The following is a 57,671-nucleotide window of genomic DNA, read 5'->3' as shown; positions in this document are numbered from 1 at the left end:
CTGTTGCCATACCAATATACAAGGCAGACAATATGGTAAATATATAAGCTTGAATAGCTGTAACTACAATCTCTATGATTAAAATAAACAATGAAAACCCAACAGATACTGGAGCAATTAACATGGTTTCAAAGATAAAGATTAAAGCCATTAACGACAGAATAATAATATGTCCAGCCGTAATATTAGCAAACAAACGAATAGTTAAAGAGATTGGCTTAACAAACATTCCAATAATCTCTATAGGCATTAAAAACAATTTCATTGGCACTGGAACTCCAGGCATCCAGAACACATGTTTCCAATAGTTTTTATTACCATTAATACTTGTAATTATAAAAGTAAAGGCTGCTAATGTTACAGTAAAAGCAATGTTTCCACTTACGTTAGCGCCATTTAAAAATGGAATTAATCCAAAAATATTGTTAATCCATATAAAGAAAAATACGGTTAATAAATAAGGCATGTATTTTTTATATTTCTTCTCACCAATCATAGGTCTCGCAATATCATCACGAACAAAAACAACTAGTGGCTCAACAAACCCAGCAATTCCAGTTGGAATATTGTCATCAGACTTTCTATATACTCGAGCTGTAGATATAAAAATAAGTAATAACACAAGCACCGAAACCCACATCATCAATACGTTTCTTGTAATAGACACATTGAAAGGTAAACTCGCATTTGTAGGATGATGTGCCTCATCAAACATTACTTTTTGTGAATTGGCATCTAATTGATACACTTTCTCGTGAAGTTTTACAAATTGCATCCCATCCTTTTCCACTATTTGTGTTCCAGAATCGTCATGCTGAAATTGGCTAGACATAAAGGTAACCAAACCTTGGTCTGTCCATAAAATTACGGGTAAGGCAATGGTAACGGGTTTCCCATTCCAATCAAAAATATGAAACTCATGCGCATCCTTTACGTGATGCATAATCATCTCTTTGGCATCAAACTTACTACCGCTCTCATCCCCAGTTGTTTCTTGCGCATATCCCACAAATGAAATTGCTATAAATATGGCAGAAAAAAATACGTTTTTAAAGGTGTTAAATGTCATTTTATTTTGATTGAAAATACCTTGCTTTAAATTCCGTGCAAATGTACGTACATTATATTAATTGTCAAACACTTTTTTTGTGATTATTTAAAGCATTGATAATTAATGGGTTCTAAGGTTTTTTTTGAAGGAAACTAGTTAAGGAATACACTTCAAAAAACAAGTATAAAAAATAAGGGATAAAAAAGTTGAATACATCTGGTTGTTTTTTCTCCATATCCGAGAGTATAACAGGCAATAAAAAAACAATGGCCAAGATCATTTTCAATAAGGTAAAACCCATAAATAGATTAAATATTTCAGTTTTTCCTTTGGAATATTGAAAATTAATTACCGAATAAACCAAAGTAGTTACCACAAAATGAAACACATAGATTTGCCATAAAGGAATCATGTATGTAATGGATTCAAAATGAGAAAGTAAGTAGCTATGGATTCCTAATAGGATAAGTGTAACTACAACATTTTGGATTAAAAACGAAAGTTGTCTGGATATAAAAACTGGATTCATTTAGTTATCTTCTTTTGAGATTGCAATAATACGTCTTATTACAAAAACAATGGCAAAAATTACAAATACCAACGATAAAATAATGGTGTAAAGATTGTGCTTATTTGGAAAAGCATCGTCTAACTTGACACCAGCAAAAGCGCCAATACCAATAATAACAAACATTTGAAAAGCAATGCTTGAATATTTAGCATAGCTACTGAGCGACTTGCTCTTGTCCCTTTTTTGTTCCTCCTTGTTGCTCACCTTTTGAATGATTTTCTTTTACGGCACCTTTCATGGCACATGTTACATTAAATGTTGCTCCGGGTTCTACTTCCAATTTCCCTAAAACCACTTCACCTTCCACATGCGCAGAAGACTTTAAAGTAAGTGTTCCAGATAAAGTAAGCTTTCCAGAAAATTTACCTTCAAAATGAGCATCGGTTCCATCGAGCGTTCCTTTAACGACTCCAGATTTACCAACTACTATTTTTCCTGGTGTTTTTAAATTACCTTCTATAGTGCCATCAATTCTTAAATCGCCTTCGCTAATTAAATCACCAATAATTTTGGTGCCTTTAGAAATAATATTCTGACTTGATATCAAATCAAGGTTTTGTCTGTCTTTTTTATTATCAGAAAACATAATACGTATTATTTGGGGTTATTAAAGTTTAAATATTCGTCAAAATTCTTGTGAATTTGAATGATTCTATAGTTAGTCGAAGACACAGCGAAAAAATCCTGAATAATTTTATCCTTTTTCTTCTCTTCCAAGGATAGTGCATATCCTGTAGCGCCTTCTTTGCTTTTTAATCCGTGGACAACAACAAAGGTCGTGGCTGCATCATACACATCTACAGAAAGAGATAAGTTATACACATTTACTTTTTCTAGTTCTGCCTGTAATTTCTTTTTAAAGGCTGCTAACTCTTCTTCTGAAGGAGCTTTGAAATAATAAACAATTTTAAAATTTGTGTCTGCTTCATTATCAATAAAATCTTTACTAGCTAGTTTTGGCAAAACATTATCTATAATGTCTTGAGCCTTCTCTCCTTCTGGGAAATTGGCATAATTTAAGGCTACAAAATTTAAAGCCTCACTATAAGCTTCAAAGCCCTGAAATCTTCCTACTGCGGTGGCTTTCAGCAATTCGAACTTCGGGATCATTGGGTCGCCCTCAATCTGATCTAAATAGCTGTCAACTTCTGTAATGACTTGGTTATATTGCTGATTTTCAAGTTTGGCATAGATGTTTTTATAGATATTTTCTGGGCTGTTTTCGTCTTTTAAAGCAGCTGATTCCGGGTTTTCTAATATTTTGGCATATCTAGAATCTGGGTAATTGGCAATGATATCGGTTTTAGCTATGCTGGCTTCGTCATTTTCACCCATAAGCTCGTATAATTTATAGAGATTATATTTTGAAGGTAAAATCAACTTGTCTTCTGGCTCCATCTTTAATAGGTCCTGAAAGGTGTTTTTAGAAAGCTCGTATTCTTTAAATTTCTCTTTATATATAACTGCCAGTTGGTAATAAGCAAAGTTTCTTTGTTTAGCCAGACTGTCTATTTCCTTTTGGTCTGTAGGAATTCGAGAGATATAAAACTCCGGATCGAATATCTCGGTGTTTGTAGCAATTACCTCTTTCCCATCCTTTGCTGCAATATCCCTGTTGGATTTACTTCTAGAAGACCATCTCCAATCATCTTCCAAAGCTCTGTCTCCCCACCTTTTTAGAAAATCGTTTTTACCATAAGCGACTGTGGTTGGATTATAGAAATAAAAACTAGATCCTGGAGGTGTATTTGGTCCGCCTCTTAACGATCTCACACTTTCCTCTTTAGTACTAAAATTATTCCTTTTATCTTCAATAGATGCAAAATCTTGATTTCTACTATTAGCTTCTCGTTCTAATTCTTTTCTCTCTTCTTCTTCTTGGGTTTTAACTTTAAGTTTCTCGGTGTAATCCGTGAAATAAGCTAACTGTTCATCCGGCGATAACTTAGCTAGATTAATAATGCTATCGTTTACAAAGGCAATGTCTTCATAATAAATAACATCGTCTAAATTATCGCGTTTTCGTTTAATAATTCTAAAAGGTTTCGAGTTATTAACCATGTTAGTCATGGTACTATCGTAATAAGCACCCGCTATTTTATACTCGGAATATTCAAAAAAGTAATCGCCCAAGATTTCGTAATTCGTGGCTTTTAATTTTATGTCTCTTGAATTGGTTCTTAAGGATCTGTTATAATATTCTACGGCCAGGGAATCTTGTTCAACTTTGGCATAAAAATCAGCTATTTGATGATAAATCTTATCTAAATATGGTCTGTTTTCTCTGTTTTCTTCAATTTTTGTTAAGTTTTCTAAAACTAATGCTTTATCTCCTACGGCATGGTCGAAGTTATTTACCTTTTCCAATTGTGCGGCAACTAGATAAATACGAGGCGTTTTTCGGTTTAACTTAATAACTTTATCAAAAGCCATGTTGGCACTATCTTTATATCCAAGTCTATTATATAATTGTCCTTGAATATATCGGTAACGTCCACGCTCGTCGTTATTTTTAGTGTTTAGGCTAGCGGTATTTAATTGTGTAGCGGCACTATCAAGAGCTTCTATATTAATGTAAGCTTGAGCCATAGTAGAAGTAGCATCGGCCAAGTCCTGTTCTTCTAAAATTTCCTTTTCCAATAAACGCTTGAGATTTTCAATAACAATCTCATCATTTTCTAACCTAAGATTGGTTTTCTCTCTCCAAATTTTTGCTTGATTAATTTTATCGCTGGCTGGGTATTTATATAAAATGTAATTAAAGGCCTCCAAAGCTGGAACAAAGCGTTGATCGAAATATCTGGCTTTTCCCAAGAGCAAATAAGCTTCATCTATTTGCGGGTTTTTTTCTTTGCCATTAATATTCATGCCATGCATCTGGATGGCTTTTACCGCCTTTTCTTCGGCCCTTACAAAACGATCGTTTGAATTTTGTCCAGGAAGCGTCACCTCTTCAGAAACTTGCATGCGTTCTATGGGTAAAATATCCCAATAATTGTCATCGAAAGTTTCGTTGAGAGTTTGTTTTCCTTCTTCTAAAGCTAAATAACCATTATATAAAATGTTGTCTTTTGCAGCTAGCGCATGGAAATTCCTACTTAAAAATGTATCTTTTTTTCGAGAGCAACTCGTTATAAAAATTAGGATACAAAACAGGAATGATATGATTCTGAAAGATGTTCGCAACGTTTGTTTTATTTGGTTTAACTATTAACTTAAATTGGCCGTAAATATTATGTATAGCCGTAAAAATAAGGCATCTTTTTGAATTATTTGTAAAGAAATATATCAAATATAACATCTACAACATCCTGAAGCTTTCAACCCGTATGTGTATTATGGATTTTTAGTCTTTAAACCGTCCCGTCAATAAGTATTTCGTTACCCGCAAAATGCACTTCCAATTCCTTTAAAGTAGCTGGACTTGTGGCTAAATCCTTAATAACTTCACCTTTTTCCAAAACAACAATTCGTTCACAAACATCGGTAATATGCAACAAATCGTGACTGGATATTAAAATGGTAACGCCTTGGGTTTCGGCAAGATTTTTAAGAATATTTTTTAATCGGATTTGAGTTGTTGGGTCTAAATTAGCAAAAGGTTCGTCCAAAACAATAATTTCAGGATTGCCAATTAACGTAGCTACGATTCCAACTTTTTTCTGATTTCCTTTACTTAAATCTCTTAAATATTTTTTCTGATTTAAAATTTCATCATGGAAAAAGTCTTTAAATTGAGATATTAATGCATCGACATCGGCCTTGTTTTGTCCGCGAAGTTCGCCTATAAAGTAAAAATATTCTTCTGGTGTTAAATAGCCTATCAAAAAACTTTCATCTATAAAAGCCGAGGTGTAAGGTTTCCAATCCTCACTACTATTCACTAGAACATCCTTGCTTTTTATATATCCGGAACTAGGTCTAATAAGATCTAAAAGCAGACTAAAAAACGTTGTTTTTCCTGCACCATTATTTCCTACCAAACCAAAACTTTGTCCTTTTGGGATGTCTAAATTTTCTATGTTTAAAACGGTTTTATCTCCGTAAATCCTTTTTAGATTTGTTACGTTAATCATAAGAAGTGTTTTTTAATTGTCTTGACTAAAAGCCTGAATCATTTTATATTTTGAAGTCATATATTTTTCTGTAATAAACGTCATAAGTTTTTTATGAAATACAATGCCCAGCAACCCAAAGACACTTAAAATCAAACAAGCTATTTCGTAATTAAGAAAGTAATACAAAACCCCAAAAATAGCTGCTGGCAACAACATTAAAGGAATTCCTATAAGCCATTGTACCGCTCCAGTTCCCTGATAGTTAAAAGCTGCACGCTGGTTTAAATCTATTTTTTTTCGGTTAAAAGCACCTCCCAACAAAATAACATGGGTATTGATACCAATATTGTAAATGGCTGCTGCAGCGTGAGCAACTAGAATTTCCCAACCAAAATATACATAAGGAATGCTTAAAACAAACATAATAACCACGCTTAAGGTCATTAAAGTGTGTTTGGATTGTAAATATTGTTTGTATTTTATGTTTTGGCTCATAAGCATTTTATAATAACCACTATCCCAAGCTGGAATAAACTGCCCAAAATTGATTAGGAAAATACCAGTAACAAAAATACCTATAAAAGCATAAAACCATGGTTTATCTTGATAAGCAGGGTTTGGATAAAAAAACAAGCCATATAACAAACCTATAACCAATATAAAAACCGACGATCTTGGGCGCTTGTTTCTCCAAATAAGTTTTAAATCCAATTGCATAAAAGTTGCAGCATCACCAAATTTTCTAGTCCATTCCAAATTAGAGGCTTTAACTACTTGCGTTTTGATTTTTAAGGAGCTATCCAAATATAGTTTGTTCTTTAAAATCTTGAAATTTACAATGTATAAAACGATTAGAATTACGAGAGGGACAGCTATTAGGGCTGGAGTTTCGTAAACTGAAGAAACTGCTCTAGACACCAGGTTAGTAAAGGACATTAAATTGAAATAATTAATCGCAAATAAACCACCGGCAAAAGCGATAATAGGTAAATATGAAAGTTCCTTTTCAGAAGAAAAACTTTCTATTATAAAATTCAAAAAATTAATAATTAAGGTAATAACTAAAATGGCTAGTATCCAAAAAACAACTGAAACCATTGGATAACCATTAATAACAAGCATGATTCCAAAAGGTATTACGGCAAAAAGTGGGAGGAAATTAAAAAATGAAAAAACCGATTTTCCCAAAACATAATGCACCACTTGACCTCTCTTTATAGGTAATGTTAGCAAAGGTTTGACACTCATAACTGGTAATTTCTGAAAGAAAAAACGCATAACCAAATCAGTCAAGAACCAAAAGAACAAATAACTATTTACAATTACAAAAGGGTCTTGTTCTGGGAAATTTTCCTTTAAAATAGGATATAAAGCTATTCCTAAAAACAAAAAGGAGACTATAAAATATAAAGCTACAAAAACCAGTAATATATTTAATGCCATGCTTTTTTGCCAATAAGCCGATCTAAAATATTGCTTCCATTCTAGGTTTATAAAATGCTTAAATTTCATTTGTTTAATTTTTTGGGATATCAACTATTAATTTGTAGTCCAAAACATTCGCTAGTTACTTGAAAGACATTGGATTTAAAAGAAGAATATAAACTCTTTATTTTCTGAATTTCACACCTAAATAGCGTCTTTTATTTTAATTAGTAATAATAATATACTTTTTGTTACAATCAAAACATAAATCATAACTGTATTTCTTATTTTTGTGAAAAATTTAAATATGTCACATTTTCATAAACTTACAATAAAGGATATTCATAGAGTTACCGATAAATCTGTTGTTTTAAGTTTCGAGGTTCCTGAACATTTAAAAGACGACTATGCTTTTAAAGCAGGACAATACATTACTTTAAAAACAACTCTTAATAATCAAGAAATTCGCAGAGATTATTCTTTATGTTCTTCGCCAAAAAGTGGTCTATTAAAAGTGGCCGTTAAAGAAGTTGCAGATGGTACTTTTTCAGCTTACGCCAATAACACATTGCAAGTTGGAGATAGCTTAGACGTAGCTCCACCAAAAGGGCGTTTTATTTTTACGCCTAACGATTCTAAAACCAAAAACATTGCTGCCTTTGCTGCCGGAAGTGGAATAACCCCTATTTTAAGCATTATTAAATGTGCTTTGGAAGAAGAGGTTTATAGTAGGGTTATTCTTGTTTATGGCAATAAAAACATGCAAGAAACCATGTTTATGCAGGATCTTTTAGATTTACAACAACAATATAAAGAGCGATTTTCTATTCAGTTTGTATTTAGTCAAGCGGATGAAGGCGATGCCATTTTTGGGCGTATTGAAAAGAGTACTGTTAATTTTGTAATGAAAAACACCCACAAAAATGTGGTGGTGGATGCCTTTTATTTATGTGGCCCAGAAGCCATGATCCACACAGTGAAAGACGTGTTAACCGAGCACAACATCCCAAAGGAAAATGTGTTTTATGAACTTTTTAAAGCTGCAAAACCAGCAGATGTTAACGAAGATGAAGTTGCTACTGGAAAGACTAAGATTACTATTATTTTAGACGATGAAGAAACGACTTTTGAAATGTCTCAAAAGCAATCTGTATTGGAAGCGGCCTTAGATGAAGACTTAGATGCTCCGTACTCCTGCCAAGGTGGTATATGCAGCAGTTGTTTGGCAAGAGTTGTTGAAGGCGAAGTAACCATGAGGCAAAATAACATCTTAACAGATGGTGAAGTGGCTGATGGTTTAATTTTAACCTGTCAAGCGCATCCAACAACGCCAACGGTAAAGGTGGATTACGATGATATATAAATAGAGGTGAAGTGGTGAGGTATTAGAGATTAGTTCCAGTCTTAAAATTCAGAATTTAACGACAACAACCATCTTAGTATAAAACACAAATAGTACCTCAACACTTTTCTAACTTAGGTGAGCTTATTTCAATCTCAGTATACATTATTAGTATTCAGGTTGGAATTTAAAATGGATATCCAATGGCAAAATTCAAAACAGTTGCATCTAGATCAAACTTATAGCGTTCTCCTTTTGGTAAGGATGGATTATGAAAAGGTGCAGCCAAATCAAAACGAATAACAAAACTTTGAATATCTACTCTCAAACCCACGCCTGCGCCCATTCCCAATTCGTGTATAAAGTCGCTTGTAAACTTATCTTTTCCATTGTAAGTTGGGTTTTCCACCGAGTTCCAAATATTTCCAGCATCGGCAAAAATAGCGCCTTTTAAAAAGGACACTATCGGAAACCTATATTCTATATTGGCTTCTAACCTAATATTCCCTGTTTTATCAAAGTAATCACTACTTGTGCCATCGATTTCTGAATTATAAGTTCCAGGTCCTAACGAGCGAATATTAAAAGCACGAACGCTATATGGACCACCTGAATAATACTGTTTTACAAAAGGAATCACTTCCGAATTTCCGTAAGCCAGACCATAACCTCCAAAAAGTCGGGCTGCCAAAACTTGTTCTTTGCCAAGATTTAAATGATAATGTAAATCGACATCTGCTTTGGCATATTGTGCATACTCTAATCCTAATACGGTTTGTGGATTATCTGGACCTTGATCTTTTCCAAAAAGACCAATAGTATTTCCCGCCATATCAAAAGTAAAATTGAAATAAAACTGATGTTTTTTCCGTGAATCAACCATTTCATTATAGGTAAAGGCATAAGTAAGGCCAGCAATAAATTGTTGTTCAAAACTTCGTCTTAAAAACGGGTCGTTATCTAGTATTTCCTCAAATTCAGGTGTGGTTTTAAGCAATTGGGTGTAATTAATGGAAATCGGGTTTATTTCGTGGGTTACAAACCGGTTGGCATCCCATGAATATCCAAAAAATGTAGTACCTGAAAGTAAGGTATATAAGTCGGTTCTATCCAAATAATCGAAACTTAAAGAGATTTTCGTTTTAGGGATGGAATATTTAAAGAAATTAGTATTAATCTTAATTGGAAACAAAACTCTTGGAAAAATAAGTTCATTGGTCAAACCCAGTTCCAAACTGCTATTACCTGCGCTTTTGTCGCCACCTAATTGTTTTTCGTAACCTATTTTAGGACTAATATTGAAAATTTCTCCTCCTCCAAATAAGTTCCTGTTGCTCATGGTTAATTCTAGGGCTGGACCGGCAAAATTATTGGATTTGGTTACTAGTTGAAGTTCGGCTCGAAGCGCACGTTTATTTAACGGCGAAAGAAAAATATCGGCCTCCAAGTGACCCAAACCGTCAGATGCTGCAGTGTCTATTTCCTTATATTGAATATTGACATACTTATAGGAGCCAATGGTAGAAAGCCGTCTAGCGGTGTTTCTTGAATCTTCGGGATTGTAATATTGTCCTTCCTTTATTACAATAAACGGATCTAAATATTTGGGTTTGAAAAATTCTTCATTTTGAATAAAGTTCTTCTCGTTGTAACGTGTTGACTCTACTTTGGTGGAATCGGATACTTCGTAATTGGGATAAATATTGATTTTTGAAATTTTATATGGAATCAAGCTTTTATCAGGAACTTCATTTTTTAATTTCAGAAATAAATCGAATCTTCTATTATCGTATCTGTTGGTGTCTGCTTCAAAAATTAAAAAATTATTATTGAAATTATAGTAACCTTTCTTCTTTAATTCTCTATCAATACGGTTTCGCTCCAATTTCATATTACCTAAATCGAAACGCATGTCTTCTCTAAAAGGCGATTCGGAAACGATTTGCTGCATATTCCCTTCAATACTTGCTGGTAAAGAATCTAGTTGATAACTAGCCATTCTATACGGCTCCGGTACTTTAACCTTATATTTTACGGAAGCCTTCTTGTCTGTTTCTTCAAACGCCGAAGAAGCGCTGCTATAGAAAAAACCTCTGTTTTCCAATCGATTCAACAGCAAATCTTCTATCGTATATGTTTCTACATCCGACTGATAAACAGGCTTTTCACCAAATTTTTTATATAGCCACCGGTTGATGAATCCTGGTTTTTCCTTTTGGGTTTTATAGTAATAATACAAGCCTAAGTGCATGCCTAAAAAGGTGGAATTTGGTTCTGGACGTATTACGGATTCCAGCTCAGTTTTTAAACCAGATTCATTTTTAATAAGCGTATCGGATTCAATAGTTAATGTAGCTCCAGTATATAAACGTTCATTTTCAGGAATATACTTAACAATACCACATGAGTATAAACTCCCTATTAGGAACAAATAGATACCTATGTATTTTAAATTGTATTTCAAATTATCCGATCATTTTATTAATGCTTATTTTTCTATATATCATGTCCATTTTTAATTCTAATCCAAAAATTGCTCAAACTAAATTTTTCTATTTCTTCTTTTCCTCAATGCTCTTTTTGGTACTTTCTTCTTTCTCTTTTTGTTTTTCTTTTGCTGCCTTTTTCTCCGCTTCCTTTTCAGCTTTTATCTTTTTTTCTTCTGCTGTTTGCGCTTTAAACAAAGCATCCCAAAGTTCGTTATATTTATTAAATTCTTGTGTAAATATTAAAGCAATACCGCTTACAACGGTTTGACCATCGATTACGTTTTCAAATTCATTTCTGCTAAAACCTTTTAATCGGTAACGTCCACTTTCCGTTAATAAATATTCCACACTTACATTTCCAATTATGGGTGTTTCTTCACCATTGGAATTACTTCCTTCAATATCAACCTCGCTTCCTACACGAACTATCACGCGATCGTCAAACAACTTTTTCTGGGCCGCAATATCCAATTGGGTGCGCTGCTGTGGCGAATTACCTTGATAGTCTGTAAAGCTATTTAGTCCAAAATCGAGTTCAAAACCAGAGGTTCCTAGCAACTTATCGGTGAATATATTAAGCTGGTCGGCTACCGCATCGTTCAAGTTGTCTCTAGCAATCGAGGCCATACCACCTTCGCTTCCATCGCTTCCAGAATCCGGATAAAACCTGTTTAAAACCAAGAGTGAAAACACTTGTCTATTCAACTCATCTTCTTGATTATTTAATTGTTGAATTCTTCCATATACCTGTCCTCCAATAGCGCCTTGCTCATCTTCCGGCATATCGAGGCTAAAAGCTATTTTGGGTTCCAAAAGTTCCCCATCGATATTTAAAAAGACATAAAACGGCAACACCTGACGGAATTTCCCTTTTACAGCTGGATCACTTCCAGAATATACGGGTGCCATTAAAGACGACGTGGAAGCTTCCACTTCATAAACAGCTTTTAGGTCTAATTTTGCATCAAATGGATCGCCAGACCAAGAAACTTTACTACCAGGAACCAAGTTGAATTTACGATTAACTATTTTGTAAAGATTAAGTTCATAATGACCAGAAGCCACTTCATAAACACCAGAAAGCCTTAAAATACCATTAGGATTCATGGTTACGTTAAAATCGCCTTCTCCAGATACTTTAAAATTATCGCCTGTTTCTTCATCTATAATAATGGTGACAGTTGCTTCTTTACCAATTTTTAAAAGAGCTTTAACATCTAAACCTTTAATGGTAGCAGTTCTTTCTTTGGTTCGGGTTAAAATAGCATCTGGATTTTCTCTGTTTACAAAAATTACAACGCCATCGCGTTCTTCCATATTTACGGTAGCAGATGGCAAGACATAGGTAATATTGGTATCTGAATTAACCTTCATATCCATATCTATTTTCGGGATTTCCAGATCGCCAGTAATTTTAGCATTCCCATTAAAACTCGCTTTGCCATAAAGAAAATCATTATCATCTTTAGTGGCATTTAGAACTTGGAAATTGTTGGCATTTATCTGTAAATCGAAGGTTGGGTTGATAAAGGATTTGGTTCCTATTTTTCCGGACATCACAAACGTGTTTTTGTTTTCGTCGCGAATGGTAAAATCCTTCATAGAAAAACCTGTATTATCTATGCTTAAGGTTTCATTATTTAAAGTGAAGGCCGAATTAAACATGGCCACTTTAAAATTGGCATCTGTAAACTGTAATTTCCCTTGGTATTCAGGCTTTTTAGTTGTTCCTTTTAATTTAAAATTTCCTGAGAAACTACCAGAAGTTTCAGTTATTTCTCCTTGCGAAAAGCCTGTTAAAGCCTGCATATTAAAGCGATTTATATTTAAATCAAGATCGAGGTTTGCTCCGGTTTGGCTTGCAACATAATCTCCTTTAAGGTCTAAATCCACTTCTCCATCCTTCATCTTGGCATGAAAGTCATAACTATCACCGCCTAAAGATTTCGCATTAACATCTAAAGTTCCTAAATCCACATCCATGACGTGGAATTGCGAAATATCCAAATTGGCCACAATTCCTGTTTCGGTAAAAGGATCTTCGACCATAAAATCGCCATTAAGATTTCCAGAAGCCAAGGTATTATCAGGGTTTAAGTAGCTTAAAAATTCATTGAGTTTAAAATTCTTGAAATTTATAGCTATATGATCATTGGATACTTCCGGTTTCTTGTCTGTAATTTCTATGGATTGGCCGCCTTTACTAAATCGGAAATCGTTAAATACCAATTTCTTATCATAAATAAGCACTTCATTGGTTTCTGGCACGTTCCAAGGAGTTTTATTCAAAATTAAATCCTTAGGTAAAACGTGAAAACGCAGTTCTTCGCTAGTTCCACTAATTATACTTAAAACTTGAATCATTTTATCCTTTTTATGATACGCTACTAGTTTTAAGGACAGCTCGTTATCTTCTTGATGACCTTCTATAATTGTTTTTTGAATATGAAAAGGCGCTGCTTTTATTTGATTAAAACCAAAATTAAAATTGAATTTATCTTGATCGGTATCCATAGAAAATGCCAAACTATCCACTACCATATCGTTATAATTTATGTGAGGTGCATTTACTCGAGCGGTTAGTTTGCGTTCTTTTTCATTAAAATCTACAGCTATATTTACGGTATCAAGATCTTTTAGGTTGACCAGAAATACATCTTTCAAAATAGAACCTTGGCTAATATTTCCACGCAATTTCAAATTCACATCATGAACCGTGCTGTCCAAAACTTTTTCGTCGCGATAAAAATAGCGTAACACATGATGTTTTAAAGAAGCGGTCCAAGTTTGAGGATCTGCATTGGATTGCAAGACCAAATCGAGCATTTTATTATTTAAAGAAACCGAAGTGGTATCAGGTTTTATATGCGCCATGGCTTTTACAGTACCCAATAAATACGATTTGTTATCGTAAACAAAAACACCATCGTCTATTTGGGCGGTAGCATCGAAATCGGTAGAATTTCCTTTAAAATGAGCGGCCATTTTCATTCGTGTTTTTATATCCCGTTGTACAAGTCCAAGTGCTTGTAAATCGGCGCCAATAATATCCAAGCTCACGGTTGCTTCTGGTGAGATGGAATCCAAAACCACCTGAGCATCCAAAATCATATTTAAATTTCTGTCTTTATAATTAGAGGTTATGTTTCCAGAGCCGTTTTTAATGTCTCCAACCAATTTTAAATCGTTAACATCGTAATTATTGTATTTAAAGCTGGAAACAGTGGCATCAAGCGTGGCATCTAGATTATTGATATTATCGCCTTTTCCTTGAGCTTTTAATTTGAAATTTAAAGTGCCTAATTGTTCATTATTTAGTAGTTCGTTCAGTTTATAATCTTCAATGGCAAAATCGGCATCAAACTCCAAAGTTTCAGCATTTTTAAAATGCCCTTCAACGTTTGCAAGGCCTTGAGAGGTGGTTAATGTTGCCTTGGCTATAATACCGTTGAGATTTCCTTTGGCTGTTCCAACTAGCTTCACCTCTTCTGGAAGACTTACACCAAGGTCTTCTTCATTTACAAACTGAATCAGATCTGAACGTTTTGTAATGGCTGAAAAAGTAGGAATATTAAAAGCTAAAGAGTCGGTTTGAGTGACGTTTTGAATGTTTCCATTGGCTGAAATTTTAGTATCATTCCAATGAATTTGCATGTTTGAAAGATTAATATCAGACAAATAACCATTTGCCTTAATATTTCCAGTAATCCGATTTTGACTTAAAGCATTTAGATACTTGTTTTCTTTTAAATCTGGTTGAATTAAAAATAAATCTTTAAGCGATATCTTGAACTTAGGCAAATTAATAGCGACTTTTGATTGGTCTGGCGCTTTGATTAATTTAGCCAAACTAGGATAGTCCAATTGTAAATTACCTTGAAGAGAATTATTGTTTAAAACTGTATTTAAGTTAGAAATTTTAAGTCGTTTATCTGAAGCATCTAACGTGAATTGTAGGTTTTTTAAATGGATTCCAGAAATTTCTTTAAAAGAGGCTTCGTCTAATTGCAACTCAGCTATTTTATCTTTTAGCTTGACATTTTCAGCTTGAAAGTTGATGTTTGTTAATACGATAGCATTGGCATTGAAAACACCTTTTTTTCCCTTTTCATTATTAACAGAATAACTAAAATTGTTGTTTTCCAAATCTATTTCGCCTATTACAAACTGTATGGTTGGCCATTCAAAAGCTTCTATATCTTTCTCAATATTTTCTGAAACATCTTCCACTTTTTCGGTAACGACGTTTTTTTCAGTTTCCGTTTTAAGAATAATACTAGAGTTTTTTAGGCTGAATTCATCTATTTCAAAAAGCTGGTTTGCTAAATCGATATTCGGAATTTCCGCATACAACTCTTTAATATCCAAGGTTGCCCCAATTTTATCAGCTTCACTTTGATAATTGGCAAAGACATTAGAGAGTTTTAGTTTTTTAACCGTTAAAGTTGGTAAGGTTGCATCTTCAGAATCCGGAGTGTCTGAAACAGGTGTTTGAATAAATTTGATGTGGCTATCTGCCAATTCTAAACGAGATGCCTTAAAATCCATGGTTTCCAAATCGGTTTTATCCATTTTTGCGCGGAGTTTACCAATTTTAAAACGACTATCAATTCCTGCTACGGAATCGTTATAAACAACGTCAAAGTCTTTGAAACGCAGATTTCCTAAAATAATATTTAAAGGAGCAGCTGTAGAATCAACCTCAACATTGTTGGTTTTTTCTGTAGCAAAAGCATCAATAATAAACTGAAAATTAAAACCTTGAACAGTATCTTTTCGGATAATATTTGCGCGAACACCTTCCCAGTCCAAAGCATCGACTCCTATGCCATTACCGCGAATCATTGACCATAATGGTACATTAGCTTGTAGTTTTTTGGAATAAATAAGCGTATCTCCCTTAGTGTCTTCTAGATATAAACCGTTTAATTGGATATCACCGGAAAAAGTGATAAACAGTTTTTCAACTTCAACTTTAGTTTTGGTTTTATCGGTGAGAAATGAGACGGCCTTAGTAACAATAATATCTTGTCCCCAAGGGCTTCTAATAAAAAGAATCAGTAAAAATAACAATAGGAGAATGCCTAAAATAATCCTTGCGAATATTTTTAACAATCTAAACCTTTTCTTTTTTTTAGAAACTGGTTTTTGTATGTCCCTATTTTTGGTCTCTTCCAAGCAGTATTTTTTGAATTACAAATTTATTATTTTAATAACTGTGAATGCACTTTAAAACGTATATTAATAACTCTAAAACAGAAATATGAGATTTAAATTTAGCTAAAACTTGAGTTTTAAGCTCTAAATTCAATACTTTTGATAGAAAATTTAAGCTTTTTTAACTAAACTTCAGCTTGAATTAAAACAGAAGCTCATGCCAAAACCTAAAGGTCAGAAAAACACTAAAAACAAGGCCAAGCACACCAAGCTGCTCAATAGACATATTAATAAGAAAAAAGCAGAAAAAGAGCTTCGAAAAGAACGCCTAAAAGCTATTATTAAAAAGTCGAAAGAATAGAGTTTTGGGTTTGAAATACACTTTAAAATCGCCAAAACCTTTGTAATTTCTATGAAGTTTAAAACAGATTAGCAATTTATAAAAAAGAATTTTAGTCAAGAAACTAAAGTCTTAATACATTAAATGCTGTTTTGATTTATCTCGCCATCCTGCTTGATTTTCATAATCAACAAAGTAAATTTTTAAATCGGCTTGGTTTTGATAATCTACATAATAGATTTTTTTATCGGCTTGATTGGCATATTCCGTAAAAAACCATTTTCCATTATTTTTCCCAACTTGATTGGCGTATTTTACCTTATAAACCTTTAAGTCGGCTTGATTTTCATAGTCTACTACAAACACTTTTACATCTGCTTGATTGGCATATTGAACCGAAAATATTTTTTGTGCAGAACAGGTTAGTCCAAAAAATAAAACTAAAAATAAGCTAATAAGTAATTTCATAATTTAATTTCTAAGAGGTTCTTAAATATAAAACAATAGGTTGGATTATGGGTTGTTTTATCATTCTTGGATGGAGCGGGTGCTCCATTGATTTCATATAGGTATATAGATTCTTCCTTTTAATTTAGGTTGGGTTCTTCCTGTTAACCTCGGAAGGGTTCTTCCTGTTAAAGGAAGGATTCTTCCTATTAACGGAAGGATTCTTCCTGTTGATTTGGGACAGGTCGCGACCTGTCCGTACGGGATTTTAAATGTAAAAAAAGATTATTTATCCTATTGGAATGATAAATTTCCTGTGAGTTGCTTTAATGTAATCTCTGATAGTTTTGCTTCGTATTTGGCATGACTCAAACGCAAGGTGGCTCTAATATAATTAAGTTGTGCCGCTCTAAACTCGATGGTTGGAATGGTTCCTATTTTATATTTAGCCAAAGTAATATCCAGGTTTTCCTTTGCAATTTCTTCATTGTGCGTTTCTAAATCTATCAAATTTAAATTCGTTAAATAGGTTTGGAATGCGCTATTTAATTGCGATATAATAGTTTGTTTTTGTTGGGCAATGGCAAGAGTTGTGTTTTCAATTTGGACCTTTGCTATTTTTTCATTCCTGTTTTGGTTGGAACCGTTAAAGATATCAATACTGGCTGCAAATCCGTAGTTCCAACCTTGGGCATTATTTTTTGTGGTAAAGCCCAAGCTCGATTCTGAATTATTGAAATTATATCCTGTTATTGCAGATATTTTTGGAAAGCGATTGCCCTTAATCTGCTTTAACTCCAGTTCGGAAATACGCTTATTTATAAGTTGCCTCTGTAATTCTGGGTTTTGGGTCATAGACAATTGTTCCAAATCATCCAATTTCAAATTATCGGCAATCAAAACATCATCCACCACTTTAAATTCGATTTTTGGATCTCTAGCCATAATTTCATTCAGTCGGATCTTCGTATTGACATACAATTCACTTTGATTGACATAATGCGTCTTGTCTGTATTTAAATCTACTTTTGCATTGAGTACTTCTAACTTGGATGCTTTACCAATACTAAATCGGTTATCCGCAAGTTCTACGCGCTGTCTCGAAATCACTAGCGTACTGTCTAAAGCGGTTAATTGCTGTTGTTGTTGGACCAAATCGTAATACGTACTCATAACAGCGCTCACTTGATTTAATAAGGTGCTTTGCAATTCTGCCTTCCCCAAGTTTTCAAGCTCTTTTAATCGGTCGTAGCGTGCAAACATGCTTAAACCATCAAAAATGGTCCAATCCAATCCAACACCATAATTAAAACTGTTGTTTCGAGCATTATCCAATTCTATAACGTTGCCATCAGAACGTGTTTGCGTAATGTTTTGGATGCTATTATTAGTGTTTGCCTGTGCAAAAACTCGTGGAAGCATTCCTGCTAAGCCGGGACTTACACCAAGAGAATCCACCCTTAGTTCATTCTTTGCCAAGCGAATGTCGTAATTGTTTTCCAAGGTAATTTCAACAGCTTGTTCAAGTGTCAACAATTCCTGTGCATGTGTTTTAAGGGAGAATATTCCCAAACAGATACATAAATATAGTGGCCAGAGATTAAACGTTTTCATAACTATCAATTTTATCAAATTCTGGACGGTGTTTTCTCTTTCTCGACCACATCATATAAATAGAAGGAATGATGAATAAAGTAAGAACAAGGGAAAACATTGTGCCTCCAATAATAACAACTCCCATACCAATACGACTTGTAGAAGCAGCTCCAAACGATATTGCAATTGGCAGGGCACCTAAAGCAATGGTTAAACTCGTCATTAAAATAGGACGTAGTCTTGACTCTGAAGCTTTTAAAATAGCCTCATGTTTTTCCACACCTTCCTGTCGAAGTTGGTTGGCAAATTCCACAATTAAAATACCGTTTTTAGTAACGAGTCCAATTAACATGATGGTTCCAATTTGACTGAAAATATTCCAGGTCTGACCAAAGAGCCATAGTGAAAACAAGGCGCCAGCAACAGCCATTGGCACTGTTAAAATAATAATAAATGGATCTATAAAACTTTCAAATTGTGCTGATAAAATAAGAAATATAAGTAATAATGCCAATCCAAAAGCGAACATTGTATTAGAACTACTTTCCACAAAATCTCGAGATTCACCACCTAAATCGGTAGTAAAAGAATCGTCCAGAACCTTCGCTCGAATACTCTCCATGGCATCAATACCATCACTAATACTCATCCCTGGTGCTAAACTTGCAGAAACCGTGGCAGACATGTAACGGTTGTTGTGATAGAGTTGTGGCGGACTACTATGTTCTTCGGTTGTCACTAAATTATCCATTTGGATCAATTCTCCTTTATCATTTTTCACATACATGGATCTAAGATCCATAGGCTTGCTCCGATCCTTCTTGTCAAACTGTCCTATAACTTGGTATTGCTTGCCATTCATCATGAAATAACCGAAACGTTGACCACTTAATGATAGTTGTAATGTTTGTGCAACGTCTAAAACGGAAACGCCCAAATTCTTTGCCTTATCACGATTAATAGTAACATAGATTTCAGGTTTGTTGAATTTTAAATTCACATCGGTATTGGAAAAAACTGGATTGTTTCCCGCTTCTTCCATAAACTCAGGAATTTTTTCTTGTAATTTCTCGAAATTCTGTGCTTGAATGATGTATTGAATTGGCATCCCTCCTCTTCTGTTTACAGCAATGGTTGGTGTTTCTGAAACACTTACCCGGGCATTTTCATAGTTTTTGGTCCATCGAGAGAGATCTTCAGCAATTTCTTTTTGTGAACGCTTGCGCTCACTAGGATCCACTAATGCAATGGTAGCACGGCCACTATTGACAGACGATGCTCCCCAACCTGGAGAAGTAATAATCAAACTCACCTTTTTTTCTGGAATAGAGTCATTGATTAAATCGGTCATCTCTGTCATAAACCGATCCATATATTCATAGGATACACCTTCTGGAGCCGTTACATTTAGTCCAATATAACTTCTATCATCATAAGGTGCTGTTTCCTTTTGAAGCAAACTATAAAACAACCCAATCATCACAATACAGATAGCTAATACAGGAAAGCTCCACCATTTATTCCTCATGAATTTTTCCAATAAACTGGCATAGGTTTTATTCATCTTCACAAAAAATGGTTCTGTATATAAATAAAACTTAGTTTCATTCTGCTTCCCAGGTTTCATCAAATAGGCATTCAACATGGGCGTTAATGACAAGGAGACGAATGCTGAAATTAATACCGCAGCACCAATAACAACACCAAATTCCCTAAACAATCGGCCCACAAAACCTTCCAAGAAAATAACAGGAAGAAATACGGCTGCCAGAGTTACTGAAATAGAAATAACTGCAAAGAAAATCTCATTGGAACCTTTTATCGCGGCCTCAATTGGCGACATGCCTTCTTCCACTTTCTTATAGATGTTTTCTGTAACCACAATCCCGTCGTCGACCACCAATCCTGTGGCAAGTACGATAGCAAGCAATGTCAATACATTTATAGAAAACCCAAACATCCACATGATAAAAAATGTGGCAATTAAGGATACCGGAATATCGATTAGTGGACGCATGGCAATGGACCAATTTCTAAAGAAGAAAAAGATGACCAAAATAACCAAAACAATAGAAATCGCTAAAGTCTCAACAACCTCGGTGATGGCACGTTTAACAAATATGGTATCGTCAATCACAATGTTCAACTTAAAGTCGGCTGGCAAATCCTTTTTAAGTTTCTCAAATTCCTCATAGAAGGCGTCCGCTATGGCCACATAATTGGTTCCAGGTTGTGGTACAATGGCCAAAGCAACCATAGGCTGCCCAGAGTCGCTCAACTTGGTTTCCATATTTTCGGCTTCCAAAGTGGCGTTTCCTATATCACTAAAACGCACCACTTTCCCATCTTCAGCGAAGATGATTATATCATTAAATTCTTCTTCGGTAGATAAATTGCCGATCGTTTTTATGGTCAATTCGGTATTGGCTCCCGTTAATTTACCTGAAGGCAACTCGACGTTTTGAGATAATAACGCTTTTCTTACTTCAGATACAGTAACACCATAAGATGCTAATTTTAAAGGATCGATCCATAAACGCATGGCATACTTGCGCTGTCCCCAAATTTGGACGCTACTAACTCCAGGAATAGTTTGCAAACGTTGGGCTAAAACATTATCCGCATAATCTGTAAGCTCCAAAATGTTTCTATTATCACTTTGAACTGTCATGGAAATAATAGCACGAGAATCGGCATCAGCCTTTGAAACCACAGGTGCGGCATCAATATCTTGAGGTAAACTTCTTATGGCTTGTGATACTTTATCACGCACATCATTGGCAGCCTCTTCAAGATCTTTATCTAGGTTGAATTCAATACTAATTCTACTGGAACCTTGGTTACTTGAAGACGTAATATTCCTGATCCCATCAATACCATTGATGGCCTTTTCTAGAGGTTCTGTAATTTGGGATTCAATAATATCAGCATTTGCACCCGAATAACTGGTACTTACAGATATTTGTGCTGGATCGATAGAAGGAAATTCCCGTACTCCAAGATAAGTAAAGCCAATAATCCCAAAGAGCATAATGGTCAAATTCATGACTATAGCCAATACAGGACGTTTAATACTTAAGGTAGATAAACTCATCGTTTAGATTAATTCTTTAAATTCACTTTTATTGGCGTGCCATTTCGGAGCGACATAACTCCAGAAGTTAAAATGGTATCTCCTACTTTAATTCCTGAAAGCACACGCACCTCACTGTCTGTTCTTGCTCCAGTTTCCACCACTACTTCTCTAGCTTTTCCATTTTCTGCTACAAATATCTTTTTTCCGTTTTGGATAGGAATCAAGGCTTCTGTTGGAACAAGTAAAGCATCCTTAACGGTTTCAAGCGGTAAGCTTACGTTAGCAAAAGTTCCTGGATACAATTTATCGTCCTTATTTTCTGCGATAGCTCTCATCCTTAAAGTTCTTGTGGCAATGTCCACTTGAGGCTCTAAGGCGTAAATTTTTGCAGTATGTTCTTCTTTGGAATCGGATGTAGTAAAGGTCAAGGAGGTGCCTACTTTCATTCGCGAAACATATTTTTCTGGAATAGCAAATGTGAGTTTTAATTGACTTGTATTAACCAAATTGGCAATTGGCGTTGAAGGTGTTACATAAGTACCTTTAGAAATAGAGCGTAAACCTATGGTTCCAGCAAAAGGCGCACGAACAGTTGTTTTTGATAATTGCGCTGCTATGAGGTCGGATTGGGCGCGTGCAGATTCAAAATCGGCGTTGGCTACATCAAATTCCTCCTGGCTTATAGCCTGCTTATCCAATAAAAGTTTGGCTCTTCTCTGATTTTCAGAAGCTAACTGTTGGGCTGTTTTTACTTGCGATAATTGGGCACGTAGCTCTATATCATTCACTCTAAAAAGAATTTGCCCTTTTGAAACCTTTTTCCCTTCTTCAAAATTGATGCTTTCTACAATTCCTGAAATTTCACTTCTAATTTGAATTTCCTCATTGGCTTCCAAGGTACCTGAAAGGGTCAGGTTCTCAGCAAATTTTTCGGCTTTGAGGACTTTCCCCTCAACGCCCATGACGTTGATTGTTCTTTGTGCGTTTTTTGGACCGCTGGCTTTAGAATTTGCACTGATTCGGTAGGCAATAAGCGCAACTATTCCGCAGATAATAAGCGTGAAAAGAATGTATCTTTTTTTCATTAAAATTGAGATCTAGTAGTTAAGGATCCTTCCTAATATCACAAATCTAATTTTTTAATCTTAGAAGCAGCTGAAGTTAGTTTTATTTTAACAATATTTAAGAGAATGTTGTTTTGTGATTCAACAAATTAGCGGAATTCTATACATTTAATAAACACATATTAGCTATTACTACCTTTTAACCAAAAAGAGGGATCCATTTCTGGAATCCCTCTTTTATTTTATTCCATATTTTTAAATATGGCTTATAAATTAATTAACGCTTTACTACCCTAAAAACATGATTCTCTCCTTTTAAAGAAAGTGTTACTAGGTAAATACCGTCGTTTGTATCTTGGTTCAGGTCTACTTTTACCTTACCATCAGAAATAACATACTGGCCGTTTTGGATTTCTCTTCCAAGCATGTCATTTACAGTTACTGAAAGCGTTTCTCCATTTAATTTTGGAGCATTAATATAGAATGCATTACCATTCATTGGGTTCGGATACAAGCTTACAGCTGATAGTAAATTATTGTTTTCTATAGACAATGAGTTACAAGTAGTGGTTAAGCTAAAATCACCTGTTCCTGAATAACGGAAAAATCTAACAATATAAGTACCTGCAGCTGGAACTAGAAGCTCCATTTCTTCAGGGTTACCTGAATCTGAACAACCAAGGCTTACAAGTGAACCACATGCACCTGAATATACAAAAAGAACTCCATCAAAAGATCCAGAACCAGCCGCATCTAATGAAATGGTATAGTTGCTTGAACCATCCGCTTCAAAAGAATAGAATAGGTCGCGTGCAGTAGAAGAGGTGTAATTCCCACATGTTGCCGATAATCCCGAAGCAGTTGCTCCAAATGTGCTACCAGTAATTGTTTCTCCACAAACAAGAGGTAAAGCACCTTGGCAATCGTTGTTAACCGGTGGACATAATGCAGGTGAACTAGCACTTGCTGTAACTACACAATCTTGATCCTGAACACCAACAACATTAACATTTGCAGCAACACCTTGAGCGAATGGACCTAAAACAACAAAGCCATTAGCCGTTACTTCAACTACATTTCCAGCATTAGCAGATACATTGTAAGACGTGTTACCATCTCCACCTGAAAGCGTTGCCAATACATAGTATTCATCGCCCGTATTTAAACAATCAACAATTGGAGCGCCAACAGCATCTTGAACTGCAAGAGTCAATGCTGGGGCAGTACAATTTGGAACTACAGCACAATCAAGGCTGATTGTGATAGTGCCTGTAGGATTTGTGATAGTGCTAAAATGAGCAACATACACATAGTACATTTGATTAGCTACAGTAGATGAAATCGTATAAGTTTCAGCACCAGAAGAACCATCTTTACAAGCAATCCAGTCTAATGCTCCACAAGCACCCGTTTGCATGGACATTTTGTGATCAAAATCAGCTGAGGAATTAATGGTAATATCAGCACCAGTACCTAAAAAAGAGAACCAAATACCATTAGCTCCAATAGAACATCCTGACGGTGCAACAGCAGTTGAACCAACAGGAGAATAGGTTACAGGACTAGCATTACAAACTAAAGCTATAGCATCGGCGCAGGTATCAGAACCAGCGGCTTCACCAAGACATTCACAATCTGCTGTTACAACATCACCAACAGTATTTGGATTTCCATCATCACATGCATCCCCAATATTGGCTTGTAGAATAGGACAATCAGGCAGATTCTCACTCACATTAAGAGTGTAAGAAGTAGATTGAGGCGCAGCATAAGTCGAGATAACGATATAGTAAGTCTCTCCAGAAACAACAGGGAGAGAATTAACTTTTAGCTCTGTTGAAGAGGATGAAGTTGTATGTCCGCCAACCGTGCTGGCGAAAGGACATCCTGTAAACACAAAAACACCAGCCCAAGTACCGTGATTTGTCACGGAAATATCAATAGATCCATTGGCGGCAGGAGTATAACTATACACCACATCGTCTCCGCCTAGGTAAGAGGCGTTCGGGTTTCCAACTGCACCAGTAGCAAGAGGTGGACGGTCAGCAGGCCCATAATCATCGCCATAGTTTGACGTGTTGTCGGTAACTAAGAAGGGTAGCCCTGTAATTATTAGAGGGTCACCACAGGTATTACCCGTCTGTGCATAGCCTTGCCAAAAGAAGGCAGACATCAGGAATACAAAAAATAAAAAAGTCGTTTTTTTCATAAAAATTTGATTAAAGATTAAATAATTGATTTTTATATTCCCCTAATCCTAACACAGATGATATGTTTATTGATTTTTTAAATATCAGTAAACTAAAAACGCAGTGTTTTACATGATTTGTTATTAACAACTAAGTTAGTAGTGAGAAAATAGCTGTTAAAACTAGTTAAAAAAAATCAATTCCAATCAACATAACAAAAGCAAAACGGCATAATTACTTAATTAACAAGGTTTTGAAGTCACTTAAATCAAGTAGCAGTATCTTAATAACTCAATGGACATATAGGTTTTTTTATATAAAAGACAACTTAAAATAATGTCGCTTTTAGGTATGAAAAAAAGTAATGAAGAAAGATTAAATTATATACTACAATGCTACTGAAACTATATTTCATCTTGATGATGACTAATTATAAGCTTAGAATAATAATGGCTTTACTTTAAAAATTTGAGTCAAAAAAAAAACCATCCCGAAAGATGGCTTTTTAATATAGTTTTAAAAAATACTTAGAAGCTATTACTATTACGTGTTACAAGTTCTATTAATAAAAAATGATGAAAACAAGAATTGGTAAACTAATCGCCGCTAACATCCCTAGACATCCTTTTGAAACAATTCTCCCAATTTTTTGATCACGACCACTTTTTGTTAATGGAATTCCTATTTTTCGTGAAACTTTTGCTTTTGCAGCAGAATAGCCAATTAATCTTTTCCAAGAAAACCCGCCTTTATTCATACTCATTTATTTATTAATTACATGTCATCTTATGGTTCGCCAAATCCTTTCTATTCGCACATTCCGTCTGGTATGCAGCTTTGTCCTTGCGCAACCTCTAGATTTATTTCTGGATTTTGTGCTCTCCATTCTGAAAATGCTTGTTTTAAATTATCTAAAAATGCATCAGAAGGCTGTGCGCCCGAAATACCATATTTCCTATTCAACACAAAAAACGGAACGCCTTGAACGCCAATTTGTTTGGCTTCTTGCATATCCTGGTTTACAAGAGAAGCATATTTCTCATTAGTAAAAGCTGTTTTTACTTCAGTTTCATCCAGGCCAATTTCTTTAGCTAATTGGGTTAAGGTATCCAAATCGGCTATATTTTTTCCTTCTGTAAAAAAAGCTAAAAATAATCGTTCTTCTGCTTCGTTACCTAACCCTTTTGATTTAGCAAATTGAATGAGTTTATGGGCTTGTAATGAATTGACCATAACAGCTTTGTCTAAATTATATTCCAATCCTGCTTGTTTGGCAGATTGTGTTACATTATTTAACATGCCTGTTACTTGCTCTACAGGCATACCTTTATGTTTTACAAGATAATCTATGTAGCTATTTGTTGCAACCTCTGGCATGGATGGATCTAATTGAAAGCTTTTCCATTCTACTTCAATACTGTTTTTATCGGTAAATTGTTCCAAAGCTCTTTCAAAATTTCGCTTTCCAATATAGCAAAATGGACATAAAACGTCGCTCCAAATTTCTATTTTCATTTTATTTGTCATTATTGTTTTATTTAATGAATTAAATTTTTCTTTCTTCATATTACTACAAAGTAACTTACTTTATAATACGAGTCATCATTCCATACTTAGTCATAAAATAGTGGAATAGCTTACAAAATTAGGTCGTTTTCATAGGTTAGTAATTATTTTTTTGGGGAGCGAGAAAAAAAAACCCATCTCAAAAGACGGGTTTTTAATATTATTTCAAAAACTAATATTGAATGTTAAGCCTCACAACTTGTACATTCTTTTTTCTGTTTAAATTTTTGAGCTGCATTCATACTATGTTGATAATACAAGGATTTCAAGCCCAATTTCCAAGCTGTGATATGAATTTTATTAATCTCCTTAACAGGCATATCTGGATGTACAATGATGTTTACCGATTGCCCTTGATCAATATGATTCTGACGATTGGCAGCTTGATAAATAATATCCATTTGATCGATTTCAGAATAAGTTTTAAACACGTCTTTCTCTAAATCTGTTAAGAAATCAAGGTGTTGTACAGAGCCGTCAAAATCTCTAATGCTATACCATACCTCTTGCGTATTTTTTCCTTTCTCTTCTAATAATGCTTCCAAATATGTGTTCTTAATCGTTGTTTTAATTTTAGCAATATCCTTCACATATATATTGGACCAAATAGGCTCAATTCCCTGAGATACTTGACCTAAAATAAAAGCCGACGAAGTTGTTGGCGCAATGGCATTTAATGTAGCATTACGTCTGCCATAACCTTTAAGAACTTTTGGCTCGCCAAATTTTACTGCCAACTCTTCTGAAGCTGCATAAGATTTATCCTTAATAAGTTTAAAAATTTCACTATTTAAACTATAAGCTTCCTGACTGTTAAATGGCAACATTTTAGATTGTAATAAGGAATGCCATCCTAAAACACCTAATCCTAATGCGCGATTTTCTTTTGCAAAATTGTAAGCGCGTTCCATAAATAGAAAAGTCTGACGATCTTCTCTGTTTTCAGAATCTCTATAAGCTTCTAATTTTTCAATAAACTCGGTAATTACTGCATCTAGGAAATAAACCATGGTTTCAACCGCATCGGTATCTTTCCATTTATTATAATGTAATAAGTTTACTGAAGATAGTACACAAACAAAAGACCAGTCATCGTTTGATGGTAACATGATTTCTGTACACAAATTACTGGCATAAATGGTATGGTTTTCTTTGCGATACACATCGGCTGCTGCGTTGTTGGCATTGTCTTTAAAGAAAATATATGGATAGCCCATTTCACCTCTTCTCTGTAATACTTTAGCCCAAATAGCTCTCTTTTCATCATCGCCATCAACCATTTCTTGCATCCATTGATTGGTAACTGTAACGCCATGCGTCAATTCCTGAATTGGGTTTCCTTCAGTTCCAATTTCCAGGAATTCCATAATGTCTGGATGTTCCACTGGCAAATACGGTGAAAAACGTCCGCGTCTTACTGAACCTTGGCTTACTACATCGACCATAGATTCAAAAAGCTGCATAATATGTACAGCTCCTGAAGCTTGACCATTATTTTTTACTTCGGCTCCACGATGGCGAATTTTACCAAAGTATCCCGATGTTCCACCACCTAGCTTAGACATCATTCCAACTTCAGATTGGGTGTATAATATGTTACCCATATCGTCCGAAACATGAGAACCAAAGCAACTAATTGGAAGACCTCTTTTCTTTCCAAAGTTTGACCAAACTGGTGATGCTAATGAATAAAAACCTTCAGACATATAACCATAAAACTTATCGGAATATCCCGGTATTTGAAGTATCTCTTCTGCGCGATCCGCAATTTCACGAATGCGTTGTTCTGCTGTCATACCTTCAGATAAATAGCCTAGTGCTAAAAAGTTTCGGCTATGTTCTGTTAACCATTCAAAACCCTCGCTGGCTTTTTGATTGCTGTTTTTAAGCGCTTCTTTTCTTGATTTTACAAGTAGGTCGTTGTCGTTTGAGGTTTTAGCTTCTGTATCCTGAGTAAGTTTACTATTGTTCATATTAAAAAAGGTCATCACTGGTTATACTTTGTGTTCTTTTACTATAATTGATTGAGCGTTTTACGAAAAAATCTCCATGTTTGGTGCCTATTATTTCATCATCAAACCATTCGGTTCCTGCCAGGAGATCCAAGTCTATATCGAATATTTTATCAATGCCAATACTTTCTAATGAACTATTAAAGCGGTCCTTTATAAATTCGTTTACTAGATTTTTTGGTAAGAAATCCAATTCACCATCTTCAAAAATCCAATCTATAATCTTGCTTTCGGCGTCAAAGGCTTCACGACACATGTCTTGTATCTTAACTTGATATTCGGCATCAAACCAATCTGGATTTTCAGATTTTATAATTTTAATAACATCAATACCAAAATCGCCATGAATTTGCTCTTCTTTAGAAGTTGCTTCCACAACATTGGAAATTCCTTTTAGCATGTTTTTATGCTTATTAAATGCCATGATAATTAGAAACTGGGAAAACAAAGACACGTGTTCAATAAAAAGTGAAAAAAGCAAAACCGATTCTGCATATTCCTTATTATCGTCACTTTTTGCATTTTTAAGTGCAGTTTCTAAATACTGCACACGTTTCATGATTACAGGCTTCTTTTTCAGGTTTTTAAACTCTTCGTTTAATCCTAAAACTTCTAATAAATGCGAATATGCATCGTGATGGCGCACTTCGCTTTCAGCAAATGTGGCACCTACCGAACCTATTTCTGGCTTAGGCATTCTATGGTAAATATCGCCCCAGAAGTTTTTTACAGCCACTTCAATTTGAGAAATAGCTAGCATGGTGTTTTTTATAGCGGTACGCTCTGGCCCCGACAGTAAGGTTTTAAAATCCTGAACGTCACTTGTAAAATTAAATTCGGTATGGATCCAATACGAATGTCTAATAGCCGGAACATATTCATATAAATCTGGATACTCGTAAGGCTTTAAATTGATGCGTTTTTCAAAAATATTGCTTTTGCGTTTTTTCGACTGTTCATTTCGGTATAAAATATATGCTTTAGCAACATCAAAGAAACCACTTTCCATAAGTTTGGTCTCTACAAAGTCTTGTACTTCTTCAACGGTTGGCACATAGTCTACATCAAGTTCTTTTCGTTCTAACAAAGAGGTAAAAACCATATTAGAAATACGTTCGGCATCTACAAGTTCCCCGTGTTTAACGGCTGTCATTGCTTTTAAAATAGCATTGGTAATCTTGTTTAAATCAAAGGGTTCCGTAAGGAAATCTCTTTTTAAAACAGAAATAATTTTCATGTTGTTGTATGGTTTGAGGGATTAGGAATTTAGCGATCATAAAGGTCTACCTTTATTCCTAATGATTGTGCAAATTCTCTATGAGGTTTTCCACATTGTTATCAACATTTGTAATTTTCATAGTTAATTATAAATGTTGGAAATCCTAATTTACTAAAGCCCACTTAGGATTTGCACTTGGTTTTAGTTAAGTAACTATTTTATAAAATATGACAGTTCACTAATAAAAGCGGAAATTTAAGGGTGTTTTGAAGATTTTATTATAGAAAAAGCGAACTAGATTCTACTTTTAAAGCCTGAAAATAAAAAAGCTTATATCTCTGTAAGGCTTGGTTTCACCGGTGGTCCCACCTGTCCCGATAACTATCGGGAGAACCAGGGACTTTCTGTTCCGATAATTATCGGAAGAGTCAGATACTCTCTCTTCTTATTTTTTCAACTAACTCAGGATACTTCTTAAGATTAATAATAAAAGCTCGGCTCTTCATTTTCTTGATCTTTAATTCCATTCTCCTAGCATGAGAAAAAGTAGACGTGTTTATTTTTAAGAAAAGTTCCCAATCATTTGTAAAGGATGTATAAGAAGTTTTACCATAAGTTCCTGCATTATGATTGGCTAGGCGAGATTCAAAATCTTGACACGATCCAACATAATAGCGATCTGCATTTTTACTGTAGATAATATAACAACAATCCATAATAAACAAAAAAAGCCTTACATCTCTGTAAGGCTTGGTTTTACCGGTGGTCCCACCTGGGCTCGAACCAGGGACTTTCTGATTATGAGTCAGATACTCTAACCAGCTGAGTTATAGGACCCATTAGCATGAATGCTAAATCGACGTTTCTCCTTTTTTACAAAGAGAGTGCAATATTACTACATATTTTAATACTCTCAAAGTATTTTTATTCCTTTATCTCTTGGCACAACTCAATTAATACACCATTGGTAGATTTTGGGTGTAAAAATGCCACTAATTTATTATCTGCTCCTCTTTTTGGAGTTTCATTTAAAACAATAAAACCCTCGTTTTTTAATCTAGCTATTTCAGCTTCAATGTCTGTAACATCAAAGGCAATATGATGAATGCCTTCGCCCTTCTTTTCAATAAATTTGGCTATCGGACTATCGGCATTGGTGGCTTCCAGTAATTCGATTTTATTTTCTCCTACTTGAAAAAAAGATGTGTTGACACCTTCGGTAGCAACTTCTTCCGTTTTATAATGTGGTTTTCCAAACAACTTAGAAAATAAGACGTTGGATTCTTTTAAATTTTTAACAGCAATACCTATATGTTCAATCTTATTCATTTTTATATTTTTAGTAAATACCATTTAAATTTACTGGTATAAGTTACGAATTTTAGCCTCAAAAGTAATATAATCTTTAAATATGGTTATTTTTGCAAGGTGGAAAATCCCTAATGGGGTTTTATAATAAATGTCAAGATTCTTAATTTTTAGAAATTAGAATTTAAATGACTTTTAAAAATGCAATATTATGGAAGAGAGTCAAAGACAAAAGAAAATAGGATCTGTTTTACAACGCGATTTAGTAGAAGTGCTACAAGGTGCTGCCACACAAGGTGGAATGCAAGGGATTCTTATTTCAGTTTCCCAGGTAAAAGTAACGGTAGATTTATCTGTTGCTAAAGTATATTTAAGCATTTTTCCAAACGCTAAAGCCAAAGAACTAATGGAAGGTATTAAGTCCAATGCCCCTTTAATTAGACATGAATTGGCACAACGAACCAAACATCAATTGAGACGTATGCCTGCGCTTCAGTTTTTTTTAGACGATTCTCTAGAGTATATCGAGAAAATAGATAAGTCTCTAAAAGGTGAGGATAATCCATTAAACAATCCTGATCTTTTGGATAAACGTAAAAAATCGTAGTTGAATTTTTCGTTGTACATAGCCAGACGTTATTTGCTTTCTAAAAGCTCCAACAATGCTATAAATTTTATTACCATTATTGCCGCAATTGGTGTTGTTCTTGGTTCGGCATCTCTTTTTATTGTTCTTTCTGGATTTGCAGGTTTAAAAGATTTCACCTTACAGTTTACATCTATTATCGATCCAGATTTAAAAGCCGAAGCTTCAGTTGGGAAATCTTTTTTAATCTCTGAAGACGAATTTTCTAAGTTAAATAATCTGGAAAGTGTGGCATCTTATTCCAAAATAATAGAGGAACGTGTGTTTATTTCCTTTGAAGATAAAAGCTATCCAAATGCCTATATTAAAGGTGTTGACGAAAATTTTGAAATTGTAAATGCTGTCGATTCTGTGATTGCTTTAGGGAGTTGGCTCACTCAAAGAACCAATCAAATTGTTTCTGGTTGGGGAATTGCAAACACCTTGTCTTTTGGGGTTTTAAATTATGGAAAACGTATTAACCTCTATGTTCCTAAACCCGGAAAAGGACAGATTACTTCTGCAAATCAAGCTTTTAATACTTTTGATGCTGTTAATGTTGGTGTATTTGACGTGAATGAAAATTTAAACGATAAATATATTTATGCGCCTATTGATATGGCACGGGCACTTCTTAATTATGAGGAAAATGAAGTGACAGCTATTGAATTTAAACTAAAAGAAAACGTTACTGAAGCTCAAGCCAGAAAAGAAATTACTTCGGTTTTAGGTGATAAAATAATTTTGAAAAACAGCGCACAATTAAACGATGCTCTTTATAAAATGCTAAATACCGAAAATTTAGCCGTGTATTTAATTTTTACTCTCGTGCTGATTATTGCTCTTTTTAATGTGATTGGCTCCATTATTATGATGATTTTGGATAAAAAGAACACCTTAAAAACCTTGTTTAGTCTTGGAGCTACTATTTCAAATATTAGAAATATCTTTTTCCTGCAAGGTAGTTTAATGAGCCTTGTGGGAGGTTTAATTGGCCTGATAATAGGTTGCTTGATTATTTGGTTGCAACAAACTTTTTCCCTGATAATGATTACTCCAAGCTTGCCTTATCCGGTAACTTTAAAAGCAGAAAATATACTTATCGTGTTTGTTACCATTTCTGTTTTAGGCATTCTTGCTTCAAAAATAGCTTCTGTTAGAATTTCTAAAAATCTGGTCGAAAATTAAACAACCAGATAATCCGAATATGCATCTAAAACCTCATCAAAAGCTTCAAACACATCTTTTGATTCATCACTAGTAACCATTTTTGTTCGGTACTCCTTAAAATTAGGAATCCCTTTAAAATAGTTGGTATAATGTCGTCTAGTTTCAAAAACCCCTAATTTCTCCCCTTTCCAACCAATAGCCATTTGTAAATGACGTCTAGCAGCCTCTACGCGTTCTTCTAAAGTTACTGGACCTAAATGTTCTCCAGTATTAAAAAAGTGTTTTACTTGTTTAAAAAACCATGGATTTCCAATAGTCGCTCGACCAATCATACAACCATCCAACCCATAAATATCGCGCATTTCCATGGCGCGTTCTGGAGTATCTACATCGCCATTTCCAAAAACCGGAATATGCATCCGTGGATTATTTTTTACTTCGGCAATAGGTCTCCAATCGGCATTTCCCTTATACATTTGAGCTCGCGTTCTCCCATGGATTGCTATGGCTTTACAGCCCACATCCTGAAGTCTTTCGGCAACCTCAACAATACGTATCGAATCGTGATCCCAACCCAATCTGGTTTTTACGGTTATTGGAATGTTAGTCCGCTTTACCATTTCGGCAGTTAGTTGTTCCATTAAGCACACATCTTTTAAAATGCCTGCTCCTGCACCTTTGCTAACCACTTTTTTTACTGGACACCCAAAATTGATATCAATGATATCTGGGTTCGATTTTGCAACAATATCTATGGTTTGTAGCATGCTCTCCAAGTTGGCTCCAAAAATTTGAATTCCAACTGGGCGTTCCTTTTCATATATATCCAATTTCATAATGCTTTTTGCAGCATCGCGAATCAAGCCTTCGCTAGAAATAAATTCTGTATAAACGACATCCGCGCCTTGCTCCTTGCACAACGCACGAAAAGGTGGATCGCTAACATCTTCCATTGGAGCTAATAGCAATGGGAAATTTGGAAGTTCTATGTTACCTATTTTTACCACTTGTATTTTTGTTTATTTAAATTAATCGATTTTTGAACTAAACCTTTACGATCTCGAAACTTAGAGACTGAAAGGTTAAGGCTTTTATTTAAAATTGAACGACTGCTTCAACTGTTTCGCCATTTCTTTTTACAACAACTTGCGTAGAATCGCCGGCTGTAAAAACAGATAAAGCTCGCATATAACTCATCATATCTACAATCGTGCTATCACCAAGTTTAATTACAACATCGCCTTTTTGCAATCCTGCTTTTTGTGCTGGTTTGTCTTCGCTAACACCATCAACTCGCATCCCTTCGCCATCATACAAATAATCTGGAACTACACCTAAACCAACTTTAAAACGAGGCGTTTCTTCACTTTCATTTTTAGTTTTGGTAAAAGCTAATTTTTCACTTTTATCCAAGTCGGTAATCACATCAAAAATATAGCTTGAAATGGCATTCATGCCTTCGTAATTAAGCTTTTCGGAATCATCTCCAGGTCTATGATAATCGTCGTGTTGTCCCGTAAAAAAGTGCAATACAGGAATATCGTGTAAATAGAATGACGTATGATCTGATGGCCCTACCCCAGATTCATTTTCAATAAGCTTAAATCCAGGATTCGTTGAAGATAATGTTTGTTTCCATAAAGGAGATGTACCAACTCCATAAACAGCTAAAGTACTATCTTGTTTTAAGCGTCCAACCATATCCATGTTAATCATGTAATTGGCTTTGCTTAAATCCATAGTAGCATTTTTAGTGAAATAGTTCGAGCCCAATAAGCCCATTTCTTCACCTGAAAACGCCATAAACAAATAATTATTTGAAGTATTTGTTTGTTTTAATTTTGCAGCTAAATCCAACATTACGGCAACCCCACTAGCGTTGTCGTCGGCGCCATTGTGGATTTCCTTTTCACCACGATGTAGAGATCCATGACTTCCATAACCTAAATGATCGTAATGCGCACCAATTATTATGGTGTTTTCTGCTTGGTTGTCTATAAAAGCCAAAACATTTGTACCCGTAACCGTTGAGTCTTCAGGGTTTATGGTATAAGCTACTTCGCTATGTGGATCTGTTTTAGGTTTAAAACTAAAGCTTTGGTAAAATCCATCTGTACCTTTTGGTTGAAGGCCTAGTTCTTTAAAACGCTCAACAATATAAGCGGCAGCCAACTGTTCGCCTTTAGATCCAGTTTCCCTTCCCTCAAGCTTATCGTCTGCCAAATAAATAACATCTTCCTTTATTTTGTTTTCATATTTATATTCCTGATTACAACCAAGAAGCGTTATAAAAAAACCTAATAGCGCTATTTTCTTCATGTTATTAATGTTATTTTTGACAAAATTATGGAATAATTGTCATTTATTTAAACTTTAATCTATGTCTATGTATTTAAGATTTTTTTATAGCTTATTATTTTTAAGCATGTTCGTGTCTTGTAAAAATGATAAAAAACAAATATCCGATGCTAAATCTGGAGCAACAAAGTGGGTTGATACTCTTATATATTCGGATGAAGTTCATTTTAAATCCTTGAAACAAATTACGTTTGGTGGAGATAATGCTGAAGCTTATTGGAGTTTTGACGACAAGCAATTGGTGTTTCAATCCAACTATAAAGATTGGAATGTAAACTGTGACCAAATGTTTTTAATGAATGCAGATGAAACTTTTAAAGACAACATGCCGCCAATGGTTAGTACCGGAAAAGGTAGAACCACTTGTGCGTATTTTATGCCAGACAACAAGCATGTTATTTATGCTTCTACACATTTGGATAGCGACGATTGTCCAGAAGTCCCGGAAAGCATAAGCGGAAAATATATTTGGCCAATTTATAGTTCTTACGATATTTTTGTAGCCGATTTAGAAGGCAATATAGTAAAGCAACTTACAAACGAACCTGGTTATGATGCTGAGGCAACCGTTTCTCCACAAGGAGATAAAATTGTATTTACTTCGGATAGAAGTGGCGATTTGGAATTATATACCATGAATATAGATGGTAGCGATGTCAAGCAAATTACCTTTGAATTGGGTTATGATGGTGGTGCTTTCTTCTCGCCAGATGGCACGAAACTGATTTTTCGTTCTTCGAGACCTAAAACTGAAGAAGAAATTAAAGAATATAAGGATTTGTTAGCTCAAGGCCTAGTACAACCAACCAATATGGAGCTCTATATCTGTAATGCGGATGGTAGCGATTTACGTCAGTTAACCAACCTAGGAAAAGCCAATTGGAGTCCGTTTTTCCACCCATCAGGTGAAAAGATATTGTTCTCTTCTAATTTTGAATCTGAACGTGGTTTTCCATTCAATTTATACATGATAGATTTAGATGGTAATAACCTAGAACGTGTGACACATAGCGATACTTTTGATGCTTTTCCAGTATTTTCAAACGATGGTAAAAAACTTATTTTCTCCTCGAATAGAAATAATGGTGGCGGACGCGATACAAACTTGTTTATTGCTGAGTGGAAAGACTAGCAGAATTTCTATGTTGAAATACCAAACTTAAATATCAATAAAAAGTAGTCCAAAAAAGGCTGCTTTTTTTTTATATGTCTAATAGATATAGTTGTTTAAGAAAAAAATCAACAAGATTTAAATTCGAGAATATTCAACTAAAAATACGGGATTTAATTGCTAAGTAAAGCAGATTAATCGCGCTCTTTAATACGCTCTCGTTCTTTAATATCCAGCTGGCGTTCATTGGTTTTTAAAATAGTGTTTCCAAATTTATATCTAAAACCAAGTTTAATATATCTGTTATCTAAATTGGTGTTGTAGTAGTTACGCTGATTTAAATATTCTGTTGTTGTATTAAAATCACCTAGATTAAATAAATCGGCTGCGCTTAAGCTTATAACACCCTTTTTATTAAGTATGGTTTTTGAAATGGACAATTCAGACTCCAGCCTCCAATCTGCATCCATTAAAGCTTGTAAGAACGAAGTCATATAAATTAAAGTAAAATTAGCTGTTAAGCTTCGATCTTTTAAAAACGAAAAATCGTTGCTTAAAATACTGTAATTAGACCATTTTTCCTTATTTATAAAACCGTTGGGGGTGTTGGTTTCCTCTTGTGTGTTGTAAAATGAAGTGACCGCATATACAAACCAAGAATCCGTAATATTGAAATAAGAAATAACATCGAAACCATATTCAACACTTTTATCCATATTAACCGAAGAATAAATAAGCTGATTGGTTAAATTATCTTGTAGAGGAAGCTCAACAATATTATCTTTTTTGTTGATGTAATAAGCCTCCAACGTTAAAAATGGAGTCACCGTTGAACCTATAACATAATGGTCTTTATAAGTTGGCGTAAGTTTAGGATTTCCAACTACTATGGTGTTGTCGTTTAAGAAAAAAGTAAATGGGTTTAAATCTTTATAATTTGGTCGTTCTATACTTCGCTTGTAATTAGTATAAAAGCTAAGTACTTCTCCAGCCTGATATTTAATACTAGCAGTTGGAAACAAATCCAGATAGCTTTGTTTATCTGTTTGAGCAGTAGTTAAAGAAACACCTTTTGCATCTGTTTGTTCCAAGCGTAAACCCGCGTTAATACTCCATTTTTCCCAGGACTTATCGTAATTTGCATAAGCTGCAAATAGACTTTCGGTATAATCGAAAGCACTGGAGTTTGCCATGTTTAAAACTTCCTCATTGGTAGAAAAATCATAATCGTAACGCGTCACATCGCTTTTGTTAGTAATATTGGAATACTTGGCTCCCGTATTAAAATTAGAGCTTTCATTAATTGGCAGGTTATAATCTAATTGAGACGTAAATATTTGTGTTTTTTGATTCGCATCCGTATTAAAAGCCGTTGGCCCTATATAATTATTATTTTGATCAAAATACTTACTTGACGATTCCTGAAATCTGTTATAATCGTAAACAGTAAAATGAGTATTAAAGTTTAAACTACTTGATGTAAACTGATGTACATAATCTACATCAAATCCTAGATTGTACTTATTGTCGTTAGATAGGTTATTGGCTTCAATTCTAGATTCAAACACATTGTTAGCATCGTAAACTTTGGTGTTGTTGTTAATTTTATATTTAAAATATGGCGTCCACAACATGTTAGAAGATACTGTAATGGTATTATTTTCATTTAAAAGAAAATCGATGTTGAAATTTAAGTTATGCATCTTGGACCACGTATTTCTATTAACCGATGATTTCCAAACATTATCTATTTGGTTGTTTGCATCGTAATAAAAAACACCATCGTCATTATCTCGATTTATTTTGTCGTCGGTATAACTATAATTGGCAGACAAGTTAATTTTATCCGTTTTGAAATAATTGCTTATTCCTAAGTTATATCTAGGAAAAACGCCTTGTGTATAATTGGCAAAAACACTACCTCGGTATCCAGTTACCAAATTCTTGCTCATAATGATGTTTAAAACTACGCCACTTTCGGCATCGTAATTGGCAGAAGGATTGGTAATAACCTCAACAGATTTAATAGCATTTGCGGGAGAGCCTTCCAAAAGTTGCAAGAGTTCGTCCGATGATAGCTGTACTTTTCTATTGTTAATATAAATCGTTGGAGCCCAACCCCTCACAGAAATTTGACCATCTAAAACCAAAACTCCAGGTGTGCTTTTAACTACTTGAAGTAAACTTCCTTCAGAAAGTGCCGTATTTTCGACTGTAAAAACCAATCTATCAGCTTCCTTTTTAATGGTAGGTTTGTTTGCAACTATATGAATTTCGTCTAGAGCTTCGTCATTTTCACTTAAAATAACACGCCCTAAACCGATATCTTCCAAAGAAACATCTAAAGGTTTTGTAATTTCTTTATAGCCTATAAAGCTAATTTTAAGCAAATACTGGTTTTTTTTTACGTTTTTTAGCTCAAAAGAACCATCCATGTTCGTGGATGTTCCTTTAATTGCCGTAGAGTCTTTAGCCAACAATAACACCACATTGGCAAAATAAATGGGGTTGTTAGCTGTATCCTCTACCACTCCCGAGATTGTGATATCTTGGGAAAATGCAGAATAAGATAAAAATACAGTTATAAAAAGATATATATAGTATTTATAAAAATTCATAAGCTTACTTGGGGTTACAATATAAAAATTGTTTTGCAATAAATTTTACGGGTTCCCCTTAAATAAATATTTTCTAATTAGTTACCTATTACTAATTAAAGCATAATTAAAACAATTATATTTGCAAATTAGATATTTGAGAGAATATACTTTATGAAAAACATAAGAAACTTTTGTATTATAGCGCATATTGACCACGGTAAAAGCACCTTGGCAGATAGATTATTGGACTATACCGGTACCGTAACAGAACGCGAAAAAAAAGAACAGCTGCTTGACAGTATGGACTTGGAGCGCGAACGTGGTATCACCATTAAATCTCATGCCATACAAATGGAGTTTAAACATAAGGGTGAAACTTATATTCTTAACTTAATCGATACACCTGGTCACGTAGATTTTAGTTACGAAGTATCTCGATCTATTGCTGCTTGCGAAGGCGCTTTGCTTATTGTAGATGCTGCCCAAAGTATTCAAGCTCAAACCATTTCTAATCTTTATTTGGCTTTGGAAAATGATTTAGAAATTATTCCAGTGCTAAACAAAGTAGATTTACCTAGTGCCAATCCAGAAGAAGTAACCGACGATATTGTAGAATTATTAGGTTGTAAGCCTGAAGACATTATACATGCTAGTGGAAAAACCGGTTTTGGAATTGGAGATATTTTAGATGCCATTATTGAAAAAATTCCAGCTCCTAAGGGAAATGTAGATGAACCTCTTCAAGCCTTAATTTTCGACTCGGTTTATAACCCTTTTAGAGGCGTAGAAACTTATTTTAGAGTTTTAAATGGCACGATAAAAAAAGGACAGAACATTAAATTTTTAGCTACTGGTAAAAATTATTTTGCTGATGAAATTGGAACACTGAGATTAAAACAGTTTCCAAGACAAGAAATTAAAGCAGGCGATGTTGGCTATGTAATTACCGGAATAAAAGAAGCAAAAGAGGTAAAAGTTGGTGATACTATTACCGATGCAAAAAACCCAACAACCAATGCTATTGAGGGTTTTGAGGACGTAAAACCTATGGTTTTTGCTGGTATTTATCCAGTAGATACCGAAGATTATGAAGAACTAAGAGCTTCTATGGAAAAATTGCAGTTAAACGATGCTTCTTTGGTATTTACTCCAGAAAGCTCGGCTGCTTTGGGCTTTGGTTTCCGTTGTGGATTCTTGGGCATGTTGCACATGGAAATTATTCAAGAACGTTTAGAGCGCGAGTTCGATATGACTGTTATTACAACAGTGCCTAACGTTAGTTACCATGCATTCACCAGGAAACATCCAGATGTTCCTATTGTTGTTAATAATCCAACCGATTTACCGGATCCTTCTGGTTTAGAGCGCGTGGAAGAACCATATATAAAAGCCACTATCATTACCAAGGCAGATTTTGTTGGAAACGTTATGTCTTTATGTATTGAAAAACGTGGTATGATTACCCATCAAACCTATTTAACTCCAGAACGTGTTGAATTAAATTTCGATATGCCTTTGGCTGAAATTGTATTCGATTTTTACGACAGACTAAAAACGGTTTCAAAAGGGTATGCATCCTTCGATTACCATCCAATCGGACTAAAAACATCTAAATTGGTACGTGTAGATATTTTATTGAACGCACAACCTGTAGATGCACTTTCGGCTTTAATACACGCAGATAATGCCCATAATATCGGTAAAAAAATGTGTGAGAAATTAAAGGAATTAATCCCACGTCAACAATTTGATATTCCCATTCAAGCCGCTATTGGAGCAAAAATTATTGCTCGAGAAACAATTAAAGCACTTCGTAAAGATGTTACTGCAAAATGTTATGGAGGAGATATTTCTAGAAAACGTAAACTTCTTGAAAAGCAGAAAAAGGGTAAAAAACGTATGAGACAAGTAGGAAACGTGGAGATTCCACAAGAAGCATTCATGGCTGTTTTAAAATTGAATGACTAAACCAAATTCCTTTAACTCCGTTAAATATCGGGAGGAATCTCTTAAATCAATAATTAATTCATATCGAATACAATATAGATTCCTGCCTGCGCAGGAATTTTTGCTTCAAATAGGAAACGTAAAGCTTCTACAAGAAGCGTTTATAACGATTATAAAGTTGCCCTAAATTCCTTTGGTCAAGATACCTATCAGGAGGAATCCCTATATTCAAAAACAATTTCATAACCAATGTAAAATAGATTCCTGCCTGCGCAGGAATTGATTTAAATGCTTTTAATAGAACCTTATTTCTTTCTACGATTTATTTTCACGTTTTTTTGAACCATTTCCTTCGTGCTTAACATCTTCTACATCAAAAGGTTTTCCAATATAAACAAGCTTCCAGCCAGGTTCCATATTTTCAAGGGTGTTTTTCTTATCTGCTTTTACAACAAACAAGTCGTTTTCATGATCTTTAATAAACAGTGGAATAATATTGTCGTCCTTACTGGTAATTTCAATTAAATCGTAATAATGCTTTTTGTCTTTCAATTCAATCTCTTGGATGGAAGGATATTTATTAATTACATTAGTTAAAGAGTTGAAATCGTCTGTATAAGAAAAAATACCTTCAATTGGAATATCTGTCGATTCCAGCATTTCTGTAGAAGTTAATAATCTATAAGATCCGTTTTCACCAAATTTTTCACCAAATTGTTTAATGGCATATTTATTAATATCTGTATTCCCTGTCAAGGCCATTAAAAAACCCATATCGTTAAGTTCGATATTATCCAGTAATTTATCGGAATAAATATTGGTATTCATGGCTTCCAGTCCAAGTTCGGTAGCTTTAGCTATATTGTCTTGATTGCTGTCAATCAAGACAACGTGTCTGCCATTCTTTTCTAAATAATGCGCCAATAATCTCGGAAGTTTAGATGCTCCAATAATTAAAATACCTTCAGATTTTGTTAAAAATACCCCCACCACTTTTGCAAACATTCTTGCTGTAGTAGCATTTAGAATTACGGTTCCTAGAACAATCATAAATACTAAAGGAGTAATATATTCGGCATCGGTAACACCATTTTCAGCCAATTTTAACCCGAATAAAGAAGCAATACCAGCAGCTACAATACCTCGAGGACCTACCCAACTAATAAAAAGCTTTTCATTTAGTTCTAAATTAGAACCTTGAGTACTTAAAAATACGCCAATTGGTCTTAATACAAATACAACCACAGCAAATAGAATAACGGTGTTCCAATTGTAGATTAAAAGTAAATCTTCAAAATTAATATCGGCGGCCAGAAGAATAAACAAAATAGAAATCAATAGAACACTTAGGGATTCCTTAAAATACAACAACTCCTTTAGATAAGGAGATTTGGAGTTACCTAGAACCATTCCCATAACCACTACTGCCAGTAAACCAGATTCATGAGCAAATACATCAGCTAGAATAAAAACGCCTAACACAGCTGCCAACGAAAACACATTTATTAAATAATGTGGCACCCATTTTCTGTTAAGAATTAAATTTAATAAATATGCAAAGGTGAAACCAAAGGTCGATCCAAATAACACTATTTTACCAAATTCGACAAAGGCTGTTTTGGTAAATTCTCCCCCAGCATCCACACTAATAAACTCAAAAACCAGTACAGCTACCAGAGCTCCAATTGGGTCGATTAAAATTCCTTCCCATTTTAACACGGCAGAAACGTCCTTTTTAAGAGGAATATTCCTTAATATAGGAGTAATTACCGTTGGTCCAGTAACTATAATCAGAGCTGAAAATAAAAACGAAATTTCCCAGCTTAAATAAAAAATATAATGTGCTGCCACAGCAGCTCCAAAAAATGTCACTAAGGAACCTATGGTAATTAGCTTAGTAATTACTGGTCCCACATTTTTAATTTCACCTTTTTTTAAGGTTAAACCTCCTTCAAATAAAATAATACTAATAGCCAAAGACACAAAGAAAAATAAACTCCCTCCAGGAAAAAGCCCTTCATGCCCATTCCATCTAGGTTCTATCCATTTGGTGCCATCCGCACTTAAAAACTCTGCTGCTATAGGGCCTACCAACAATCCTATAAGAAGTAATGGCAAAATTGCTGGGATTTTAAGTTTCCATGCTACCCATTGTGCCAAAATACCAAGTATAATTATACCTCCTAATTCTATCATATATATAGTTTAAGATTTCAAATCTTTTGTTAGATAAGTCAAAAAAAGCTTTAGGAAATAACTTTAATTTTATAAAATAACCTGAAAAGAAATATTCGTTTCAATAAAACAACAGTGGCAAAATAATCTTTTTTTATTTTACAACTCTATATTTTGTACTATTAATACGTTAAAAAGCTTCAATTATCAAGTTTCAAAAAGGATGGAATTAAGGATTTTTCGCGATTCATTCTTCATTTTTAGATTCAGACTTATAAAACAATCGCTTCAAACTTTTTTTAAGCAATACAAATCTGTAAACACCAATAAACAAAAAAAGTGCTGAAAAAACCAAAGAAATTAAGCCTAGAAACTTAAAGTTGGGAAAATCCTTTAGTTGAAAAAATGCAATTCCTCCTAGCATTAAATATAAAGAAGATCGAATGTACGAAAGTAAAGTACGTTCATTGGCCAATCGTGTACGTTCTATGGCCAAATAATCTCTTAAAATTACTTCCTCGTCTGGTTTAAAGTCACGTCCGAACCGAAGTAAGTCCATTTTTTTTATTTTAAGGGAACTAGGGGTTAACTGTTTCATCGTTTGTTTTTTCTAAAATTATAATTTATTTCCGTAGTCACAAATTAATTATTGACCTGTTTGTTTAATTTAAATGTTAAAATACATCTAATATCATCACATAATTTTCGCTTATATTAAGTCTTTTAGTAATTTGCAGTCCTTATGAAATTATATCCTATAGAATCCGGAAATTTTAAGTTGGATGGTGGTGCCATGTTTGGAGTTGTTCCTAAATCTTTATGGCAAAGAACAAATCCAGCCGATAACGACAACATGATTGATATTGCTGCCCGTTGCATGCTAATTGAAGACGGTAACAAACTGGTATTGATTGATACTGGTATGGGCAATAAACAAAACGATAAGTTTTTTGGTTATTATTTCCTTTGGGGAGACGATAGCATAGATAAATCCCTGAAAAAGTTGGGTTTCCATAGAGATGATATAACGGATGTTTTTATGACACATCTTCATTTTGACCATTGTGGCGGTTCCATTCAATGGAACAAAGACAGAACCGGATATGAACCTGCCTTTAAAAACGCTCATTTTTGGAGCAATCAAGATCATTGGCTATGGGCTACACAACCAAACAATAGAGAAAAGGCTTCCTTTTTAAAAGAAAATATTCTCCCAATGGAAGAAAGTGGCCAATTAAAATTTACTTCGATTCCAGAGACTAATATCCTAATAGATAGCCCCTTAGGATTTGATATTTTCTTTGCCAATGGCCATACAGATAAACAAATGCTCCCTATGATTAACTACAAAGGAAAGACCATTTGCTTTGTGGCAGATTTATTACCTACCGCTGGACATTTACCCCTTCCGTTTGTAATGGGCTACGACACAAGACCTTTACTAACTTTAGATGAAAAAGAAAAATTCTTGAATCTAGCCGCAGATAATAATTATTACTTATTTTTGGAGCACGATGCACATAACGAAATTATTACGGTAAAACATACAGATAAAGGCGTGCGACTAAATAGTGTTTATACTTGTGATGAAATTTTTAACTAATACTTAATATTAAAATGAAATTATTGAGACCTTTTTTATCTTCAGCAGTACTAGCTGTCACCCTATTTAGTTGTGGTGGAGGTGCTAACATTGTATCAACTCCTGTTGAAAATATCGATTCAGTGCCTTTAAAGGTATCAGAATTAACCGAAATTGAAAAACAGACTTGGGGACATTTGGATCTGGTAACAGATACCATTCCAGGTATGAGTGTGGAAAAAGCCTACGCTGAACTTATTAAAAACAAAAAAGGAGAAATCGTTATTGTAGCAGTAATTGATTCTGGAATAGATATCGAGCACGAAGATTTAAACGGGGTTTTGTGGACCAATAAAAAAGAAATTCCTGGAAATGGCATTGACGACGATAACAATGGTTTTGTGGACGATGTACATGGATGGAACTTTTTAGGAGATGCCTACAACGAACAGTTGGAATTTGTACGTATTCTTGCTAGTGGAGATAAATCTAGTCCAGATTGGGATAGAGCCCAAGCTGAGTACGACAAGGAATATGAAGAAACTCTTGGTATGAAAGCTCAATACGATCAAATTTACGAGCAAGTAAAAAATGCCAACGATGTAGTTTCCAAACATCTTGGTAAAGAAGATTATACGGCAAAAGATGTTGAAGCCATTAAAACAGAAACTGAAGCCCTAACAAAAGCAGTAGGTATTTTAAAGTTTATGTATGGAAATGGTTTCGATGACACACAATCCGCTTTAACTTCAATAAAAGAAGGGGTTGAATATTTTACCGATAAATTAGACTTTAACCTAAATATCGATTTTAACGGAAGAACAACTGGCGATAATCCAAACGACATTACAGATGTAGGATACGGAAATGGCAATGTGCTTCCTTCTGTAAAAAGCGAAAGTCATGGAACACATGTATCTGGAATTATTGCAGCGCAACGTGGAAATGGAAAAGGTGTTGATGGCGTAGCAAATAACGTTCAAATTATGAGCTTAAGAGCTGTTCCAAATGGCGATGAATACGATAAAGATATTGCACTAGCCATTAGATATGCTGTAGATAACGGAGCTAAAATTATTAACGGTAGTTTTGGAAAAGGTTTTTCTCCACATAGCGACTGGGTAAGAGATGCCATTGCTTATGCAGGAAAACACGATGTTATTTTTGTAAACGCCGCAGGAAACGATGGTGTCGATTTAGATCAAGTAGCAGTCTATCCAAACGATCAAGTAAATAATGGTCCAGAAGTATCAGAAACGTTTATTACCGTTGGGGCTTTAGAACCTAAATACGGAGCTAATATGGTAGCAGGGTTTTCTAATTACGGAAAAATCAATGTGGATGTTTTTGCTCCAGGAGCTAAAATATACTCTACAACTCCAGAAAATGAATATAAAACAATGGGGGGAACCTCTATGGCCGCTCCTGCTGTAGCTGGTGTTGCTGCTTTAATTCGTTCTTATTATCCAAAATTATCAGGAGCTCAAGTAAAACAAATCCTTATGGATTCTGGCTTGGCTTTATCAACTAAAGTAGTTGTTGGTGGAGATACAGATAACATTAAACCTATTGGAGAATTATCCAAATCGGGGAAAATAATGAATGCGTATAACGCGCTTATTATGGCAGAACAGCTTTCTAAATAAATATTTAAAAACCAAAAGCCTCACCCTTAAAAGATGAGGCTTTTTTAATTTACTAAAAATGAAAAAATCCTTTGTACTACTTTTTTGTTTAAGTATGCTTCTAACAACAGCAAATACAAAAAGCAAGGCGTTTGAAATAGAATCAAAAAACCAACAAAACAACCCAGGCTACTGGCAACAACATGTTGACTATAAAATGGATGTGACCATGGATGTCAATTCATTTCAATACACGGGAACACAACAATTGGTTTATACAAACAACTCTCCCGATGTACTAAATAAAGTATATTATCACTTATATTTCAATGCTTTCCAGCCTGGAAGTGAAATGGATGTAAGATCTCAAACAATAACAGATCCTGATGGACGCGTGGGAGCTAGGATTGGAAATCTAAAACCAGACGAAATTGGCTATTTAAACATTAGTTCTTTAAAGCAAGATGGCATTATTTTAAATTACGATGTAATAGGAACCATTTTAAAAGTGCAATTGCACAAACCTATTCAACCAGGTGAAAAAGTAACTTTCGATATGATTTTTAATGGTCAAGTGCCATTACAAGTACGTCGTTCTGGAAGAGATAGTTCAGAAGGTGTTGCTTTATCCATGACACAATGGTATCCAAAATTAGTTGAATACGACTATGAAGGTTGGCATCCTGACCCATATATAGGAAGGGAATTTCACGGTGTTTGGGGAGATTTTGATGTTACCATCAACATCGATAAAACCTATGTTATTGGTGGTACTGGATATTTACAAAATCCAAACGAAATTGGTCATGGTTATCAAACCAAAGAAATAGACGAACCTAAAGGCAACATGCTTTCTTGGCATTTTAAAGCCCCTAAAGTTCATGATTTTGCCTGGGCTGCCGATCCTGATTATATTCACGATACCATGCAAGTACCAAATGGACCTATGCTTCATTTCTTTTATAAAAGCACTTTAGCCGACAATTATTTAGAAAATTGGAAAAAATTACAACCAAAAACAGTCGAGTTAATGCAATACTTTACGGACCATATTGGCGAATATCCATACGAGCAATATTCTGTAATTCAAGGTGGAGATGGAGGAATGGAATACGCCATGAGTACCTTAATAACCGGAGAACGCAAATTAGGGAGTTTAGTTGGTGTTACAGCTCACGAATTAGCCCATAAATGGTTTCAGTTTATATTGGCCACAAACGAGCTTAAATACTATTGGATGGACGAAGGTTTTACAAGCTATATTAGCGATTATGCTATGGATGCCGTTATGGGAAATAATGAAGGAAACCCAATAGCAAGCTCTTATAGAAATTATATCTATTTAGCAACTTCCGGCAAAGAACAACCTTTAACCACGCAAGCCGATAGATTTGAATACAATCAAGCTTATGGAATTTCAGCCTATAGCAAAGGTGCTGTGTTTTTAGAGCAATTGGCTTATGTTATTGGCGAAGACAATTTAAAAGAAACCCTTAAAAAATATTATAACGATTTCAAATTTACACATCCAACATCCACAGATTTTATACGTACGGCTGAAAAAGTATCCAATTTGGAATTGGGTTGGTACCTAACCGATTTTGCGGAAACTACAAACACGATCGATTACGGTGTAAGAGCCGTTAGTGGAAATGCGGTAACTCTAGAACGTATCGGTATTATGCCAATGCCAATAGATTTAACCATTACTTATACAGATGGAACAACCGAGGATTTTTATATTCCTCTTCGAATGATGTATGGTAGAAAACCAAGCACAGCTACTCCCTTGTCGGACTGGGCATGGGCATACCCAACTTATACGTTTCAGGCATCTAAAACTATAAAATCGGTTCAAATAGATCCAAATGAAAAAATGGCCGATGTTAACAAAGTAAATAATAAATTCGAGATGTAATTCATTTATAACTTGAAAAACATAGAAAGACCTGCAAGCTATTAAATGTTTGCAGGTTTTTTTTATAGGTCAAATAAAATAACCTGAAGCTTATTCGTATTTGTTACATTTGTTACCTTGTTAGGACTTATGAACGCATCTTACCCAAAAAAAGAAAAGCTTAAAAGCGAAAAGCTCATTTCAAAATTATTTCTGGAAGGAAAATCGGTTTCGGCTTATCCTTTAAGAATGGTGTATCTTAAAACAACGTTCGATGAGGCTGTTAAAATAAAAGCAGGAGTTTCGGTTTCAAAGCGAAATTTTAAAAAAGCTGTCGATAGAAATCGTATAAAACGCTTATTACGTGAAGCTTATAGGTTAAATAAAGCAACTTATTTTAACAACTTAACAACACAATATGCATTTATGATTTTGTACATTGGGAAAGAAAAACCAACTTTCCTTGAAGTTGAAACCAAGATGAAGCAATTGTTGCGAAAATTTGTGGAAAAAAGCATTAAAGAATAAATTTCTTATGAAGAATAAACTAAAAAGACTCATCATCATTCCTGTACTGGCATTCACCATATTCTTTACAGGATCGGCCTTTCAAAACGACTTTTTTGAAATCGCCAAGCAAATCGAGATTTTCACCACCTTATTCAAAGAAATCAATATGAATTATGTGGACGAAACGAATCCTGCCGAATTAATGGATACAGCTATAAAAAGCATGTTGAAAGATCTAGATCCTTACACCAATTTTTATAACGAACAAGATGTGGAAGCAGAGCGCATTAGACGTACAGGAGATTATACTGGAATAGGAGCTAAAGTAAGAACCTTAAAAGACAGATTGGTTATTGTAGAACCTTATAAAGAATATCCAGCAGATAAAGCTGGATTAAAAGCTGGAGACGAAATTATTAAAGTAGGAGAGGTGGTTATTTCCAATTATAAGGACGATGCTGGCGATTTACTTAAAGGCACCTCCAACTCTTCTGTAGAAGTTACCTACTTGCGCCAGGGAAAAGAACATAAAGCAACTATAAAACGCTCTGAAATAGAAATTGATGCTGTACCTCACTTTTCTATGATAGACGATAAAACAGGCTATATTGTGTTAAGTACGTTTAATAATAAAGCATCTTCACAAACCGGTTATGCTTTAAAGGATTTAAAAGCCCAAGGAGCTCAACGTATTATTTTAGATTTAAGAAATAATCCAGGAGGTTTGCTTCATGAAGCAGTAAATGTGGTCAATTTATTTGTACCAAAAGGTCAATTGGTAGTAACTACAAAATCGAAAGTAAAAAAATATAACAGAACTTATTACACGCTAAAAGATGCCATTGATACCGAAATTCCTCTGGTAGTTTTAATAAATGGAAGTAGTGCTTCTGCTAGTGAAATCGTGTCAGGATCCTTACAAGATTTAGACAGAGCTGTTATTCTGGGCTCCAGAAGTTTTGGAAAAGGACTGGTTCAGCGTCCCAAACCATTAACTTACGGAACACAAATAAAAATAACAATTTCTAGATATTATACACCTTCTGGGCGTTGTATTCAAGCCTTAGATTACGCAAACAGAGACGATAAAGGAAATGCCGTAAGAATTGATAGTAAGGAGTACCATGAATTTAAAACCAAAAATGGACGTCCCGTATTTGATGGCGGGGGCGTACTTCCAGATCAAAGTTTCGACATATCAAATAATACTGCTATAACAGATGCCGTAATCAACGATTTCCTAATTTTCGATTATGCAACAGATTACTATTATAAGCATCCAAATTTAACAGATATGAGTAGTTTTCAATTAAAAGAATCCGATTTTAAAGACTTTAAAAATTATCTGAATACCAATAATTTCTCATTTATTACAGAAACAGAAAAGTCCTTAAAATTGGTTTATGAAAATGCTAAAAAAGAAGAGTTGGACGATAATATCAAAACCGATTATAACACCTTATTAAACAATCTTAAAAACTCAAAAGAACTGGCAATCAACGAAAACAAAGAACAGATTTTAACTTTGTTAACAGACGAAATTGTAAAACGCTACGTCTATCGAGAAGGTTTGTACGATTATTATAAAACTCATAATTTAGAAATACAGAAAGCTACTGAAATCCTTGGTAATCCTAGTAAATACAAGGATTACCTAAGGTAATTTGTCGTACCTTGAAATATTAAATGTAAATACTTATATTTACTTGATAATTTCATGTGCCTCTTATGAAAAAAGTTTTAGTATTAATATTTTTATGTCTTGGTTTTAGTGTAACTGCCCAAACAGAGTTAATACACGAGGTCTATTTTGAAACTGATGAATTTGAAGTACCTTCAACAGAACATAATAGATTGCTTATATTTCTTTCGGACATTGAAAGTCTAGACATAGAAAAAATATCTATTTACGGCTTTACAGACGATAGAGGCAGTGATTCCTATAATCTCGTGCTTTCTCAAGAACGCGCCAATGCCATTAAAACCATTTTCTCCAATAACGAGTTTGATGAAACCATTATAACAAACGTTGATGGAAAAGGCAAGGTTTTAATTAAAGTTATTCAAGAAGAAGATCTTAAAAAAATTAGAGGCCTAAACCGAAAAGTAGAAATTATAGTTCAACCTTACAATCCTCCAAGAGAACTTGTACAACCCAAAAAGAAAGATATTGCCGAAGCTTTACAAGATGAAAATTTAAAAGCTGGCGATAAAATTCGATTGGAAAACATCTTGTTTAAAACAGGTTACAGTGTTTTACTTCCTGAATCTAAAAAAACTTTGGAAGATATGGCAGACGTACTGGTTGAAAGAGAGGATATTTATTTTACCATTCAAGGCCATGTGTGCTGTACACAATACAGTAGAGATGCAATTGATAGAAAAACAAAACAACGAAATTTATCTGTAGCTAGAGCAAAATATATTTACGATTATTTAGCGAAAAAAGGAGTGGATAAAAGACGAATGAAATATGTGGGTATGCGCAGAAAATTTCCGCTTGGAGGTGAGGCAAAATACGATAGGCGTGTGGAAATTTTAATTACTTATGTAGGCGAAACCAATCAAAGAAATTAGTTTTTTACCATAGCCATGTGCGGAATATTATCTTCTAAATACTCTTCGCCAGTTTCAATAAAACCTAAATTATTATAAAAGTCTTTTAGGTAACATTGTGCAGAAATCTTAATAGTTTTCTCATTAAAATTATTTTTTATGGCCACTATGGATGCTTCCATAATATCGTAACCATATTTATGTTGTCTTTCATTTTGTATTACAACAACCCTTCCAATACTCGCTTCTTTAAAGTAATCTCCTGGTTTAAATACACGCGTGTAAGCAATTAACTTCGTGTCTTTATAACCTAGAATATGCCAAGCTTTTTTATCTTTTCCATCTACATCTTGATAAGCACATTCTTGTTCAACAACAAAAACCTCAGCTCGCAATTGTAGCAAATCGTATAGTTCTTGTTTGCTTAATTCATCAAAGGTTTTTATAGTGATCTGAAGCATCTTTAATAAGTTTTTCTGGTTATGGAAACTGTTTGGTTGTTAGCAATATTTACTTCAAAGTAATACCAACCTTTCGTAACTTTGGTATCTTCTAGGTATTGAAAAGGTAAAAAGGAGACATAGGAATTTTCAGTTTGAATTCTAATTTCCGCTTCCGAATAAATAGAAGCCATTTCAAAAAAATTGGAAAATTCTCCAGGCTCAATAATTTGGTAAACAAATGTGCCACTATCCGAAATAAGTTCTGTCCTAATAAACCTGTAATCTGTATTATTCTTAATACCTACTTCCAATTTTTTTGGAGCTGGAATATTATTTTCTATAAGGTTCTCGGTTAATTCCGAACAGGAAAAAACAAACCATATAGCAACTAATAAAAATCCTTTAATTTTCATAAATATGAATTAATCTTGGACAATAACCTCTTTAGGATCTTCTTTTTTATATTCGGGCTGAATGGTTACATGATTGATATTAAACTCGTTGTGCAGCACTAGTTCTATCTCTAATAACAATTCATTAAACTCCAGAGTGGTAATATTTAATTCCAAATCCAAATGCGCTTCTAGGTGCAACTCATCATCACTTAAATTCCAAATATGTACGTGATGTAATTTTTTTACTTTAGGTATTCTATTAACAAGCCTAACAACCTCTTTAATATTAATATGGTCCGGTGTAAACAACATGAGCATTTTTGTGGAGGTCTTTAATAAATCCAAGCCCACATAAATTAAGTATAAAGCAATTAAAAAAGTCAACAAACTATCTACCCAATAAACGTGGTAGTATTTCATTAATAAACCTCCTATTAACACAGCCACACTTGCAAACATATCTGTTAATAAATGAAAATAGGCGGAGCGAATATTAATATTGGTTTTTGAATCCTTTTTTAGTAATAAGACACTAAAACCATTAAATAAAATAGCTATTAAGGCCAACCAAATAACAAGATGGGTTTCTATTTGCTGTGGATGTTGAAAACGTTTTATAGCTTCAATAATCAATAAAACAGCAACTATTATTAACGTAGATGCATTTACAAAAGCAGCTAAAATTTCAGCACGTTTATAACCAAAAGTACGATTTATAGATGCTTTTTGTTTAGATAACTTGGAAGCCACATAACTAACGATTAAAGAAATAACATCGCTAAAATTATGTAACGCATCACTTAATAAAGCCAAACTTCCTGAAACAAGTCCACCAATAATTTGCGCAGCAGTTATTAAGATGTTAAGAAAAATTGCTAATAGCAGATTTCTATCTTTTACATCGTTATAAGTATGTACATGATGTTGATGTGACCGATTCATTTAATAAGACACTGGAATTTTATTGACACGATTTTCGTGTCTTCCTCCTTCAAAAGGAGTTTCTAAAAAAGTATCCACCATTTCAATAACCTGTTGTAAAGCAGTATAACGAGCAGGAATACTTAATATATTAGCATTGTTATGTTGTCTGGCTAGTGCAACAATTTCCTTGGTCCAACATAACGCAGAACGTACACCTTGATGTTTGTTCGCTGTCATATTTGCGCCATTTCCACTGCCACAAATAATAATACCAAAATCTACTTTTTTTGCTTCCACATCTTCGGCTACCGGATGTACAAAATCTGGATAATCCACACTCTCGTTGGTATTGGTGCCATAATTTATAACGGTAAAACCTTTAGCCTCTAAATGTTTAATTACAGCAAATTTATACTCGGTTCCGGCGTGATCGTTGCCAATGGAAATTTTCATGGGTTTAATTTTATGCGTATTTCCGAAACTTCGGAAACCTGCGTTTTAATCATGTAAAGTTACTAAAATAAAAAAGGATATTTTAGTTATAATACTTTCTAAAAAACAGGGATTCTTAAGTATGGATTTCACATAAAAATATAGTATTTATAAACTTTTTAGTTGCTGTCAACTTATAATATGATACTTTTATAATTTCGATTTTACAAGTAAAAATACGGTTTAAAAGCTTAAAATAGCACAAGTGGTTCAGTATCAAATCTCTTAGGTAAATATCTTGTAAGCCTTGTTAATAAAGGGAACTATTGTTAATAGCTCATGCAAACAAAACTCATAACCTGTTAATAAGTGTTTATAAATAATAACAACTAAAACATGGTTTATCCAGAAATTTTTCCAATCAAAAACCCACTTGTAATAACCTAAATATAACTCAGCTAGTTTTTGATAACTTGTTAGCACATATTTCAGGTTTATAAACAGTGAAATTAATAATACTTATGAAAAAATGCTATCAAAAAACAGTTATCAACAGTTGTTAATAGCTTTCTAAATACCACTTAAAATGAAGCTCTTGAAGCCAAAACTATTGTTCATTACCTCTTGATAGAACACCAACAAGTTCATTTCATAATAAAACTTGATAAAGTTATACCTGCTATTAACAAGCCATCATCATCATCATTATTTTTTTAAATTTTAAAAGAAAAAAGATGATAGTATATATAAATGTGGATAACTAGACTAGGTTTAAAAAATATTTTTATTTTTAACCAACCTTAAATCTATAAATTATGAAACTTATATTACTTTTTATCTTTTTTCCTTGTTTAATATTTAGTCAAACTCAAATTGGTCAAGATATCAATGGTGTTGGTGCAGAAGATCAAGCAGGTTGGGGTTTATCACTTTCAGCAGATGGAACTATTGTTGCTGTAGGCGCTGATTTATATGATGTAAATGGTGTAGATTCTGGACATGTACGTGTTTTTAAAAATATAAATAATGTTTGGACTCAAATAGGAGATGATATTGAAGGTGAAGCTGCAGGAGATAATTTTGGTTTTAGTCTATCTCTTTCAGCAGATGGTACTATAATAGCTATTGGTGCCTATTTAAAAAATAATTATACAGGACAAGTAAGAGTTTTTGAAAATATAAATAATGTTTGGACTCAAATAGGAGATGATATTAATGGAGATAATACAGATGATAATTTTGCAGCAAGTCTAGATTTATCAGCAGATGGTAGCACTATTGTTATTGGAGCTTATGGTTATGATGAAAGTGAATATGGACAGGCAAAAGTTTTTGAGAATATAAATAATGTTTGGACTCAAAAAGGACAAACTTTAATTGGAGATGGTGATTATTCTATATTTGGTTTTACTACATCCATTTCTTCAGATGGTAATATTATTACAATTAGTGCTCCAAATAGTGGAGGTTCAAATCCACAAATAGGAAATGTAAGAATTTATGAATATTTAAATAATTCATGGAATCAACTAGGAAATACTATAAATGCTACTAATTTATCAGATTTTTTTGGTCGAGGTTTAGTATTATCTTCAGATGGTAATATTATTGCTGTTGGTGCAACTAAAAATGATGATAATGGTTCTAATTCAGGTCAAGTTAAAGTTTTTGAAAATATAAATAATACGTGGACACAAATAGGACAAGATTTAAATGGAGAGGTAGTTGAATATAATTTTGGTTATAGTTTAAGTTTATCTTCAGATGGTTCTATTTTAGGAGTAGGATCGCCAAATACAGATGTAAATGGTATAAGCTCTGGACAGGCTAAGGTTTATAAAAACATAAATAATACGTGGACACAAATAGGAAATAATATTGATGGTGAGATAACTGATAAGTTAGGAGGAAGTGTTAGCTTATCATCTGATGGGTCTATTATAGCTATTAGTTCCCCTTGGAATGCTACGAATGGCACTCAATCTGGTCAAGTAAGAATATATGATTTAAGTTTAGTTTTATCTTCAGATAACTTTGTATTATCTCAATTTAGTTTATATCCAAATCCTGCAAAAAACCAAGTAACTATTAAATTACAAGAAGGATTAGAATTAAAAAATGTAAACATTTATAATACGCTAGGGCAGTTTATTAGTACTTCAAATGAAAAAGTAATTAATACATCTCATTTATCTACAGGATTATATTTATTGCAAATAGAAACCAACCAAGGAAAAGCAACAAAACAACTTGTTATAAAATAATTAACTAAATTTTATTACAAAATAGAAGGCTTACATTAATTTGTAAGCCTTTTTACGTTAACTTAATATTAAAGAAATATTTATTTAATATTAAAACCGTAGCTTTGTACCAACTTAATATCTTATTATCGTGGTCACTGCAAAGAGTTGAAGTGAAAACGTATATCTCTTCTCTGTAAGAATTAAGTTTAAAAACGATAAGATTCCTTCTCGATAGCTATCGGGATAAATAGGAATAAAATGATTACATTTAATACATGACAAAAAAGAAACACAGGAAACCTTCTAATAATAAGATTTCCAACCTTACAAATACCATTCTAAGTATTTTAAAAAAAGATAGAAACAATTCCTTTAATTATAAACAAATAGCTTCTAAAATTGGTGTTAATGATGCCAGTAGTAGAAATCAGATTATAAAAAAACTTCAACAATTAAAAGCTAAGCAGGAGATTGAAGAAGTGGAACGTGGTAAATTTAAAGCCATTGTAAATACAGAATATCATACCGGAAGAGTGGATATGGCATCTAGAGGTTCTGGATACATTATAAGCGACGATTTTGAAGAAGATATTTATATTGCTTCCAATAATATGAACAAAGCGCTTCATGGAGATGAAGTGGAATTTTATGCCTATAAACGCTTAAAACGTGGGAAACGTGAAGGCGAAATTACTAATATAATAAAACGTGCTAAAAGTGAATATGTTGGAGTTATTCAACTTCATAAAAGTTATGCTTTTGTGGTAGTAGATGGTAATAAAATGTACACAGATATTTTTGTTCCCATCAATAAAATTAATAACGCTGAAGATGGCGATAAAGTTCTTGTTTCCTTAGAAGATTGGCCGGATAAAGCCGATTCTCCCAATGGAAAAATCCTTAAAGTTTTAGGAAAACCAGGAGAGCACAACACTGAAATACATGCTATTTTAGCCGAATATGGTTTGCCATACGATTTTCCTCACGAAGTGGAAGAATACGCAAACACATTAGACACGTCAATTACAAAAGAAGAAATTGCCAAACGTCGCGATATGCGTGATGTTTTAACATATACCATAGATCCAAAAGATGCTAAGGATTTTGATGATGCCTTGTCATTTAGAGCCTTGGATAATGGCTTATTTGAAATAGGAATTCACATTGCAGACGTTTCTCATTACGTACAACCAGATACTATTTTGGACGACGAAGCTTACGAGCGTGCTACTTCCGTTTATTTAGTAGATCGCGTGGTACCCATGTTACCAGAAGTTTTATCAAATAACGCCTGTTCTTTAAGACCAAACGAAGAGAAATATACCTTTTCTGCAGTCTTTCAAATGAATCATAAAGGCGAAGTAAAAAATGAATGGTTTGGTAGAACCGTTACTTATAGTGATGCGAGATTTGCTTATGAAGAAGCCCAGGCTATTATTGAAAATAACCCGACGTTAACTTCACCTAATATTTCTCAATTAGATCAAATTGATATTAATATTCCAGCTGAAGTTGCTATTAGCGGGAAAGCATATAAAACAACTCCAGAAATAGCTTTTGCCACTTTAAAATTAAACGAACTTGCAAAAATTATGCGTTCACAACGTATGCGTTTGGGAGCAATTTCATTTGATAAGGTAGAAGTAAAATTCAATCTGGATGAAGCATCAAATCCTATTGGCGTTTTCTTTAAAACGAGTAAAGACGCCAATAAATTGATTGAAGAATTCATGTTGTTAGCTAATAAAAAAGTAGCTGAATTTATTGGAAAACAATCTCCTAAAAAGACTTTTATTTATAGAGTTCACGACGAGCCAGACGAAAGTAAACTGGCAGCACTTCAAAATGTAGTTGGACGTTTTGGTTATAAACTAGATTTCAAGGACACTAAGAGTATTTCTTCATCTTTAAACAATTTATTAAAAAATGTTGAAGGTAAAAAGGAGCAGAACTTAGTCGATACTTTAACCATAAGAACCATGAGTAAAGCCGAATATTCTACGCACAATATAGGACATTACGGTTTGGCTTTCGATTATTACAGTCATTTTACATCACCAATTAGAAGATATCCAGATATTATGGCACATCGGTTGTTGCAACATTATTTGGATGGAGGAAAATCGGTAAACGAACAAGTTTACGAAGATAAATGCAATCACTCC

Annotated in this window: 43 protein-coding genes and 1 tRNA gene (1 of these 44 running past the window's edge); 14 read left to right on the top strand and 30 right to left on the bottom strand. The window is 34.1% G+C overall.

Annotated features, from left to right (window positions below; translation table 11 throughout):
- The 7 genes from atpB to VKY47_RS06730 form a co-directional block, all read right to left on the bottom strand.
- Positions 1-1,069 carry the 5' portion of a F0F1 ATP synthase subunit A gene (atpB, locus tag VKY47_RS06760; protein WP_324311483.1) on the bottom strand. 14 nt of this gene lie to the left of the window's left edge, so only the first 1,069 of its 1,083 coding nucleotides appear in the window; the start codon lies at positions 1,067-1,069; the stop codon falls past the left edge of the window.
- Positions 1,070-1,181: 112 nt separating this feature from the next.
- Positions 1,182-1,580, bottom strand: coding sequence for a hypothetical protein (locus VKY47_RS06755; RefSeq protein ID WP_324311481.1), 399 nt, complete (start codon positions 1,578-1,580; stop codon positions 1,182-1,184).
- Entirely contained in the window at positions 1,581-1,826 is a 246-nt protein-coding gene (locus VKY47_RS06750) for an AtpZ/AtpI family protein (RefSeq protein WP_324311480.1), read from the bottom strand. It lies immediately after the preceding gene.
- Positions 1,777-2,208 (bottom strand): bactofilin family protein, encoded by a 432-nt coding sequence (locus VKY47_RS06745; RefSeq protein ID WP_324311478.1) that lies wholly within the window; start codon positions 2,206-2,208, stop codon positions 1,777-1,779. Before VKY47_RS06745 ends, VKY47_RS06750 begins: the two co-directional genes overlap by 50 nt.
- Positions 2,209-2,216: 8 nt before the next feature.
- Entirely contained in the window at positions 2,217-4,808 is a 2,592-nt protein-coding gene (porW, locus tag VKY47_RS06740; RefSeq protein WP_324311477.1) for a type IX secretion system periplasmic lipoprotein PorW/SprE, read from the bottom strand.
- Between the two features lie 167 nt (positions 4,809-4,975).
- Positions 4,976-5,698, bottom strand: coding sequence for an ABC transporter ATP-binding protein (locus VKY47_RS06735; protein WP_324311476.1), 723 nt, complete (start codon positions 5,696-5,698; stop codon positions 4,976-4,978).
- A 12-nt stretch (positions 5,699-5,710) separates the two neighbouring features.
- The gene (locus VKY47_RS06730; protein WP_324311474.1) at positions 5,711-7,192 is read right to left on the bottom strand and encodes a DUF5687 family protein; all 1,482 of its coding nucleotides are present in this window, start codon (positions 7,190-7,192) and stop codon (positions 5,711-5,713) included.
- A 220-nt stretch (positions 7,193-7,412) separates the two neighbouring features.
- On the opposite strand from VKY47_RS06730, the gene VKY47_RS06725 reads away from it, so the two are divergent.
- Positions 7,413-8,468, top strand: coding sequence for a ferredoxin--NADP reductase (locus VKY47_RS06725; RefSeq protein ID WP_324311472.1), 1,056 nt, complete (start codon positions 7,413-7,415; stop codon positions 8,466-8,468).
- Between the two features lie 166 nt (positions 8,469-8,634).
- Here VKY47_RS06725 and tamL read toward each other — a convergent pair whose 3' ends face one another.
- Together tamL and VKY47_RS06715 are read right to left on the bottom strand one after the other, a co-directional pair.
- Positions 8,635-10,911, bottom strand: coding sequence for a translocation and assembly module lipoprotein TamL (gene tamL, locus VKY47_RS06720; RefSeq protein ID WP_324311470.1), 2,277 nt, complete (start codon positions 10,909-10,911; stop codon positions 8,635-8,637).
- An 88-nt stretch (positions 10,912-10,999) separates the two neighbouring features.
- Positions 11,000-16,114 (bottom strand): translocation/assembly module TamB, encoded by a 5,115-nt coding sequence (locus VKY47_RS06715; RefSeq protein WP_324311468.1) that lies wholly within the window; start codon positions 16,112-16,114, stop codon positions 11,000-11,002.
- 196 nt (positions 16,115-16,310) lie between these two features.
- Here VKY47_RS06715 and VKY47_RS06710 point away from each other — a divergent pair, with 196 nt between their 5' ends.
- Positions 16,311-16,454 carry a hypothetical protein gene (locus tag VKY47_RS06710; RefSeq protein ID WP_324311467.1) on the top strand — a complete coding sequence of 48 codons (144 nt, stop codon included), beginning with the start codon at positions 16,311-16,313 and terminating at the stop codon, positions 16,452-16,454.
- A gap of 111 nt (positions 16,455-16,565) precedes the next feature.
- Here the strand turns inward: VKY47_RS06710 and VKY47_RS06705 are convergent, their stop codons facing one another.
- From VKY47_RS06705 to mce, 12 genes are all read right to left on the bottom strand, one after another.
- On the bottom strand, positions 16,566-16,901 hold the full coding sequence (locus VKY47_RS06705; protein WP_324311465.1) for a 7(1) septoil knot domain-containing protein: 336 nt from the start codon (positions 16,899-16,901) through the stop codon (positions 16,566-16,568).
- 273 nt (positions 16,902-17,174) lie between these two features.
- Positions 17,175-18,494 (bottom strand): TolC family protein, encoded by a 1,320-nt coding sequence (locus VKY47_RS06700; protein ID WP_324311463.1) that lies wholly within the window; start codon positions 18,492-18,494, stop codon positions 17,175-17,177.
- Complete coding sequence (locus VKY47_RS06695; RefSeq protein ID WP_324311461.1) at positions 18,481-21,570, bottom strand: efflux RND transporter permease subunit; 3,090 nt, start codon at positions 21,568-21,570, stop codon at positions 18,481-18,483. Before VKY47_RS06695 ends, VKY47_RS06700 begins: the two co-directional genes overlap by 14 nt.
- 8 nt (positions 21,571-21,578) lie before the next feature.
- The gene (locus tag VKY47_RS06690; protein ID WP_324311460.1) at positions 21,579-22,637 is read right to left on the bottom strand and encodes an efflux RND transporter periplasmic adaptor subunit; all 1,059 of its coding nucleotides are present in this window, start codon (positions 22,635-22,637) and stop codon (positions 21,579-21,581) included.
- Between the two features lie 256 nt (positions 22,638-22,893).
- Positions 22,894-24,789: a T9SS type A sorting domain-containing protein gene (locus VKY47_RS06685; RefSeq protein WP_324311458.1), complete on the bottom strand. Its 1,896-nt coding sequence runs from the start codon at positions 24,787-24,789 to the stop codon at positions 22,894-22,896.
- Between the two features lie 578 nt (positions 24,790-25,367).
- On the bottom strand, positions 25,368-25,562 hold the full coding sequence (locus tag VKY47_RS06680; RefSeq protein WP_324311456.1) for a hypothetical protein: 195 nt from the start codon (positions 25,560-25,562) through the stop codon (positions 25,368-25,370).
- 50 nt (positions 25,563-25,612) lie between these two features.
- Positions 25,613-26,332 (bottom strand): DsbA family oxidoreductase, encoded by a 720-nt coding sequence (locus VKY47_RS06675; protein WP_324311454.1) that lies wholly within the window; start codon positions 26,330-26,332, stop codon positions 25,613-25,615.
- A gap of 224 nt (positions 26,333-26,556) precedes the next feature.
- Positions 26,557-28,344 (bottom strand): ribonucleoside-diphosphate reductase subunit alpha, encoded by a 1,788-nt coding sequence (locus tag VKY47_RS06670; protein WP_324311452.1) that lies wholly within the window; start codon positions 28,342-28,344, stop codon positions 26,557-26,559.
- 1 nt (position 28,345) lies between these two features.
- Positions 28,346-29,620, bottom strand: coding sequence for a ribonucleotide-diphosphate reductase subunit beta (locus tag VKY47_RS06665; RefSeq protein ID WP_324311450.1), 1,275 nt, complete (start codon positions 29,618-29,620; stop codon positions 28,346-28,348).
- Between the two features lie 410 nt (positions 29,621-30,030).
- Entirely contained in the window at positions 30,031-30,318 is a 288-nt protein-coding gene (locus VKY47_RS14460; protein WP_414731216.1) for a GIY-YIG nuclease family protein, read from the bottom strand.
- Positions 30,319-30,365: 47 nt separating this feature from the next.
- A tRNA-Ile gene (locus VKY47_RS06660) sits at positions 30,366-30,439 on the bottom strand.
- Positions 30,440-30,526: 87 nt separating this feature from the next.
- Positions 30,527-30,931: a methylmalonyl-CoA epimerase gene (gene mce / locus VKY47_RS06655; RefSeq protein WP_324311448.1), complete on the bottom strand. Its 405-nt coding sequence runs from the start codon at positions 30,929-30,931 to the stop codon at positions 30,527-30,529.
- A gap of 190 nt (positions 30,932-31,121) precedes the next feature.
- Between mce and rbfA the strand changes: the two genes are divergently transcribed.
- A complete protein-coding gene (gene rbfA / locus VKY47_RS06650) occupies positions 31,122-31,517 on the top strand; it encodes a 30S ribosome-binding factor RbfA (RefSeq protein ID WP_324311446.1) in 396 nt (131 codons plus the stop codon).
- A complete protein-coding gene (locus tag VKY47_RS06645; RefSeq protein WP_324311444.1) occupies positions 31,518-32,723 on the top strand; it encodes an ABC transporter permease in 1,206 nt (401 codons plus the stop codon). It abuts the gene before it with no gap.
- On the opposite strand, the gene dusB is transcribed toward VKY47_RS06645, so the two are convergent.
- Both dusB and VKY47_RS06635 read right to left on the bottom strand, forming a co-directional pair.
- Positions 32,720-33,712 (bottom strand): tRNA dihydrouridine synthase DusB, encoded by a 993-nt coding sequence (gene dusB / locus VKY47_RS06640; protein WP_324311442.1) that lies wholly within the window; start codon positions 33,710-33,712, stop codon positions 32,720-32,722. The two genes, VKY47_RS06645 and dusB, sit on opposite strands and share 4 nt — an antisense overlap.
- 88 nt (positions 33,713-33,800) lie before the next feature.
- Entirely contained in the window at positions 33,801-35,024 is a 1,224-nt protein-coding gene (locus VKY47_RS06635; protein WP_324311440.1) for a M28 family peptidase, read from the bottom strand.
- A 61-nt stretch (positions 35,025-35,085) separates the two neighbouring features.
- Here VKY47_RS06635 and VKY47_RS06630 point away from each other — a divergent pair, with 61 nt between their 5' ends.
- Positions 35,086-36,195 (top strand): hypothetical protein, encoded by a 1,110-nt coding sequence (locus tag VKY47_RS06630; protein WP_324311438.1) that lies wholly within the window; start codon positions 35,086-35,088, stop codon positions 36,193-36,195.
- A gap of 173 nt (positions 36,196-36,368) precedes the next feature.
- On the opposite strand, the gene VKY47_RS06625 is transcribed toward VKY47_RS06630, so the two are convergent.
- Positions 36,369-38,792, bottom strand: a complete 2,424-nt coding sequence (locus tag VKY47_RS06625; RefSeq protein ID WP_324311436.1) for a TonB-dependent receptor domain-containing protein — start codon at positions 38,790-38,792, stop codon at positions 36,369-36,371.
- A 153-nt stretch (positions 38,793-38,945) separates the two neighbouring features.
- On the opposite strand from VKY47_RS06625, the gene lepA reads away from it, so the two are divergent.
- Positions 38,946-40,742 (top strand): translation elongation factor 4, encoded by a 1,797-nt coding sequence (lepA, locus tag VKY47_RS06620; RefSeq protein WP_324311434.1) that lies wholly within the window; start codon positions 38,946-38,948, stop codon positions 40,740-40,742.
- A gap of 294 nt (positions 40,743-41,036) precedes the next feature.
- Here lepA and VKY47_RS06615 read toward each other — a convergent pair whose 3' ends face one another.
- Complete coding sequence (locus tag VKY47_RS06615; protein ID WP_324311432.1) at positions 41,037-42,917, bottom strand: cation:proton antiporter; 1,881 nt, start codon at positions 42,915-42,917, stop codon at positions 41,037-41,039.
- Positions 42,918-43,143: 226 nt separating this feature from the next.
- Positions 43,144-43,455, bottom strand: a complete 312-nt coding sequence (locus VKY47_RS06610) for a DUF202 domain-containing protein (RefSeq protein ID WP_324311430.1) — start codon at positions 43,453-43,455, stop codon at positions 43,144-43,146.
- Between the two features lie 183 nt (positions 43,456-43,638).
- Between VKY47_RS06610 and VKY47_RS06605 the strand changes: the two genes are divergently transcribed.
- The 6 genes from VKY47_RS06605 (at position 43,639) to VKY47_RS06580 (ending at position 51,087) form a co-directional block, all read left to right on the top strand.
- Positions 43,639-44,499 (top strand): MBL fold metallo-hydrolase, encoded by an 861-nt coding sequence (locus VKY47_RS06605; RefSeq protein WP_324311428.1) that lies wholly within the window; start codon positions 43,639-43,641, stop codon positions 44,497-44,499.
- Positions 44,500-44,513: 14 nt separating this feature from the next.
- Entirely contained in the window at positions 44,514-46,124 is a 1,611-nt protein-coding gene (locus VKY47_RS06600; protein ID WP_324311426.1) for a S8 family serine peptidase, read from the top strand.
- A gap of 58 nt (positions 46,125-46,182) precedes the next feature.
- Positions 46,183-48,021 carry a M1 family metallopeptidase gene (locus VKY47_RS06595; RefSeq protein WP_324311424.1) on the top strand — a complete coding sequence of 613 codons (1,839 nt, stop codon included), beginning with the start codon at positions 46,183-46,185 and terminating at the stop codon, positions 48,019-48,021.
- Between the two features lie 129 nt (positions 48,022-48,150).
- Positions 48,151-48,528, top strand: coding sequence for a ribonuclease P protein component (gene rnpA, locus VKY47_RS06590; RefSeq protein ID WP_324311422.1), 378 nt, complete (start codon positions 48,151-48,153; stop codon positions 48,526-48,528).
- 7 nt (positions 48,529-48,535) lie between these two features.
- Positions 48,536-50,173: a S41 family peptidase gene (locus tag VKY47_RS06585; RefSeq protein WP_324311420.1), complete on the top strand. Its 1,638-nt coding sequence runs from the start codon at positions 48,536-48,538 to the stop codon at positions 50,171-50,173.
- Positions 50,174-50,238: 65 nt separating this feature from the next.
- Positions 50,239-51,087 (top strand): OmpA family protein, encoded by an 849-nt coding sequence (locus VKY47_RS06580; RefSeq protein ID WP_324311418.1) that lies wholly within the window; start codon positions 50,239-50,241, stop codon positions 51,085-51,087.
- Here VKY47_RS06580 and VKY47_RS06575 read toward each other — a convergent pair.
- Genes VKY47_RS06575 through rpiB form a run of 4 tightly spaced genes read right to left on the bottom strand, consistent with a single transcriptional unit; the run spans position 51,084 to position 53,281 of the window.
- A complete protein-coding gene (locus VKY47_RS06575; protein ID WP_324311416.1) occupies positions 51,084-51,527 on the bottom strand; it encodes a GNAT family N-acetyltransferase in 444 nt (147 codons plus the stop codon). The genes VKY47_RS06580 and VKY47_RS06575 overlap by 4 nt on opposite strands.
- A gap of 2 nt (positions 51,528-51,529) precedes the next feature.
- Complete coding sequence (locus VKY47_RS06570; protein ID WP_324311414.1) at positions 51,530-51,922, bottom strand: hypothetical protein; 393 nt, start codon at positions 51,920-51,922, stop codon at positions 51,530-51,532.
- A gap of 9 nt (positions 51,923-51,931) precedes the next feature.
- The gene (locus VKY47_RS06565; RefSeq protein ID WP_324311412.1) at positions 51,932-52,846 is read right to left on the bottom strand and encodes a cation diffusion facilitator family transporter; all 915 of its coding nucleotides are present in this window, start codon (positions 52,844-52,846) and stop codon (positions 51,932-51,934) included.
- Positions 52,847-53,281, bottom strand: coding sequence for a ribose 5-phosphate isomerase B (gene rpiB / locus VKY47_RS06560; RefSeq protein WP_324311410.1), 435 nt, complete (start codon positions 53,279-53,281; stop codon positions 52,847-52,849).
- A gap of 794 nt (positions 53,282-54,075) precedes the next feature.
- On the opposite strand from rpiB, the gene VKY47_RS06555 reads away from it, so the two are divergent.
- The gene (locus VKY47_RS06555) at positions 54,076-55,524 is read left to right on the top strand and encodes a T9SS type A sorting domain-containing protein (RefSeq protein WP_324311408.1); all 1,449 of its coding nucleotides are present in this window, start codon (positions 54,076-54,078) and stop codon (positions 55,522-55,524) included.
- A 257-nt stretch (positions 55,525-55,781) separates the two neighbouring features.
- A partial coding sequence (locus VKY47_RS06550) for a ribonuclease R family protein (RefSeq protein ID WP_324311406.1) occupies positions 55,782-57,671 on the top strand: 1,890 nt, incomplete at its 3' end.

The organism is Xanthomarina sp. (genome assembly GCF_035306705.1).
Lineage (GTDB): Bacteria > Bacteroidota > Bacteroidia > Flavobacteriales > Flavobacteriaceae > Xanthomarina.
Note: the sequence above shows the minus strand (reverse complement) of the source record. Positions and strands in the feature narration are given on the sequence as shown.

Coding starts and splice junctions, on each gene's coding strand:
- VKY47_RS06755 (WP_324311481.1), bottom strand. CDS start 1,580: ATGAATCCAGTTTTTATATCCAGACAACTTTCGTTTTTAATCCAAAAT.
- VKY47_RS06745 (WP_324311478.1), bottom strand. CDS start 2,208: ATGTTTTCTGATAATAAAAAAGACAGACAAAACCTTGATTTGATATCA.
- VKY47_RS06735 (WP_324311476.1), bottom strand. CDS start 5,698: ATGATTAACGTAACAAATCTAAAAAGGATTTACGGAGATAAAACCGTT.
- VKY47_RS06730 (WP_324311474.1), bottom strand. CDS start 7,192: ATGAAATTTAAGCATTTTATAAACCTAGAATGGAAGCAATATTTTAGA.
- VKY47_RS06725 (WP_324311472.1), top strand. CDS start 7,413: ATGTCACATTTTCATAAACTTACAATAAAGGATATTCATAGAGTTACC.
- VKY47_RS06710 (WP_324311467.1), top strand. CDS start 16,311: ATGCCAAAACCTAAAGGTCAGAAAAACACTAAAAACAAGGCCAAGCAC.
- VKY47_RS06705 (WP_324311465.1), bottom strand. CDS start 16,901: ATGAAATTACTTATTAGCTTATTTTTAGTTTTATTTTTTGGACTAACC.
- VKY47_RS06700 (WP_324311463.1), bottom strand. CDS start 18,494: ATGAAAACGTTTAATCTCTGGCCACTATATTTATGTATCTGTTTGGGA.
- VKY47_RS06695 (WP_324311461.1), bottom strand. CDS start 21,570: ATGAGTTTATCTACCTTAAGTATTAAACGTCCTGTATTGGCTATAGTC.
- VKY47_RS06690 (WP_324311460.1), bottom strand. CDS start 22,637: ATGAAAAAAAGATACATTCTTTTCACGCTTATTATCTGCGGAATAGTT.
- VKY47_RS06685 (WP_324311458.1), bottom strand. CDS start 24,789: ATGTCTGCCTTCTTTTGGCAAGGCTATGCACAGACGGGTAATACCTGT.
- VKY47_RS06680 (WP_324311456.1), bottom strand. CDS start 25,562: ATGAATAAAGGCGGGTTTTCTTGGAAAAGATTAATTGGCTATTCTGCT.
- VKY47_RS06675 (WP_324311454.1), bottom strand. CDS start 26,332: ATGACAAATAAAATGAAAATAGAAATTTGGAGCGACGTTTTATGTCCA.
- VKY47_RS06670 (WP_324311452.1), bottom strand. CDS start 28,344: ATGAACAATAGTAAACTTACTCAGGATACAGAAGCTAAAACCTCAAAC.
- VKY47_RS06665 (WP_324311450.1), bottom strand. CDS start 29,620: ATGAAAATTATTTCTGTTTTAAAAAGAGATTTCCTTACGGAACCCTTT.
- VKY47_RS14460 (WP_414731216.1), bottom strand. CDS start 30,318: ATGGATTGTTGTTATATTATCTACAGTAAAAATGCAGATCGCTATTAT.
- mce (WP_324311448.1), bottom strand. CDS start 30,931: ATGAATAAGATTGAACATATAGGTATTGCTGTTAAAAATTTAAAAGAA.
- rbfA (WP_324311446.1), top strand. CDS start 31,122: ATGGAAGAGAGTCAAAGACAAAAGAAAATAGGATCTGTTTTACAACGC.
- VKY47_RS06635 (WP_324311440.1), bottom strand. CDS start 35,024: ATGAAGAAAATAGCGCTATTAGGTTTTTTTATAACGCTTCTTGGTTGT.
- VKY47_RS06630 (WP_324311438.1), top strand. CDS start 35,086: ATGTCTATGTATTTAAGATTTTTTTATAGCTTATTATTTTTAAGCATG.
- VKY47_RS06625 (WP_324311436.1), bottom strand. CDS start 38,792: ATGAATTTTTATAAATACTATATATATCTTTTTATAACTGTATTTTTA.
- lepA (WP_324311434.1), top strand. CDS start 38,946: ATGAAAAACATAAGAAACTTTTGTATTATAGCGCATATTGACCACGGT.
- VKY47_RS06615 (WP_324311432.1), bottom strand. CDS start 42,917: ATGATAGAATTAGGAGGTATAATTATACTTGGTATTTTGGCACAATGG.
- VKY47_RS06610 (WP_324311430.1), bottom strand. CDS start 43,455: ATGGACTTACTTCGGTTCGGACGTGACTTTAAACCAGACGAGGAAGTA.
- VKY47_RS06605 (WP_324311428.1), top strand. CDS start 43,639: ATGAAATTATATCCTATAGAATCCGGAAATTTTAAGTTGGATGGTGGT.
- VKY47_RS06600 (WP_324311426.1), top strand. CDS start 44,514: ATGAAATTATTGAGACCTTTTTTATCTTCAGCAGTACTAGCTGTCACC.
- VKY47_RS06595 (WP_324311424.1), top strand. CDS start 46,183: ATGAAAAAATCCTTTGTACTACTTTTTTGTTTAAGTATGCTTCTAACA.
- rnpA (WP_324311422.1), top strand. CDS start 48,151: ATGAACGCATCTTACCCAAAAAAAGAAAAGCTTAAAAGCGAAAAGCTC.
- VKY47_RS06585 (WP_324311420.1), top strand. CDS start 48,536: ATGAAGAATAAACTAAAAAGACTCATCATCATTCCTGTACTGGCATTC.
- VKY47_RS06580 (WP_324311418.1), top strand. CDS start 50,239: ATGAAAAAAGTTTTAGTATTAATATTTTTATGTCTTGGTTTTAGTGTA.
- VKY47_RS06575 (WP_324311416.1), bottom strand. CDS start 51,527: ATGCTTCAGATCACTATAAAAACCTTTGATGAATTAAGCAAACAAGAA.
- VKY47_RS06570 (WP_324311414.1), bottom strand. CDS start 51,922: ATGAAAATTAAAGGATTTTTATTAGTTGCTATATGGTTTGTTTTTTCC.
- VKY47_RS06565 (WP_324311412.1), bottom strand. CDS start 52,846: ATGAATCGGTCACATCAACATCATGTACATACTTATAACGATGTAAAA.
- rpiB (WP_324311410.1), bottom strand. CDS start 53,281: ATGAAAATTTCCATTGGCAACGATCACGCCGGAACCGAGTATAAATTT.
- VKY47_RS06555 (WP_324311408.1), top strand. CDS start 54,076: ATGAAACTTATATTACTTTTTATCTTTTTTCCTTGTTTAATATTTAGT.